Source organism: Acetobacterium sp. K1/6 (assembly GCF_034438075.1).
In the GTDB taxonomy this organism is placed as follows: domain Bacteria; phylum Bacillota; class Clostridia; order Eubacteriales; family Eubacteriaceae; genus Acetobacterium; species Acetobacterium carbinolicum.
Genome location: NZ_JAXQGA010000004.1, coordinates 57,672 through 115,342, shown reverse-complemented (window position 1 = coordinate 115,342; position 57,671 = coordinate 57,672). Strand labels below are relative to the sequence as shown.

Annotated in this window: 54 protein-coding genes (2 of these 54 cut by a window edge); 49 read left to right on the top strand and 5 right to left on the bottom strand. The window is 42.5% G+C overall.

Annotated elements, in window-relative coordinates:
- From U2P91_RS04855 to U2P91_RS04770, 18 genes are all read left to right on the top strand, one after another.
- Positions 1–639, top strand: the 3' portion of a protein-coding gene (locus tag U2P91_RS04855) for a nicotinate phosphoribosyltransferase (protein WP_111888358.1). The gene continues 795 nt to the left of window position 1, outside the view; only the last 639 of its 1,434 coding nucleotides appear in the window; its start codon lies off the left edge, out of view; the stop codon is at positions 637–639.
- Between the two features lie 42 nt (positions 640–681).
- Complete coding sequence (locus U2P91_RS04850; RefSeq protein WP_322519172.1) at positions 682–1,728, top strand: L-threonylcarbamoyladenylate synthase; 1,047 nt, start codon at positions 682–684, stop codon at positions 1,726–1,728.
- A gap of 15 nt (positions 1,729–1,743) precedes the next feature.
- On the top strand, positions 1,744–2,193 hold the full coding sequence (gene rpiB, locus U2P91_RS04845) for a ribose 5-phosphate isomerase B (protein ID WP_322519171.1): 450 nt from the start codon (positions 1,744–1,746) through the stop codon (positions 2,191–2,193).
- Positions 2,194–2,369: 176 nt separating this feature from the next.
- Positions 2,370–2,705 (top strand): AtpZ/AtpI family protein, encoded by a 336-nt coding sequence (locus U2P91_RS04840; RefSeq protein ID WP_111888355.1) that lies wholly within the window; start codon positions 2,370–2,372, stop codon positions 2,703–2,705.
- The gene (locus U2P91_RS04835) at positions 2,683–3,093 is read left to right on the top strand and encodes an ATP synthase subunit I (RefSeq protein WP_322519170.1); all 411 of its coding nucleotides are present in this window, start codon (positions 2,683–2,685) and stop codon (positions 3,091–3,093) included. Before U2P91_RS04840 ends, U2P91_RS04835 begins: the two co-directional genes overlap by 23 nt.
- A gap of 65 nt (positions 3,094–3,158) precedes the next feature.
- Positions 3,159–3,821 (top strand): F0F1 ATP synthase subunit A, encoded by a 663-nt coding sequence (gene atpB, locus U2P91_RS04830; protein ID WP_111888353.1) that lies wholly within the window; start codon positions 3,159–3,161, stop codon positions 3,819–3,821.
- Between the two features lie 21 nt (positions 3,822–3,842).
- A complete protein-coding gene (gene atpE / locus U2P91_RS04825) occupies positions 3,843–4,391 on the top strand; it encodes an ATP synthase F0 subunit C (protein ID WP_322519169.1) in 549 nt (182 codons plus the stop codon).
- A 44-nt stretch (positions 4,392–4,435) separates the two neighbouring features.
- Complete coding sequence (atpE, locus tag U2P91_RS04820) at positions 4,436–4,684, top strand: ATP synthase F0 subunit C (RefSeq protein ID WP_111888351.1); 249 nt, start codon at positions 4,436–4,438, stop codon at positions 4,682–4,684.
- Between the two features lie 52 nt (positions 4,685–4,736).
- Positions 4,737–4,985 (top strand): ATP synthase F0 subunit C, encoded by a 249-nt coding sequence (gene atpE, locus U2P91_RS04815; protein ID WP_111888351.1) that lies wholly within the window; start codon positions 4,737–4,739, stop codon positions 4,983–4,985.
- A gap of 62 nt (positions 4,986–5,047) precedes the next feature.
- A complete protein-coding gene (locus tag U2P91_RS04810; protein WP_111888350.1) occupies positions 5,048–5,554 on the top strand; it encodes a F0F1 ATP synthase subunit B in 507 nt (168 codons plus the stop codon).
- Positions 5,551–6,093, top strand: a complete 543-nt coding sequence (locus tag U2P91_RS04805) for a F0F1 ATP synthase subunit delta (RefSeq protein ID WP_111888349.1) — start codon at positions 5,551–5,553, stop codon at positions 6,091–6,093. The genes U2P91_RS04810 and U2P91_RS04805 overlap by 4 nt, the downstream gene beginning before the upstream one ends.
- Before the next feature lie 16 nt (positions 6,094–6,109).
- Entirely contained in the window at positions 6,110–7,618 is a 1,509-nt protein-coding gene (gene atpA / locus U2P91_RS04800) for a F0F1 ATP synthase subunit alpha (RefSeq protein ID WP_111888348.1), read from the top strand.
- Positions 7,619–7,641: 23 nt separating this feature from the next.
- Positions 7,642–8,532, top strand: coding sequence for an ATP synthase F1 subunit gamma (atpG, locus tag U2P91_RS04795; protein WP_111888347.1), 891 nt, complete (start codon positions 7,642–7,644; stop codon positions 8,530–8,532).
- A gap of 82 nt (positions 8,533–8,614) precedes the next feature.
- Entirely contained in the window at positions 8,615–10,015 is a 1,401-nt protein-coding gene (atpD, locus tag U2P91_RS04790; RefSeq protein ID WP_111888346.1) for a F0F1 ATP synthase subunit beta, read from the top strand.
- Positions 10,016–10,030: 15 nt separating this feature from the next.
- Positions 10,031–10,432: an ATP synthase F1 subunit epsilon gene (atpC, locus tag U2P91_RS04785; protein ID WP_111888345.1), complete on the top strand. Its 402-nt coding sequence runs from the start codon at positions 10,031–10,033 to the stop codon at positions 10,430–10,432.
- Between the two features lie 195 nt (positions 10,433–10,627).
- Positions 10,628–11,959 (top strand): UDP-glucose/GDP-mannose dehydrogenase family protein, encoded by a 1,332-nt coding sequence (locus U2P91_RS04780; RefSeq protein ID WP_322519168.1) that lies wholly within the window; start codon positions 10,628–10,630, stop codon positions 11,957–11,959.
- A gap of 1 nt (position 11,960) precedes the next feature.
- Positions 11,961–12,836, top strand: coding sequence for a UTP--glucose-1-phosphate uridylyltransferase GalU (gene galU, locus U2P91_RS04775; RefSeq protein ID WP_322519167.1), 876 nt, complete (start codon positions 11,961–11,963; stop codon positions 12,834–12,836).
- A 74-nt stretch (positions 12,837–12,910) separates the two neighbouring features.
- The gene (locus U2P91_RS04770) at positions 12,911–14,614 is read left to right on the top strand and encodes a phospho-sugar mutase (protein ID WP_322519166.1); all 1,704 of its coding nucleotides are present in this window, start codon (positions 12,911–12,913) and stop codon (positions 14,612–14,614) included.
- 107 nt (positions 14,615–14,721) lie between these two features.
- Here U2P91_RS04770 and U2P91_RS04765 read toward each other — a convergent pair whose 3' ends face one another.
- Positions 14,722–16,260 (bottom strand): LCP family protein, encoded by a 1,539-nt coding sequence (locus U2P91_RS04765; RefSeq protein WP_322519165.1) that lies wholly within the window; start codon positions 16,258–16,260, stop codon positions 14,722–14,724.
- Between the two features lie 280 nt (positions 16,261–16,540).
- On the opposite strand from U2P91_RS04765, the gene rfbD reads away from it, so the two are divergent.
- The 21 genes from rfbD (at position 16,541) to U2P91_RS04660 (ending at position 42,997) form a co-directional block, all read left to right on the top strand.
- Positions 16,541–17,398 (top strand): dTDP-4-dehydrorhamnose reductase, encoded by an 858-nt coding sequence (rfbD, locus tag U2P91_RS04760; RefSeq protein ID WP_322519164.1) that lies wholly within the window; start codon positions 16,541–16,543, stop codon positions 17,396–17,398.
- A gap of 108 nt (positions 17,399–17,506) precedes the next feature.
- The gene (gene rfbA, locus U2P91_RS04755; protein WP_111888339.1) at positions 17,507–18,376 is read left to right on the top strand and encodes a glucose-1-phosphate thymidylyltransferase RfbA; all 870 of its coding nucleotides are present in this window, start codon (positions 17,507–17,509) and stop codon (positions 18,374–18,376) included.
- An 8-nt stretch (positions 18,377–18,384) separates the two neighbouring features.
- Entirely contained in the window at positions 18,385–18,951 is a 567-nt protein-coding gene (rfbC, locus tag U2P91_RS04750) for a dTDP-4-dehydrorhamnose 3,5-epimerase (RefSeq protein ID WP_111888338.1), read from the top strand.
- A 46-nt stretch (positions 18,952–18,997) separates the two neighbouring features.
- Positions 18,998–20,101, top strand: coding sequence for a dTDP-glucose 4,6-dehydratase (gene rfbB, locus U2P91_RS04745; RefSeq protein WP_111888337.1), 1,104 nt, complete (start codon positions 18,998–19,000; stop codon positions 20,099–20,101).
- Positions 20,102–20,190: 89 nt separating this feature from the next.
- Positions 20,191–20,979, top strand: coding sequence for an ABC transporter permease (locus U2P91_RS04740; protein ID WP_322519163.1), 789 nt, complete (start codon positions 20,191–20,193; stop codon positions 20,977–20,979).
- A 33-nt stretch (positions 20,980–21,012) separates the two neighbouring features.
- Positions 21,013–22,215: an ABC transporter ATP-binding protein gene (locus U2P91_RS04735; RefSeq protein WP_322519162.1), complete on the top strand. Its 1,203-nt coding sequence runs from the start codon at positions 21,013–21,015 to the stop codon at positions 22,213–22,215.
- Between the two features lie 15 nt (positions 22,216–22,230).
- Positions 22,231–24,441: a glycosyltransferase family 2 protein gene (locus U2P91_RS04730; RefSeq protein ID WP_111888335.1), complete on the top strand. Its 2,211-nt coding sequence runs from the start codon at positions 22,231–22,233 to the stop codon at positions 24,439–24,441.
- A gap of 116 nt (positions 24,442–24,557) precedes the next feature.
- Positions 24,558–27,392: a GBS Bsp-like repeat-containing protein gene (locus U2P91_RS04725; RefSeq protein ID WP_322519161.1), complete on the top strand. Its 2,835-nt coding sequence runs from the start codon at positions 24,558–24,560 to the stop codon at positions 27,390–27,392.
- Positions 27,393–27,490: 98 nt separating this feature from the next.
- A complete protein-coding gene (locus U2P91_RS04720) occupies positions 27,491–29,461 on the top strand; it encodes a GBS Bsp-like repeat-containing protein (RefSeq protein WP_322519160.1) in 1,971 nt (656 codons plus the stop codon).
- A gap of 131 nt (positions 29,462–29,592) precedes the next feature.
- Positions 29,593–30,576 (top strand): glycosyltransferase family 2 protein, encoded by a 984-nt coding sequence (locus U2P91_RS04715; RefSeq protein ID WP_322519159.1) that lies wholly within the window; start codon positions 29,593–29,595, stop codon positions 30,574–30,576.
- Between the two features lie 80 nt (positions 30,577–30,656).
- Complete coding sequence (locus tag U2P91_RS04710) at positions 30,657–31,523, top strand: glycosyltransferase family 2 protein (protein ID WP_322519158.1); 867 nt, start codon at positions 30,657–30,659, stop codon at positions 31,521–31,523.
- A 22-nt stretch (positions 31,524–31,545) separates the two neighbouring features.
- Entirely contained in the window at positions 31,546–32,946 is a 1,401-nt protein-coding gene (locus U2P91_RS04705; RefSeq protein ID WP_322519157.1) for an undecaprenyl-phosphate glucose phosphotransferase, read from the top strand.
- A gap of 16 nt (positions 32,947–32,962) precedes the next feature.
- A complete protein-coding gene (locus U2P91_RS04700) occupies positions 32,963–34,483 on the top strand; it encodes a DUF2142 domain-containing protein (RefSeq protein ID WP_322519156.1) in 1,521 nt (506 codons plus the stop codon).
- An 85-nt stretch (positions 34,484–34,568) separates the two neighbouring features.
- Positions 34,569–36,734 (top strand): hypothetical protein, encoded by a 2,166-nt coding sequence (locus U2P91_RS04695; RefSeq protein WP_322519155.1) that lies wholly within the window; start codon positions 34,569–34,571, stop codon positions 36,732–36,734.
- 11 nt (positions 36,735–36,745) lie between these two features.
- A complete protein-coding gene (locus tag U2P91_RS04690; protein WP_111888327.1) occupies positions 36,746–37,699 on the top strand; it encodes a glycosyltransferase family 2 protein in 954 nt (317 codons plus the stop codon).
- 13 nt (positions 37,700–37,712) lie between these two features.
- On the top strand, positions 37,713–39,422 hold the full coding sequence (locus U2P91_RS04685) for a hypothetical protein (protein WP_322519154.1): 1,710 nt from the start codon (positions 37,713–37,715) through the stop codon (positions 39,420–39,422).
- A gap of 27 nt (positions 39,423–39,449) precedes the next feature.
- The gene (locus tag U2P91_RS04680) at positions 39,450–39,815 is read left to right on the top strand and encodes a transporter (protein ID WP_111888325.1); all 366 of its coding nucleotides are present in this window, start codon (positions 39,450–39,452) and stop codon (positions 39,813–39,815) included.
- Positions 39,808–40,158: an EamA family transporter gene (locus tag U2P91_RS04675; RefSeq protein ID WP_111888324.1), complete on the top strand. Its 351-nt coding sequence runs from the start codon at positions 39,808–39,810 to the stop codon at positions 40,156–40,158. Before U2P91_RS04680 ends, U2P91_RS04675 begins: the two co-directional genes overlap by 8 nt.
- A gap of 80 nt (positions 40,159–40,238) precedes the next feature.
- A complete protein-coding gene (locus tag U2P91_RS04670; RefSeq protein ID WP_322519153.1) occupies positions 40,239–41,615 on the top strand; it encodes a DUF6056 family protein in 1,377 nt (458 codons plus the stop codon).
- A gap of 18 nt (positions 41,616–41,633) precedes the next feature.
- A complete protein-coding gene (locus tag U2P91_RS04665) occupies positions 41,634–42,389 on the top strand; it encodes a DUF6056 family protein (RefSeq protein ID WP_322519152.1) in 756 nt (251 codons plus the stop codon).
- The gene (locus U2P91_RS04660) at positions 42,341–42,997 is read left to right on the top strand and encodes a hypothetical protein (protein ID WP_322519151.1); all 657 of its coding nucleotides are present in this window, start codon (positions 42,341–42,343) and stop codon (positions 42,995–42,997) included. Before U2P91_RS04665 ends, U2P91_RS04660 begins: the two co-directional genes overlap by 49 nt.
- A gap of 234 nt (positions 42,998–43,231) precedes the next feature.
- On the opposite strand, the gene U2P91_RS04655 is transcribed toward U2P91_RS04660, so the two are convergent.
- Together U2P91_RS04655 and U2P91_RS04650 are read right to left on the bottom strand one after the other, a co-directional pair.
- On the bottom strand, positions 43,232–45,145 hold the full coding sequence (locus U2P91_RS04655) for an LTA synthase family protein (RefSeq protein ID WP_322519150.1): 1,914 nt from the start codon (positions 45,143–45,145) through the stop codon (positions 43,232–43,234).
- Between the two features lie 113 nt (positions 45,146–45,258).
- Positions 45,259–46,269, bottom strand: a complete 1,011-nt coding sequence (locus tag U2P91_RS04650) for an LCP family protein (protein ID WP_242988480.1) — start codon at positions 46,267–46,269, stop codon at positions 45,259–45,261.
- A gap of 485 nt (positions 46,270–46,754) precedes the next feature.
- Between U2P91_RS04650 and U2P91_RS04645 the strand changes: the two genes are divergently transcribed.
- The 6 genes from U2P91_RS04645 (at position 46,755) to U2P91_RS04620 (ending at position 52,745) form a co-directional block, all read left to right on the top strand.
- Positions 46,755–47,324, top strand: coding sequence for a hypothetical protein (locus U2P91_RS04645; protein WP_111888319.1), 570 nt, complete (start codon positions 46,755–46,757; stop codon positions 47,322–47,324).
- A gap of 4 nt (positions 47,325–47,328) precedes the next feature.
- The gene (locus U2P91_RS04640; RefSeq protein WP_322519149.1) at positions 47,329–48,894 is read left to right on the top strand and encodes a hypothetical protein; all 1,566 of its coding nucleotides are present in this window, start codon (positions 47,329–47,331) and stop codon (positions 48,892–48,894) included.
- Positions 48,895–49,149: 255 nt separating this feature from the next.
- Complete coding sequence (locus U2P91_RS04635; protein ID WP_111888317.1) at positions 49,150–49,920, top strand: transporter substrate-binding domain-containing protein; 771 nt, start codon at positions 49,150–49,152, stop codon at positions 49,918–49,920.
- A gap of 162 nt (positions 49,921–50,082) precedes the next feature.
- Positions 50,083–50,748: an amino acid ABC transporter permease gene (locus U2P91_RS04630; RefSeq protein WP_111888316.1), complete on the top strand. Its 666-nt coding sequence runs from the start codon at positions 50,083–50,085 to the stop codon at positions 50,746–50,748.
- Complete coding sequence (locus U2P91_RS04625) at positions 50,729–51,457, top strand: amino acid ABC transporter ATP-binding protein (RefSeq protein ID WP_111888315.1); 729 nt, start codon at positions 50,729–50,731, stop codon at positions 51,455–51,457. The genes U2P91_RS04630 and U2P91_RS04625 overlap by 20 nt, the downstream gene beginning before the upstream one ends.
- Positions 51,458–51,605: 148 nt before the next feature.
- Positions 51,606–52,745 carry a hypothetical protein gene (locus U2P91_RS04620; RefSeq protein WP_322519148.1) on the top strand — a complete coding sequence of 380 codons (1,140 nt, stop codon included), beginning with the start codon at positions 51,606–51,608 and terminating at the stop codon, positions 52,743–52,745.
- Between the two features lie 42 nt (positions 52,746–52,787).
- Here the strand turns inward: U2P91_RS04620 and U2P91_RS04615 are convergent, their stop codons facing one another.
- Both U2P91_RS04615 and U2P91_RS04610 read right to left on the bottom strand, forming a co-directional pair.
- Entirely contained in the window at positions 52,788–54,026 is a 1,239-nt protein-coding gene (locus U2P91_RS04615) for a glycosyltransferase family 2 protein (RefSeq protein WP_204355392.1), read from the bottom strand.
- A gap of 289 nt (positions 54,027–54,315) precedes the next feature.
- On the bottom strand, positions 54,316–54,528 hold the full coding sequence (locus tag U2P91_RS04610; RefSeq protein WP_111888313.1) for a hypothetical protein: 213 nt from the start codon (positions 54,526–54,528) through the stop codon (positions 54,316–54,318).
- Positions 54,529–54,689: 161 nt separating this feature from the next.
- On the opposite strand from U2P91_RS04610, the gene U2P91_RS04605 reads away from it, so the two are divergent.
- The 4 genes in view from U2P91_RS04605 to U2P91_RS04590 are tightly spaced (at most 21 nt apart) and all read left to right on the top strand, a layout consistent with a single transcriptional unit that may run on beyond the window.
- On the top strand, positions 54,690–55,568 hold the full coding sequence (locus U2P91_RS04605; protein WP_322519147.1) for an efflux RND transporter periplasmic adaptor subunit: 879 nt from the start codon (positions 54,690–54,692) through the stop codon (positions 55,566–55,568).
- Positions 55,561–56,250 carry an ABC transporter ATP-binding protein gene (locus tag U2P91_RS04600; RefSeq protein ID WP_322519146.1) on the top strand — a complete coding sequence of 230 codons (690 nt, stop codon included), beginning with the start codon at positions 55,561–55,563 and terminating at the stop codon, positions 56,248–56,250. Before U2P91_RS04605 ends, U2P91_RS04600 begins: the two co-directional genes overlap by 8 nt.
- Complete coding sequence (locus U2P91_RS04595) at positions 56,243–57,415, top strand: ABC transporter permease (RefSeq protein WP_322519145.1); 1,173 nt, start codon at positions 56,243–56,245, stop codon at positions 57,413–57,415. The genes U2P91_RS04600 and U2P91_RS04595 overlap by 8 nt, the downstream gene beginning before the upstream one ends.
- 21 nt (positions 57,416–57,436) lie before the next feature.
- A protein-coding gene (locus U2P91_RS04590; RefSeq protein ID WP_322519144.1) for a response regulator transcription factor crosses the window boundary here: on the top strand, positions 57,437–57,671 show its beginning. The gene runs 434 nt beyond the window's last position; only the first 235 of its 669 coding nucleotides appear in the window; it begins with the start codon at positions 57,437–57,439; its stop codon lies off the right edge, out of view.

The following is a 57,671-nucleotide window of genomic DNA, read 5'->3' as shown; positions in this document are numbered from 1 at the left end:
GATTCCGGCGATTTGGCTTATTTTAGCATTGAAGCCAGAAAAATGCTGGATGATGCGGGCCTTAAAGATGCCGGAATTGTGGCATCGTCAGATCTGGATGAACATCTGATCAAAGATTTAAAAAGTCAGGGCGCAAAAATTAATTCCTGGGGTGTCGGCACTAAGTTGATTACCGCCTATGATTGCCCTGCTTTGGGTGGCGTTTATAAACTGGCGGTGATTTCCGGCAAAGCAAAGTTAAAAGTTTCTAATGATCCGGAAAAGATCACCAACCCCGGATACAAGAAAGTTTTCCGTATTTATGGAAAAAGTAACGGGATGGCCCTGGCGGATTTAATTACGCTGGCGGATGAAACCATTAATGAAGCGGAACCATTGACTATTTTTCATCCGGTTCATACCTGGAAAAAACGAATGATCACCGACTATTATATTCGGGAATTGTTGGTGCCGGTATTTATTGATGGAAGATGTGTGTATCAATCCCCGACAATCTCAGAAATTGGGCAGCACTTAAAAGATGAAAAGGAAAGTTTGTGGCCGGCATTTAAGCGGATGGTGAATCCCCACGGTTATCATGTCGATTTATCCCAAAATCTTTGGACCTTAAAACAACAATTGTTGAGTGACGCCGAATGAAAAACCGGTGTTAAAATGGATTAAGAATAATAGGAACAAATCATGAAAAGCAAAATAATAACGATCGAAAACATTAACGATGCGGCGTTAAGTGATTTAGAAACAGCCGCCGCTTTTATTAAGGCTGGCGGAACAGTTGTTTTTCCGACGGAAACGGTTTACGGATTGGGGGGAGATGCCTTCAATCCCCTGGCCATCAAAAAAATATTTGAAGCCAAGGGCCGGCCGGACGATAATCCGCTGATTGTTCACATCGCCAGTCTGGATGCAGTGGGGCCGTTGGTTGCCACGATTCCTGAAAAGGCGGAACGATTGATGAAGGCTTTTTGGCCCGGTCCACTAACCATCGTCATGGAAAAGGCAGTTACAATTCCCGCTGTGGTGACGGGAGGCTTAAATACGGTTGGGGTAAGATTTCCGGATCACCCCATTGCCCAGGCATTTATCAAAATGGCGGGTTGCCCGATTGCCGCCCCCAGCGCCAATCGATCCGGCCGCCCCAGTCCGACGCAGGGAAAACATGTGCTTGAGGACCTGGATGGGCGGGTTGACGGTATTATTTTATCGTCCGATACCGAACTGGGTTTGGAATCGACGGTTATCGATATGACCGTCGAACCGCCGATGGTACTAAGGCCCGGAGATGTTACCCTGGCAGAACTCCGAGAGGTTTTAGGCCAGGTCGCAGTTTCCACCAATGTGACCCAAAATGTAGTGCCGGAAAAGATTGCGTCACCCGGGATGAAATACACCCACTATTCGCCCAAGGGGGATCTGGTCGTTGTTAAGGGAACGTCAGAAGAGATTTGCGAGAAAATCACCAGAGCACTTTCTCACTACAAGGGAAATCCCATGACGATTGGGGTATTGGCCAGCGATGAAACGATGGGGTGTTATCGGGAGGGCCTGATTATTTCGCTGGGAAGCCGAAATGATCCCAGGGAGATGTCAAAAAATCTTTTTTCCCGGCTCCGGACCTTTGATGAGCTTGGGGTTGAAAAGATCTATGCGGAGGATATTCCGCTGGATAATGAAACATTGGCCTTAATTAATCGGCTGTATAAAGCGGCTGGCTATACCTTTATATAACAGGAAGGAAGTATTATGAAAATTGCAATAGGTTCGGATCATGGCGGCTTGGGTTTAAAAGAAACCATTAAACCGTTTTTAATTGAGCAGGGTCATGAGGTGGTCGATTTTGGAACGGATACCGTTGATTCATGTGACTATCCCATTTATGGGGAACGAGTTGGCGAAGCGGTCAGCTTTGGCGACTGTGAACGGGGAATCGCGATCTGTGGAACCGGCTTAGGTATTTCCATGGCGGTTAACAAGGTGCCGGGAATACGGGCAGCATTATGTACCAATGAGTTTATGGCAGAAATGTCAAGAGAACACAATAATGCTAATGTATTGGTGTTGGGCGCCCGGGTTTTAGGAGAGGGCCTGGCCATGCGGATCGTTAAGATCTGGTTGGAAACGGCGTTTGCCGGAGGCCGTCATCAACGTCGTATTGATGGGATTACCGCGATCGAAAAAAAATATTTAAAATAACAAAAAAAGCGGATTGCTGTATATACACGTCTATCAAATTGTGATACTATATGTAAAAGATTTCACGAAAAAAGATAAATATTAGTCTTTCTAATGGAATTGTAGATTTATTAACAAACTAATTCACTAAAAAAGACAGATTCACGACAAAAAAATACTTATATATTGGAGTGGTGATGAAAAGAGGAAAGGAAAAGCCTTATAAATACCTGGCCATGATTTCTCAGATTGGGATCTCAGTGCTTGTCCCGGTGGGGATGATGATTGTGATTGGCAAGGTTCTTGATTTCTATTTTCATACGGGCAATCTGCTGGTAATTATTTTAGCGGTGGTGGGTGTTATGGCCGGTCTGAGAAACTTGTATGTGATTCCCCTGCGAATGAGTGAAAAGGCGCTAAAAAGAGACGCCGAGAACAAAACAGAGGAAGAAAAAGAACAGGATAAAAAACGTGCTCAAGAATACCGGGATCAGGTAAAAAGGGAAAATGATGAAAACGATAAAGATTTTTAAGAACCTATCTTTAGAAACAAAAATAATGGTTGATGGCGGATTCGTCTGCCTGGGATTAATGCTATTTGGTTTTTTGGCGAAAGAGCCACTTTTCTTTGTGTTAGGGGTTCTCTTTGGGGGCGCTTACAGCATCCTCAATTTCAGATTAATGCAATTAACTTTTGACAAGGCAATGAAAATGCCATCGGCGAGGGCTCAAAAATATGTTCAGACCAGATATTTTTTGAGATACCTATTAACCGGTGTTGTTATATATGTGGCAATTATTAATCCCTGGGTAAACATCGTCGGTGTGATCCTTGGTTTAGTTGCCGTGAAGATTTCAGTTTTAATCAATACAACAGTATCAAAAGCATCAAAAAAAAACGTCTTGATTAATAAGGCGTAAAAAATCCAAAAACACAATAGGCGGTTTAACAAACTAAAGCGCCTGGACAATGAGGTGAAAAAACAATGGAAGGCCCAAAAATTTACGGGGAGCTCTTTGGACTCCCAATTACGCAGACGCTTGTGAACACCTGGATAATCATGGCGATGATTCTGGTGGTATGTGCTATTTTAACAAAAAATATGCAAAAACGTCCAGGTAAAGCCCAAGTCATTGCTGAAACCATTGTCACGGCTATGGACAATTTGGTCGGACAAACGATGGGAAAAGATAAAATGGGATTTGCACCATACATGCTGGCGCTAATCATGTTTCTCGCGTTTTCGAACACGTCTGGAATCTATGGTCTGAGATCTCCGACAGCCGATTTAAACTGTACCGTTGGCCTGGCTTTGATGACATTTTTTATGACCCAGTTCTTTGGTCTAAAATCAAAAGGCCTGGGTGGGTACCTCAAGGGATACCTTGAGCCAATGCCATTCTTACTACCGATTAATATCATCGGAGAATTGGCAAACCCGGTTTCATTATCGTTCCGTCTTTTCGGAAACATGTTAGGTGGTTTAATCATCATGTCGTTGCTTTACACGGCATTAACGGGATTTATGTTTTTCGCAGCAGTGATTCCGATTCCGTTCCATTTTTATTTTGATATTTTCTCTGGATTATTGCAAAGTTTTATCTTTACAATGTTAACCATGGTATTTATTTCAATGGCGATGGATTGATGAGAAAGGAGGGGGATAATTATGATTGGTGATATGAATATCGTAGAGTTCGTAATACAGTTTTTGAGTCAGTTTGAACCTATCGATGTTATTAAAAGCTTCTCCGCGCTTGGTATCGGCATTGCCATGGTTGCTGGAGTTGGTCCAGGGATCGGGCAAGGGTTTGCAGCTGGAAAAGGTGCCGAAGCGGTTGGAAAAAATCCGACCAAGTCCAACGATATCACAATGATCATGCTTTTAGGATCAGCGGTTGCAGAAACATCCGGTATTTTTTCATTAGTAATCGCATTGATTCTGTTATTTGCAAATCCATTTATTAATGCTACCGGCAGTATGTGGGTTTTGGCTGCTTCAGCCATGGCCTGTGGAATTGCGATGGTCGCAGGAATTGGACCGGGAACCGGTCAAGGTTTTGCAGCGGGAAAAGGTGCCGAAGCGGTTGGAAATCGACCGGAAATGAAGAGTTCGATTCTAAGGGTTATGCTGTTAGGACAGGCGGTTGCTCAAACAACTGGTATTTACGCATTGATTGTGGCGTTAATTTTAATGTATGCAAATCCGTTCTTATAGAAGATCGGTTTTGTGTGTTAACTTAAAAGGAGGAAAACATAATTATGGAAGGTATCGATTTAATTAAAGCGTTTTCGGCTGTTGGAGCTGGCATCGCCATGATCGCCGGGGTAGGACCTGGGATTGGTCAGGGATTTGCAGCCGGTAAAGGTGCTGAAGCCGTTGGCCGTCAGCCGGAAGCTCAAAGTGACATTGTCAGAACCATGCTTTTAGGAGCAGCGGTCGCTGAGACTACCGGTATTTATGGGTTGATTGTGGCGTTAATCTTATTATTTGCAAACCCATTTATTTAATACACACAAAAAAAATAAAATTATCAATTGATAAAAGGAGGAACGTATACAAATGGAAGGTATCGATTTAATTAAAGCATTTTCAGCTGTTGGAGCTGGTATCGCAATGATCGCCGGGGTAGGACCTGGGATTGGTCAGGGATTTGCAGCCGGTAAAGGCGCCGAAGCAGTTGGCCGTCAGCCAGAAGCACAAAGTGATATCGTTAGAACCATGCTTTTAGGGGCAGCAGTTGCTGAAACAACAGGGATCTACGGTTTGATCGTGGCACTGATCTTACTCTTTGCTAATCCCTTTATTTAAATAGGTGATTTTGTAATGAAATACTTCAAAGCAGATGAATTTAGAAAGGGGGATATAACATTATGATTGAATACGCTGGCTTAGTTGGAATAGACTTAATGGTTTTATTGGCAACGGTCGTAAACTTTATTATTTTCTTTTTAATCTTGAAACATTTCTTTTATGAAAAAGTTAAAGATATTCTTGCCAAAAGACAAGATGATATTTCTGCTGAAATCGCAGGAGCGAGTGAAAAAAATGCTGAAGCTGCAAAGCTGAAGCAGGAATATGAAGGTTTACTGGCTGATATCCGTTTGAAAGAGCGGGAAATTATCCGGGATGCAAATGTGGAAGCGCAGGCTCAAAAACACGAGATCATCGAAAAAGCGCATGAGGATGCGAAATTAGTCATCGAAAAAGCGATGCAGGAAATTGAACTCGAAAAACGCAAGGCAATGAACGAAGTAAAATCTAACATTGTCGACCTTTCGCTCTTTGCGGCGGAAAAAATAATTCACGAATCCATGGATCAAAAACAACACGAAAAAATGATTTTGGACTTTATCGATAAGGTAGGGGAAGCTAAATGAGTTTAGTTGCAAGAAAATATGCCCATGCTCTATTTCTGGTGGCTGATGAGCACAATCAGATTGAAGAAATACTTGCAGATTTTACCGGTGTTGTTGACTTGGTTCGATCAGAAAAGAATCTGCTGAATCTCATCTTAACACCATCATTGAATAGTGATGAAAAAAAAGGGATTTTACTGCGCGTGTTCGAAACTGTTTCTAGTCAGTATGTTAAGAATTACTTGAAGATTCTTGTGGACAAAGGTCGATTTGAAAATATTTTTGAAATTTATGATGACTTTAAAGCTCAGTGTAACGAGCATAGAGGTTTAGTTGAAGCCCGGGTATTGACTGTTGTACCCCTGGACGAAGCCCTTCGGATTGCGCTAGAAGAAAATCTGGCAAAGCGCTTTAGTAAAAAAGTGATTCTAGAAAATGTCATTGATGCATCAATTTTAGGCGGCGCTGTGGTTTATGTTGGGGGCCAGGTTATTGACGGGAGTATCAGAAATCAGTTAGATCAAATGAAAACACAAATGAATAGTTTAAGACTACAATAAAAAGAGGTGAGTAAAGTTGAATCTCCGACCAGAGGAAATAAGTCAAATTATTAAAAATGAAATTGAGCGTTATGAAGATAAGCTTGAAGTCGTCGATGTCGGTACGGTCATTCAAGTTGGAGACGGGGTTGCCCGTGTTCATGGTCTTGAAAATGCTATGGCAGGCGAGCTTTTAGCTTTCCCTAACGAGGTTTACGGGATGGTACTCAATCTTGAAGAAGACAATGTTGGTTGTGTTCTTCTTGGTTATGATGATGACATCGTTGAAGGTGATATCGTTCGGTGTACCGGTCGTATTGTGGAAGTACCAGTCGGCGACGCCATGATTGGCCGAGTTGTTAATGCGTTGGGTTTTCCAATTGATGGGAAAGGCCCGATTAACACAGATTTCCGTCGTCCCGTTGAAGTTAAAGCACCGGGTGTTATTGAACGTGAATCAGTTAATCAGCCGATTCAAACCGGGTACAAAGCGATTGATTCGATGATCCCCATCGGACGTGGACAACGTGAGTTGATCATTGGCGACAGACAAACCGGGAAAACAGCATTAGCGATTGATACCATCATTAACCAAAAAGGTGAAGATGTTATCTGTATTTATGTCGCCATTGGCCAAAAAGAATCAACCGTTGCCCAGATCGTTGGACAATTGGAAGAAAATAATGCCATGGACTATACCATTATTCTTTCAGCTGGGGCTGCCCAATTGGCACCACTGCAATATTTAGCACCATACGCTGGAGTTACCATGGCTGAATATTTCATGAATGAACAACAAAAAGATGTGCTGATTATTTATGATGATTTATCAAAACATGCGGTAGCTTACCGAGCCATGTCCCTGATTCTGCGTCGTCCGCCAGGTCGTGAAGCTTATCCAGGGGATGTTTTCTATTTGCATTCACGACTTCTTGAACGTGCGGCTAAGCTTAAAGCAGGTGGATCCATTACCGCGCTGCCAATCATTGAAACCCAGGCAGGTGACGTTTCGGCCTATATCCCAACCAATGTAATCTCGATTACAGATGGTCAGATCTTCCTTGAAGGTGAACTTTTCCGTTCTGGTATTCGTCCAGCAGTTAACCCTGGTATCTCGGTATCCCGAGTTGGGGGATCCGCTCAGATTAAAGCCATGAAAAAGGTTGCCGGACCGCTTCGTATTGAGTATGCTCAGTATCGGGAGTTGGCATCTTTTGCCCAGTTTGGATCAGATCTTGACGATGCGACCAAAGCCCAGTTGGCTAAAGGCGAACGGATCGTTGAAATCCTGAAACAGGATCAATATGACCCGATGAAAGTTGAAGAACAGGTATTGATTCTTTTTGCGGCAACGAACGGCTTCCTGCTGGACGTTGAAGTAAAAAATATCCGTGAATTTGAAAAAGGTCTAATGAAATATGCTCAAAAGAATTACCCTGAAATTATGATCAAGGTTAAAGGGAAGGACGGCCTTTCAGATGAGGTTGTCGCAGCTTTTGGAGAATGTATTGAGGCTTATAAAAAAGTTTTCAGTAAATCTGTATAGATTGTCAGCGGAGGTGATTTCGAGTGGCAGAAAATGTACAAGATATTAAACGTCGGATAAAAAGTGTAAACAGTACCAAGCAAATCACCCATGCCATGGAATTGGTGGCTTCAGCAAAGTTGCGAAAAAGTCGTGAGCTTGCCGAAGGCCGTCGCCCTTATTTTGAGGCCATGATTGAAAGTATGGGACGCATTGTCGAGAAAAGCGGAAATACACGAAATATCTACATGAAGCAGCGTGAAGTCAAAAAAGTTGCCTATATCGTCATAACTGGGGATAAAGGATTAGCCGGTGGCTATAATGTGAATGTTGCCAAATTGGTTGAAGATCATGTTGCCAATAAAGAAGATGCTGTTATTTATACGGTGGGTTCCCGTGGCCGCGATCATTTCAGAAACCGTTATTATGACATCCAGGGTGAATATCTTGGAATTTCCGAACGACCCACGTTTTTTAATGCAAAAGAAATCACAGGGGTTGTAATGGAAGGTTTTAAAAATGGCGATTATGATGAAGTATATATAGCCTATACTAAATTTGTTTCAACAATCGCTCAGCATGCACAGTTGATGAAACTGCTTCCGATTAGTGCTGAAGACTTAAAACCGGAAGAAAAAGACGGAGCCGGAGAAGTGGCCGTGATCGATTCAGAATTGACGATTATGGCTTATGAACCGGAACCGGAAGAACTGCTCGGTCTTTTGATTCCCAATTTTGTCAGTAGTACGGTTTATGGTTCAATGATCGAAAGTGCTGCCAGTGAACAAGGGGCCCGTCGAACCGCGATGGAATCGGCGACGACTAATGCTAATGAGATGATTGATGGTTTAACACTTAAATACAACCGTGTCCGTCAGGCGGCGATTACTCAGGAAATTTCTGAAATTGTCGGCGGAGCGGAAGCACTGAGATAAAAATGCATAAAGCAGGATCACAATTCCTGCCGGGACAGAAAATTATGAGTGCAAATTAATTTGCACAAGGAGGTTATAGGGAATGGCCCAAAATATAGGGAAGGTTGTTCAGGTTATTGGTCCAGTTGTCGATATCAAATTTCAAAAAGACAAACTGCCAAAATTGAACAATGCTGTAAATATTGAACTCAATGGACATACCCTGGTAGTTGAGGTAGCTCAACAACTTGGGGATGATATTGTCAGATGTATTGCGATGGACTCGACAGATGGTCTGGTTAGAAACCAGGAAGCTGTGGATACCGGAGCAGCGATTCAAGTGCCAGTAGGGAAAGCAACCCTTGGCAGAATGTTTAACGTTTTGGGTGAACCCATTGATGGGAAACCCTTTGATACAACCGGTGTGACCATGCACCCAATCCATCGTCATCCACCAAGTTTTGAAGAACAACAAACACAACCAGAAATGTTTGAAACCGGAATCAAGGTTGTTGACTTGATCTGTCCTTACGTTCGCGGAGGTAAAATTGGTCTCTTCGGTGGTGCCGGTGTTGGTAAGACTGTACTAATTCAGGAATTAATTAATAATATTGCAACCCAGCATGGTGGTTTATCTGTTTTTGCTGGTGTTGGTGAACGTACCCGTGAAGGAAATGACCTTTACTACGAAATGATGGAGTCTGGGGTTATCGATAAAACATCCCTTTGTTTTGGTCAGATGAATGAACCGCCAGGAGCCAGAATGCGTATTGCTCTGGCCGGTTTGACCATGGCTGAATATTTCCGGGACGATGAAGGTCAGGACGTTCTGCTGTTCATCGATAATATTTTTAGATTTACCCAGGCGGGTTCTGAAGTGTCGGCACTGCTTGGCCGGATGCCGAGTGCGGTTGGTTACCAACCGACCCTGGCGACCGAAATGGGTGCGTTGCAGGAACGGATTACATCCACCAGCAAGGGATCTATTACATCGGTTCAGGCTGTTTATGTACCTGCCGATGACTTAACGGACCCTGCGCCTGCGACGACCTTTGCCCATCTGGATGCCACCACGGTACTTAACCGGGCGATTACAGAAAAAGGTATTTATCCCGCGGTGGATCCACTGGATTCGACGTCGCGTATTCTTGATCCCAAAATAGTAGGTCAGGAACACTACGAAACAGCCCGTGAAGTTCAGGAAATTTTACAACGGTATAAAGAGTTACAGGATATTATTGCCATTTTGGGGATGGACGAATTGTCTGACGCCGATAAAGTAACAGTAACCCGGGCCCGTAAAATTGAACGTTTCCTTTCTCAGCCGTTTCATGTTGCAGAACAATTTACCGGTACATCGGGTGTATATGTAACAATTGGTGAAACCATTAAGGGCTTCAAAGAAATCCTTGAAGGAAAACATGATGATTTACCAGAGAATGCCTTCTTATTGGTGGGAACCATTGAAGATGCAATTGTAAAAGCAAAAAAAATTAAAGGTTAGTTGAGGTGAGTTTTAATGGCTGAAACGTTCAGATTAAAAATCATTGCTCCGACTGGGATTTTTTTTGACGATGATATTGAGCGTATTGTCATCCGGGGATCAGAAGGTGAATTGGCTGTGCTGGCAGAGCATACACCGCTGACTACCACCGTGGCTATTGGTACCTTTAATATTATTTTTGCGGATAAGAAGAAAAAATGCGGCACCCTTTTAGGAGGCGTTGCCACCATTAATCCCAGAGAGACGATTATTTTAACCGATGCGGCTGAATGGCCGGAAGAAATTGATCTTAAACGGGCAGAAGAAGCAAAAGAACGGGCACTTAAGCGTATTCAAGATGAGAAATACGATACCGCCCGAGCTCAAGTTGCCTTGAAAAGAGCAATTGCGCGTATTAATACAAAAAAAGAATTATAACAAAAAGAAAGCCGGGATTCGTCTAGAATCCCGGCTTTCTTTTTGTGCTTTTATCGGGTTGCTAGTTTTAAAGACCCTTGTTCTGTGCTATAATTTAAGTTGAAAAATAAGGAATTTTATTTGTCAATCGATGAAGCAAAAAATCAAATAAAGAGTATCATCAATAAAAAAACCATCGTAAACGGAGGATAAGGAATGAATATTTGTATTATCGGACTGGGCATTCTGGGAATTACCTATGGTTCTGTTTTATCAGATTCGGACGTCAATATTAGCTGCATTGACACAGATGAAGAAACAATCGATATGCTTAATGAAGGCGAATTGCCTGTTTATGAGCCAGGGTTAAAGGCGTTGGTTTCGACTTCAGTATCGACTGGCCGATTGTGTTTTAGTTCAAATATTCGAAACGCCATCAAAAAAAGCGAAATCATTTTTATTACCTGCGAAGTGCCGACGGATGATCGTGATTTTCCCGATCTCCGGTTTATGAAACCGATAGCCCAAAGCATCGGTAGTCATATGGAGTCCTATGTAACAGTGGTGATTAAGTCAACTGTTCCCCCCGGTACCTGTCAGATCATACAACAAACCATTAAAAAAGCCCTGGACGACCGAGAGGTTGAGATTCCCTTTGATGTCATCAGTAATCCGGATTTTGCCCGAAAGGGTTCCATGATCAAGGATTGTCTGGTGCCGGATATGGTTGTGATCGGATCGGATTCTCTGGAGGCGGTAGAACGCTTAAAAAGGCTATATGATACCCTTCATGTCAGAGAAGAAAATTATGTAATTACCGATCCCCAAAGTGCGGAAATGATTAAATACGGGGTGAATGCCTTTCTGGCGACGAAACTTTCCTTTATCAATGAGTTGGCTTTACTTTGTGAGAATGCCAATGCCAATATCATTGACGTTTCCAATGGTATGGGTCGGGACGAGCGGATTGGGCCAGGCTTTTTAGAAGCGGGTCCCGGTTATGGTGGCAGTGACTTACCCAAAGATTCGAAGGCTCTCGTTGAAATTGCCAGAGCCTATGGCGAGGACTTCATGGTGCTCAAGGGTGCGATTCTCGCCAATGAAAAACAAAAGAACAAAATGGTGGAGAAAATTAAACGGGTTTTGGGTAATCTGGAAGGAAAAACAATTGGCATTTTAGGTCTTTCTTACAAACCGGAAACCACCGACATGCGGGAAGCGCCGTCGATTAATATCATTAAGGGCCTGGTTACTGGTGGCGCTAAAATAAGAATTTACTGTCCCGAAGGAAGCCAGGAAGCCAAGTGGCGATTACACAACGAAAAGGATGAAATTACCTACTGTCATGATGTCTATGATGCCGCCGAGAAAGCTGATGCCCTGGTACTCATCACCAGCTGGCGGGAATTTAAAGGAATGGATCATGAGCGGGTTTTGAGCGTCATGAAGGATCGCTTTTTCTTTGATTTCAGAAATCTGTTTGGTGAAGATCCGCCAAAAGGCTTTGTTTATTCAGGTCTGGGGATTCCAGAAAAGGAGATAAAATAAGATGAAAAAAGTGCGTAAAGCGGTTATTCCGGCAGCAGGACTGGGCACCCGGTTTTTACCGATCACCAAGTCGATACCCAAAGAAATGCTACCGATTGTGGATAAACCCACGATCCAATATATTATTGAAGAAATTGTTGCATCGGGCATTGAAGAAATATTGATTATCAATGGACGGAATAAAGAAAGCATCATCAACCATTTTGATCAGGTGCCAGAACTGGAAGCGTTGTTAAAAGCCGGGGGGAAAACCGCAGCGCTAGAGCAAGTCGAAGCGATTACGAACATGGCAAAAATCTTTTCAGTGCGTCAAAAAGAAGCCAAAGGTTTGGGACATGCGGTGCTTTGCGCCAAAGAATTTGTGGGAGACGAACCCTTTGCAGTGGTACTGGGGGATGATATTGTTTATAATGATAAAAACCCGGCACTCAAACAAATGGTTGACATCTATAATACTTATGGGGCGTCAGTCATCGGAGTACAACAGGTCGCTTTGGACCAGGTCAATAAATATGGTATCGTTTCCGGAGATGCTGTTGGGAATCGGGTCTATCAGGTCAATGATCTGGTTGAAAAACCGGCCATCGGTACAGCGCCATCGACCATGGCAATTTTAGGGCGGTACATCATCACCCCGGGAATATTTGAGGTGCTGGAGCACACCGGTAAGGGCGCCGGAGGGGAAATTCAACTCACTGACGGGCTCAAAACCCTGGCAACCATCGAAAAAATGTTTGCCTATGATTTTATTGGTAAACGTTACGATGTGGGCGACAAGCTTGGCTTTCTACAGGCTACCGTTGAGTATGGTTTGCGGGATGACAAGCTGGGGAGTGACTTTAAAATGTACTTAGAAAGCCTGTTAAACACGAAATAAACAGCCAATGCTAATCGTTAGGGGCGGTTCGATTATGTGTGATCACCCCAAAAGGATTGGAGAAAGGGAAACTAATGGATTATAAAAGAGCATATAAAAACTGGCTAGACCAGCCGGAACTGGATTGTGAACTTTGGTCGGAGCTGGAAGCCATTACCGATGAAAAAGAAATTGAAGATCGCTTTTACACCGATTTGGAATTTGGAACCGGCGGAATGCGGGGGAAAATGGGCGCCGGCAATAATCGGATGAATATTTATACCGTCGCAAAGGTAACCTATGGATTAGGGAAATATCTGCTCCGTCAGGACATTCAGAATTGGGAAAAGGGTGTGGTCATTGCCTACGACTCGCGGCATAACTCCCGAAAATTTGCCGAAACAGCAGCAGGAGTACTGGGTAAAATGGGCGTTGTGGCCTATCTTTTTGAAGAGTTACGGCCGACTCCGGAACTGTCTTTTGCAGTGCGGGAATTAAAAGCCGCCGGTGGTATTGTTATTACTGCATCCCATAATCCCAAAGAATACAACGGCTATAAGGTTTATGGGCCGGACGGTGGGCAGATGGTAACGGCTTCAGCAGATGCTTTAATCGCAGAAATCGGGAAAATTCAGGATGTTTTTGATATTCCGATAATGTCTTTGGCGGAAGGCCTCAATCAGAAAATTATCATGATGGTGGGCGAAAAAATGGACAATGCCTTTACAGATGCCGTTGCTGCCATTTGTTACCCTAGTCCAGACAGTGGAATAAAGGTGGTCTATACGCCGCTTCATGGAGCCGGGAACACCCCAGTTCGTCGGGTATTAACAGAGCTGGGTTATCAGCAGGTATTTGTTGTTCCTGAACAGGAGTTGCCGGATGGTGACTTTACTACTGCTCCTTACCCAAATCCCGAAGATCCGGCGGTGTTTTCGTTGGCAATAGCACTGGCCGAAGAAAAAAATGCGGATATCATTATTGGAACCGATCCCGATGGCGATCGGGTGGGAGTGGTTGGCCGGAATCCCCAAGGCGCGTTTGAGATTCTCACCGGCAATCAAACCGGTGCTTTACTGGTCGATTATTACCTGAAAACACGAAAAAGTCTGCCTGAGAATAAGGTTGTCATTAAAACAATTGTTACCAGTGAACTGGGCGGGATTGTGGCAAAATCGCATGGCGCGGCAGTGCTTGATGTGCTGACCGGCTTTAAATATATTGGCGAATGCATGACCGATTTTGAGAAAACCGGCGACTATACCTTTGCCTTTGGATATGAAGAGAGTTATGGCTATCTGGCGGGAAACTATGCCCGGGATAAGGACGCCGTGGTAGCATCGGCTCTCATTTGTGAGATGACGGCTTATTATAAGAAACAGGGGAAGACGCTTTACGAAGCTCTGAACGCTTTATATGAGAAACATGGTTATTTCATTGAAGATGTGGTCGCCTTGACGCTTGAGGGGATTGAGGGAAAAATGAAAATCACCGAAATCATGGAAAAGTTCCGAAAGGTCAGTTTCCCCGGTTTTGCAGATGCCAAGCTGATCGCCTTTAATGATTATCAAGCGGGAGTGAGCAATGATGTGGTTTCAGGGGAAAAAGCTGAAATTGATCTGCCTCGATCGAATGTGCTGAAATTTGTTTTTGATGATTACTCCTGGTTTGCCTTGCGCCCCTCGGGGACAGAACCAAAGCTTAAAGTTTACTTCTCGGTAACCGGAAAAACCGGCGATGAGGCAGTGGCAAAAAAAGAATTGTTAAAAAAACAGGTAACCGCTTTAATCGAAGTTTAGAAAAAAATGATTCGATGTGGGCTGATAAAAAGGGCATCATTTCTGCAAGCAGAAATGATGCCCTTTTGTTTATGAGGGGAAAGGTCATTCGGTATAAATCGTAAAAATTAATCGCTGGCTTCGCTCTCGACTTCAGTATCTAAACCTGAGCTGGAGTCTGATCCTGAGCTAGAGTCTGAACCGGAATCAGACCCCGAGCTGGAATCGGAGTCGGAATCAGATCCTGAGCTGGAGTCTGACCCTGAGCTGGAGTCTGACCCTGAGCTGGAGTCTGACCCTGAGCTGGAGTTTGAATCAGACGAACTGTTATCCGTACTGGAAGAATCCGAGGTATCAGAACTTCCGGATGAGCCTGAGGATTCAGTGCTTGAATTGGACGAATTATCAGTATAAGAATAATCGCTGTCGCTTTCGCTTGAGGTGGGTTCACTGTAGGAAGACGATGAACTACTGCCGGCGTAGTAGGCGATGGCATCGCTTATTTTCTGTACCCGATCGGATGGGACATAGGCCTTATAGGTGCTTGACGCCGAGCCGGAAGTCGTTCCGGTAGTGCTATCGGTCGCACTTGAATCTGAATTGGTAACGGGGCTGGTCACATTCGTCCGGTTGCCGTTTGAGGTGCCATCGGTATCGGTGCTGTCTGTTGTAGCGGTTGAACTCCCGTTGGTCGTGTCAGTTGTTGTTTGGGCCGGCCCATAGATAAAGGCGTGGAGGGCAATGACATTATCGGCTAGACTGGTCGGCACCACATAAGAGACGCTATTGATCATGGCGGTCGTTACATGGGCATCGGTGGGAAGCCGGAACTCCAAAAATTGTTTGTCTGGAGATTCTAAAAAGGCTTTAGCATAGGTGGTAAGCTCGCTGATTGAGAGGGTGGTTTTAATGTAAGGATAAACCTTACTTAATAAACTGATGCCGGTGGCCACATCGATATTAAAGGCTTTGTCGGCGATTTGGCCAACAACCTCCCGCTGCCGTTCGGTACGATGGAAATCATCATCACTATAACGGTTTCTGGCATAGGCCAGAGCCTGAACACCGGTTATGGTCTGAACACCGGTTGTTTTCAGATAGGGATCCGCCTTGCCAACCTTATCGTTGACATCATCAATATACTTATTGGTCCATTCGAGAACATCTTCATTTAGGACATTGACTTCGACCCCGCCGATGGCATCAACCGTATCGACCATGGCATCAAAATTGACAACCACATAATCCTTGATGTTTAAATCAAAATTCTCATTAAGGGTCTTAACAGCCAGCTCAGGTCCGCCGTAGGCATAGGAGGCGTTTATCTTATCGAAACTTTCGTAGGTATCCTTGGTTTCGGGGATTTGAACGAGTAAGTCACGCATCACCGAAGTAACCTTAATGTTTCCATTTCTGAAATCCATGGAGAGGATCATAATGGTATCGGATCGATCTCCATCAATGTCGCTGCGTCCGTCGACACCAAAAACAGCGATATTTATCGTTTCAATATCAAGATCATTGTTAACTTTTAATTCGGCCTCATTCATTTTTGGTTCGGCCACCATTTCATTGATTTGACTAAGGGTATTAAAACCATATACAAGTCCGGTGCCTATTAGTGAGACAATCAAAAATAGGATGACTAAAATTACTTTCTTTTTCATTAAAGATTCCTTTCGATTCACGAGCTAAAATCATATCACTCAATAATAACATAGATATGCTTAAAAAAACATTGAATTATCGGGTGGAATCAAATATTGCTTCAAAAAGATCGTTTTAGCGGATTTGGATAATCTTAAAAAGCTGAAAGAATCTAGAAAAAAATAGACTTTTCGAGGGATATAAAGTATAATGACAATGAATTTTTATGGGTTACAGCTTAAAAAATGCTAGGTATCAGAATAAATAAATACTTAAAAGAACGATGAAATAAGGTGAAATATGAAAGTATTATTAACAGGTTCCAATGGGCAACTGGGACGGGAATTAACCCGGCAGCTCAAGCAAAAAAAGATTGACCATGTTGGGTATGATATTCCTGAATTTGACATTACCGATAAAGAAAAAATGACGGTGATCATTGCTAAAGAGCAGCCGACGGTGATTGTCAATTGCGGGGCACTGACCAATGTCGACGGTTGTGAAACTCAGAAAGAGCTGGCCATGGCCATTAATGCCGCAGGCCCAAAATCTTTGGCAGAAATCGCCCGGGATCAGGATATTGTTCTGGTACAGGTTTCCACCGATTATGTTTTTGACGGCGGCGGGATTTCATTAAACGGCGTACTGCGGCCCTATGTGGAGGCTGATCCAATCGATCCTAAAACAGTTTATGGTGAGAGCAAAGCGGCGGGAGAAAAAGCGGTTGTAGAAACAACGCCTAAATATTTTGTCATTCGGACCGCCTGGCTCTATGGTGATGGTAATAATTTTGTCAAGACCATGTTGGAGCTGGCGTCAAAGCACCCCAAACTGACCGTTGTCAATGACCAGGTTGGTTCACCCACCAGCACCGTCGATCTGGCAGCAGCGATTATTGATTTAATGCAGACTGATCATTACGGTACCTATCATGGCACCTGCGAAGGACAATGTAGTTGGTACGACTTTGCCGTCGAAATTTTCAGGTTGTCGGGAATCAAGGTTGCAGTAGAACCAGTAACCTCTGAGCAATTTGTTAGACCAGCGCCACGTCCTAAATACTCCGTGCTTGAAAACAAGGCTTTAAATGATTTGAACATGAATCATTTCAGACCCTGGCAGGTTTCCCTGGCAGAATATTTAAAAAATCTAAACTAATCGTTTTAAAATAGTAATATAAAAGGTAGTGCCAGTTTTGATGTGGTCCCATATCAAAGCTGGCAGTAGCCTGCAATGCGTAAATAATTTACAAGAGAAGAGGCAATGATGAAAGGTATTATTTTAGCCGGAGGTTCCGGCACACGACTTTATCCAATCACCCGGGCGGTGTCCAAACAGTTGCTGCCGATTTATGACAAACCGATGATTTATTATCCATTGGCAACTTTGATGTTGGCTGGGATTAAAGATATTTTAATTATTTCCACACCCCACGATCTACCCATGTTTGAACGGTTATTTGGTTCAGGGGAAGAATTGGGGTTAAATTTTTCCTACGAAGTGCAGGATGCCCCCAATGGTTTGGCTGAGGCTTTTATTATTGGTGAGAAATTTATTGGGGATGATAATGTTGCCCTTGTATTAGGTGATAATATTTTCTATGGCCACGGCTTTACGGACACCATCAGAAAAGCGGCGGAACTTCAAAGCGGGGCCGTGATCTTTGGTTACCCGGTAACTGATCCACAGCGCTATGGGGTAGTTGAGTTTGCGAACGACGGAAAAGTGCTTTCGATTGAAGAAAAACCCGAGAATCCAAAATCTAATTTTGCAGTGCCGGGCCTTTATTTTTATGATAACACGGTCGTTGAAATTGCTAAAAATATTAAACCTTCGGAAAGAGGGGAACTGGAAATTACCACGGTTAATGAAATCTATTTAAAACAGGGCAATTTAAAGGTGGAATTGTTTGGCCGAGGCATGGCCTGGCTTGATACTGGAACGCATGATAGCTTGATTGAAGCCTCCAATTTTGTGGAGACGATCCAGAAAAGACAGGGTCTTTATGTCGCCTGTATTGAAGAGATTGCTTATTTGCGCGATTTCATCGATCAAGATCAGCTTTTAAAATTGGCAGAACCGCTAAAGAAAACGGCTTACGGCCAGTATCTGATCCAATGTGCTAAGGGTAAGTAGGCGGTATTATGGCAAAGATAAAGGTAATAAAAACTAAAATTGACGGATTGGTGATCATTGAGCCGTCTGTTTTCGGTGATCATCGTGGATACTTTATGGAAACCTACAACGAGGAAGAATTTCACAAAGCGGGTTTAACGATGCGGTTTGTTCAGGACAATGAGTCCAAATCCTGCCAGGGCGTGTTGCGGGGACTTCATTTTCAGACTAAATTTTCCCAGGGAAAACTGGTTCGGGCTACAAGAGGCGAGGTTTATGATGTCGCCGTCGATCTGCGAAATGGATCACCGACCTATGGACAATGGGCGGGAGTGCTGTTAACAGAAGAAAACAAGACCATGTTTTATATTCCGGAAGGCTTTGCGCACGGATTTTTAGTCGTCTCAGAGGAAGCGGTGTTTAATTATAAATGCACCAATTTATATGCCCCGGAATACGATGGCGGGATTCGCTGGAATGACCCGGAAGTCGGAATTAAATGGCCCCTTGAAACCATCTCGGAAGTGCTGCTTTCTGAAAAAGACGGCCAGCTTCCCTTTCTAAGTGAAATCAGTGATACCTTAAGATTTGAGTAGTAGCATCTAAATATAGAGAATTTGTAATAAAAGAAATGGAGTAATCATGAAAACAATATTAATCACCGGAGGGGCTGGATTTATCGGCTCAAACTTTGTAAAATATATGCTCAATTCGCACCCGGATTATAAGATAGTTAATGTGGATGTGCTAACCTACGCCGGAAATCTGGAAAATTTAGCAGATGTTGAAGGCAATCCCAATTACGTTTTTGCCAAAGGGGATATTGTCGATCGGCCTTTTATTGCGGATCTTTTTGATCAGTATGATTTTGATACGGTGGTGAACTTTGCCGCCGAATCGCACGTTGATCGGAGTATTGAAGATCCGGAAATTTTTATTAAGTCTAATGTGATGGGAACCCTGGTTCTCTTGGATGAGGCAAAATTTCACTGGCAAACCGGCAAAGATGACAATGGCTATCCGACCTATCGGGATGGCGTTCGCTACCATCAGGTATCCACCGATGAGGTGTATGGCGCTCTGGGAAAAACGGGCATGTTCACTGAAGTGACCCCGATCGCCCCGAACAGTCCTTACTCAGCCTCCAAGGCCAGTGCGGATTTACTGGTGCGTTCCTATGGACAAACCTTTAAACTGCCCGTTACCATCAGCCGCTGCTCTAATAATTACGGACCTTACCATTTTCCCGAAAAACTGATTCCGCTGATGATTTCCAATGTGGTAGCTTTAAAAAGTTTGCCGGTTTATGGTGATGGGATGCAGATCAGAGACTGGCTGCACGTCAAAGATCATTGCAGTGGCATTGATACCATCCTTGAAAAAGGGATGGCTGGTGAGGTTTATAACATTGGCGGAAACAACGAAAAAGCCAATATCGACATTGTCAATTTAATTATTGAGGATGTCGGTGAAATGCTGCGCTCCGGCAAATATGCCATTGATAATGACGGTTCAAAAATCAGTAAAGATCTGATTACCTATGTTGAGGATCGATTGGGCCATGATCGTCGCTATGCCATTGATAATTCAAAAATCACCACGGAGCTGGGTTGGGAACCGTCCTACACCTTTGAAGAGGGGATTGCGGAAACCATAAAATGGTATTTAAATAATCAGGAATGGTTAGAACAGGTAAAATCTGGTGACTATCAGCAGTATTATGAAAAGATGTACTCAAAAAAGTAGAATAGCTGCAAAAGAAAAAGCACAGTTTTTGTGCTTTTTCATTTAAGAATAAGAATGAGGTGTCTGTTTTGTACTTGTTTAAAGATTTAATGGATTATATTAGAGATTTGTATGCAAATCGGAAACTGATCCGGAAATTTTCGATCAACGATTTTAAGTCCCGGTATGCGGGGTCTTTTTTAGGTATTATGTGGGCGTTTATTCAGCCAACGGTTAACATTGCGGTGTATTGGTTTGTGTTTGGTGTGGGATTAAAATCACCTCCTACAGGGGGGGTTCCTTTTATTTTATATCTCATCACCGGTATCATTGTCTGGTTTTTCTTTTCAGAGTGTTTTGTGAATGGAACGAATTGTTTTCGTGAATACAGCTATCTGGTTAAAAAGGTAACCTTCAATATCAAAATTCTGCCAACCGTTAAAATAATATCATCATTATATACGCATATTTTCTTTATTTGTTTTGCTATCGTGATGTTACTTATTTACGGTCATTCATTGACACCTCACTTTTTACAAATTGGGTATTATTTATTATGTTTAATTGTTTTTTTAACTGGATTAACATGGATAACGGCTTCACTACAACCATTTTTCACTGATATTCTGCAATTTATTAATGTGGGGATGCAGGTTTTGTTCTGGGGAACGCCAATTGTAGTGCCTGTTGAAACATATCCTGAAAAGCTATTATGGATTATGAAATTAAACCCTTTATATTATATTGTCCAGGGATACCGGGAGAGCTTTTTTGGAACGGGCTGGTTCTGGGAGCATCCGGTCATGACCGCATATTTCTGGGGGTTTTCATTTGTACTGCTGCTAGTCGGAATTGCTGTGTATCGAAGGTTAAGACCGCATTTTGCTGATGTTTTATAGAGAAATGTTGATCACGGATCAGTGGAGGAAATTATGTCAGATGTGGCAATAAAAATAGAAGAAGTGACAAAGATTTACCAACTATATAAACGGCCGATGGATCGCTTAAAAGAGTCGATGAGCCTGATTAAGAAAAAAGAATACCATCAAAAGTTTTATGCCCTTAATAATATCAATCTCGAAATTAAAAAAGGTGAATCGATTGGAATTGTGGGTAAAAATGGATCAGGAAAGTCAACCCTGCTCAAAATTATTTCTGGCGTTTTGACCCAAAGTAAGGGCGAGGTTTATGTTGACGGGAAGGTATCGGCATTGTTGGAGCTGGGAACCGGGTTCAACCCGGAATACACCGGCATCGAGAATATCTATGCCAATGGTCTGATCATGGGCTATAGTCAGGAAGAAATGGATGAACGATTGGATGATATCGTCAATTTTGCCCAAATTGGCGAGTACATTTATCAGCCGGTTAAAACCTATTCCAGTGGAATGTTTGCCCGGCTGGCCTTTGCTACCGCCATCAATGTGGACCCGGAAATTTTAATTGTGGATGAGGTGCTGGCCGTCGGAGACGCGAAATTCCAGATTAAATGCATTAATAAAATGGAAGAGTTTAAAGCATCGGGAAAAACGGTGCTCTTTGTGTCTCATACCCTGGAACAAATCAAACGCTTTTGCACCAAAGGGGTCTGGATTGATCAGGGCGAAATGCGGATGTTTGATGACGTTACCCACGTCATTGATATGTATGAAAGCGAAATGCTAAAAGAAGCCATGGAACAGAAAGCCCTTGAAGAAGGGAACCCAATGGCTGAAAAAATGGAAATCGATGCCCATCTGGGGAAAATTACCGCCGTCAGTTGTAACACTGAAACCCTCACGACCTTTGATGATTTTAGTGTCGAGATTGAATACGAGCTGTATGATGATGTAAAAAGCGAACCGCTGGTGGGAGTGGCCTTTTATACCATTGACCGTCAGTATATCTTTGGTCCGAACACCCATTTGGATGAGGTTAAGATTCCCAAAACAAAGGGAATCCATCGGGTCCGTTATGTGGTGCCGCGGTTACCGCTTCTGGGCGGGAAATATGAGGTTGATATCGGGCTTTTTGCAAATAAAAGCATTGTTAATCTGGACTATGAAACAGCGGCCTTTGTGATTTCGGTTGTGGCCGATTATTTCACCGAAGGCCTGGTTCATATGGAACATCAATGGGAAATAATAAAGGATTAGAGAAAGGTTATTGGGATGGAGAAGAAATCAGTTATTGAACAGGAAGAAATAAAATATTTTATCGACAAAATAGTCAAAGATGAAGCGAGTCAATGTGCAACCGTTCAGGGATGGGCCTTTAATACAAAAACCAAAGAACCGGTCGAATTGTATTTACTGGGACGAGAAGCGACGGGCGTTCAATTCAAACGGGATTTCAGAATTGACGTCAACAATAAATATGCCCTGCCTGATGATGCCAAGATTGGCTTTATTATAGAGTTTGATGAAAAAACCTATGGCCAAAAACTAAAACTCAAATTAACGGATGAAAACAACATCCGCATTGTTCCGATTAATTTAAAAAAGAATTATGATTATCTAAAACAGCCCAATCTGTTTAATGCCAAACGACTAGTTGGTATTACAACCCGAACAGTGGGATACTTTAGTCGCAATGGACTAAAAAACACGATCCGCAAAATAAAGTTTGAACTAAAATATAAAAATCAGGAAAACTATGATTTCTGGATTGATGTCCATGAAGATTATGACCCCAAAAAGGCCATCGAAGAAATTAAAAAATTTTCCTATAAACCTAAGGTATCGATTGTTATGCCGGTATATAATGTAGAAGAAAAATGGCTCAGAGCCTGTGTTGATTCGGTTCGCAACCAATATTATCAAAACTGGGAATTATGTATCGCTGATGATTGCTCCAGTGATGCTCACATTAAACCCTTGCTGGAAGAATTTAAAATGCTCGATTCCCGCATCAAGGTGATTTACCGGGAAGAAAATGGCCATATTTCAGAAGCATCAAATTCAGCTCTGGCCATTGCCACGGGCGAATTTGTGGGGCTTTTGGATAATGATGATACCTTAGCCGAATTTGCCTTGTATGAGGTGGTTAAATTACTTAATGATCATCCGGAAGCGGATCTGATTTATAGTGATGAAGATAAGCTAAGTGAAGATAATAAACGAAGCCAGCCATTTTTTAAAACCGACTGGGCACCGGATATCTTACTGGCGACCAATTACATCTGCCACTTTGGGGTTTACCGCAAAACCATTATCGATGAAATCGGCGGCTTCAGAAAAGGCTATGAAGGGGCCCAGGATTATGATCTGGTACTGCGATTCACCGAGAAAACCGATAAGATCTTCCATATCCAGAAGATCTTATATCACTGGCGGATGATTAGTAATTCTACAGCAGTCAATCCGGAATCAAAAGGATATGCCTTCGAAGCGGGACTTAAGTCGCTAGAAGATGCTCTGGAAAGACGGGGGATCAAAGGGACGGTTACTCACGGGGCGTTTCCCGGGGTTTATACAATCGCGTATGAAATTGTAAATAACGGTTTAGTGTCGGTGATTATTCCAACCCGGGATAATGCCGCGGATTTAAAAGCCTGTATTGAGTCGATTTATGAAAAAACAATCTATCAAAATTTTGAAATCGTCGTTGCCGATAATGGCAGCGAAAAAGAAGAAACGTTTAAATTATTTGAATACTTTACCAAGAAATACAAAGATCAGTTTAAGGTGGTACGGATTGATATCCCCTTCAACTTTTCGCAAATCAATAACTTGGCCGTTAAGGAATCAAAGGGTGAGTACCTACTGTTTCTGAATAATGATATCACCGTGATCACTAAAGGCTGGATGAAACGGATGGTCAGCCTGGCGCAGCAGGAACATGTTGGTGCAGTCGGTGCAAAACTTTATTATCCCGATAATACCATCCAGCATGCCGGTGTTTTACTGGGGATGGGCGGCGTCGCCGGACATGGCCATGTGGGCTATCCCCGGGGCGATTATGGCTATTTTGGTAAACTGGTCACCACCAATAACTACACCTCGGTGACGGCGGCCTGTATGATGGTAAAACGGGAAGATTTTGACCGGGTTAATGGTTTTGAAGAAAAATTGACGGTAGCCTTTAATGATGTTGATCTGTGCCTTAAACTTTATGAACTGGGCAAATTTAATGTCTGGCTTCATAATGTCGAGCTTTACCACTACGAGTCAAAATCGCGGGGGGCCGAGGATACTTATACGAAATACAAACGCTTCAACAGTGAGATTAAATATATGAAAGATCACTGGTTAAAGTATATCAAGAATGACCCCTATTATAATCGAAATTTAACACGCGTTGATGGCAACTACGCAATCAGTGTTGATATCGTTGGTTATGTAAGGGGAAAAACCAAAGAAGATGAAGAGAATGAGATTTAACTTAAGCGTTCATAAGATGTAACGAATAAATTGACGATGTAAAATAGTTGTGATATTATCGTGACATCTATAAGGTTAATGACAGCAGGCAATAATTTTAAGAAAGGAGGAGAATAATGGAGTCAATTAAAAAAAGAAGAAAGCAAGTAGCGCTAGTGGGGGTAGGTATCCTCATCTTGTTTACTTTCTTTTCATATTTTAGCCTGACTGTTAATGCGGCAAGCACCACCATCATCATTAACCCCGGGCATTTAGATGGGGTTGATTCTGGGGCGGTGAACGGCAATACCGGGATTCGCGAGGTTGATCTGAATAATGCGTTGGCAATCAAGATTGTTTCAACCCTTAGAGCGAGCGGCTATAACGCCATGTTGAGCCATCCGGTTCCCGGGAATCCCGGGTTACCGACCTTGTTTTCAAGTGCTCCGGCTTATTCATCGTTTTCGACAACCATCTGCAATAAAGCAAATGAAATTAATGCGGATTTGCTAATTAGTATTCATCATAACTCTGGGGGAGCAACGGCCAGCGGTTATGAATTTTATTGGAGCAGTTATCACCCAACAGTTGATAACAATGGGATTTATCAAAAGGCGGGATTATGGGGCGATGGTTCGCTGGCAGATCTGGATGCAACGCCACCTGCGATTGCGATAATGTCAAAAGAGCTGGCCAATAATCTCAATACAAATTTCAAGGCGAGTCTGACTCATGTTCCCAGTCGAAATCAGATTATTGAACGGGATGACGCGATTACCCGCAAAACAAGCATGCCTTCAGTATTGATTGAAGCGGGCTTTATATCCAACAATGCCGAATCATTGAAGTTAGCTGATGGAGCCAACCAACAAAAGATGGCTGACCAGGTTCTAATCAGTGTTAGCGAACTTTTTGCAGCCTCAACAACACCGATGACAGCCACCGGTTTTACGGCCACTGTTAGCGGCGATAAAATCACAGCAACGGTTAAAGGTGTCTCAGCACCCAATGGTTTGCAGGTTATTTATATTCCAACCTGGAGTGATGAGGGTGGACAGGACGATTTAAAATGGTACACCGCGACCAAACAAAGCGATGGCAGCTACAGCGCAACTATCGATGTTAAAGATCATGGTTACGAAAGCGGCAATTACCAATTGCATTGTTATGGCGTGGATTCATATGGTAAGTACACCTTACTCGGAAACACAAATGCCAATGTTACAGCATCAGTTCAGGAAAAAATGACGGCAACCAGTGTAACCGGCACCGTCTCTGGTAATACCATAACAGCAACAGTAAAAGGGATAATAGCACCCAATGGCATCACCTCAATGTCGATCCCCGTCTGGAGCGAGACCGGCGGACAGGACGATCTCAAGTGGTACAATGCGACCAAGCAAAGTGATGACAGTTACAAGGTTGTCATCGACATTAAAGATCATAATTACGATGGTGGCAACTATAATATTCACGCCTATGGAACGGACAGCTATAAGAAGATGACTTTCCTGGGCAGCACAACGGCAACTGTTAAAGTTGATACAATGAAAGCGACCAGTTTAGTCGGAACGGTATCGGGCAGTAAAATCACCACAACGGTTAAAGGGATCACGGCGCCAAATGGAATTTCAGATATGACAATCCCAATCTGGAGTGAAAATGGCGGTCAGGATGACATCAAATGGTATACCACTACTAAACAAAGCGATGGCAGTTATAAGGTGACCGTTGACATCAAGGATCATAACTTCGATGGTGGGATCTATAACATCCACGCTTATGGTAAAGATACCAATGGCAAGATGACATTTATCGGTGCAACGACGGTAAATGTGACCGTTGAGCCGATGACAGCAACGAGTGTGACCGCAAGTGCGTCCGGCAACAAAATCACAACGACCATTAAAGGAATCAAGGCACCTAGTGGGATTAAGTCAATTACGGTCCCGATCTGGAGTGATGTCGGTGGACAGGATGATATCAAACGGTACACCGCCACCAAACAAAGTGATGGTAGCTACAGTGTGACCATTGATATTAAAGATCATAACTATTCAGGCGGAGCCTATAGTATTCATGTTTATGGAATCGACAATAATGAGAAGATGACCTTTTTAGGTAATACCGCAGCAAGTGTGGCGACAACTCCGATGTCGGCATCAACAGTTGCGGCGACAGTAACGGAAAATATTATTACGGCAACGGTTAGCGGCATTACTGCTCCTAATGGAATCACGAGTATACAGATTCCAACCTGGAGTGATGTTGGTGGCCAGGATGATATCAAATGGTACACCGCCACGAAACAAAGTGATGGTAGTTATCAGGCGATGATTGATGCCAAAAACCATAAGGGCGATAGTGGAACCTACTCACTTCATGCCTATGGGGTTGAAGCGGATGGTCGTTCGGTATTTCTGGGCAACACCTCAGTGAGTGTCCGCTATGTGGAAACCCCGATTATGGGGGCAACCACCGTGAGCGCGGCGCAACTGGTGGCCTATTATAAGAGTACCGGAAGTGTGTACCCGCAGCATTACAATGATCTGGGCGTTAATCTGGAAAAATTTGTGGCGCTTTACATTCAGGAATGCAATGCTGAAGGCGTTCGCGCCGAGGTCGCCTTCGCCCAGGCGATGCTAGAAACTGGTAATCTGCAATTTGGTGGTGACGTTAAAGTGACCCAATTCAATTTTGCCGGGCTGGGCGCGACTGGTGGAGGCGTACCGGGATTTGATTTTGCAGCGGCTTATGGCAGCAACAGTACTGGGCTTCAAACCGGAATCCGCGGTCATGTCCAGCACTTAAAATGCTATGCCAGCAGTGCGGCGTTAAATCAAACCAATGTTGATCCACGATGGAATAATTCCCTTCGTTTAAAAGCCCTTTCAGTTGAAGAACTGGCAGGAACCTGGGCAGCTGATCTGACCTATGCCGGTAAGGTTAAAACGATTATGAAAAAGTTTTAATGATGAAGAAGTTTAATTTGAATGCGTTTTAATTCTGAAACAGAGCCAAAACAGTTTGGCTCTGTTTTTTGAAATTATAAGAAATGAGGATGCCGGAAGTGAAGAGAAAAATAAGGTCATTGGCTGTTATTGGACTGATTAGTTTACTTTTTTGGCCAGGACAAATTTTGGCTGAGGAATCGCCAGAACCTGTTAATCAAGTGACGATGGCACCAGAACTATCTGACACCGAACAGGAGTTGTTAAAAGAAGACACGGAAGCAGAAGAAGTACCTGAAAACCGGTCGGATTCAGAGCCTCTGGATGCGGATTCATCCGCAATCGATGAAAAAACAACAGTTGCGGAGCCCAAAGATATTTTGACAACGGCCCTTGATTTTAGCAATATAAGCGTCACTGTTTCGCAAGTCTCAGAAAGCAAGACCGGCTTTACCATCAGCACGCTTGGATATGCGGGAAAAACGGGGATCGGTAAGGTTATGTTTCCGATTTGGTCAGAGCGAAATGGTCAGGATGATATCCGTTGGTATCAGGGAATAAAAAATAATCAGGGTGAATATAGCGTGACGGTGGATAGTAAAGACCACGGATTTGAAACCGGCGAGTATCATATCCACACCTATATCTATGGACTGACCGGGGATGTGATTAAAACCTATGTGAATACCCAAAGTCTGGAAACGCCAAAACCCTCAATCACAGTCGGGGAAGTCTCAAACAATGCCTATAAGGTCCAAATAACGGATGTGCGTAATCCTCAGGGCGTTACCGGGGTGAGCTTTCCGACCTGGAGTGAGGTGAATGGACACGATGACATCCGTTGGGAAACGGCGACCTATGTGGGCAATGACACCTGGGAAGCGACCATTTCGATCCCGAATTACAAGCAGAGTTATGATACCTTTATTACCCATGCCTATGTGAAAAATAAAGATGGGCAACAAAAATACAGCGGATCTGTGGAGCAGGTGATAACCAATCCGTTTTTAGCCGAACCTTTAGAAATTAAAGTTGCACAGGATAAGAATATTTCAAAATTTGCGATTATGACTAAAAATTGCAAAGGCAAAAGTGGTGTAAAAAGTGTCTCCTTTGCCGTGTGGTCAAATCGAAATGGGCAGGATGAACTAAAATGGTATGAGGGTGAATTGGGTTCTGATGGTGAGTTTTATACTTATGTTGATATTGAAAGCCATGGGTTTGAAACGGGCGTCTTTGTTGTTCACGCCTACCTAAAGGGAACAAGGGGAGAGAGCATAGCGTTTAGTAATTCCGAATTTAGCATGCCGGTTTTAAACCCGACTATTGAATATGATAATGCGGTGCTCAACAATACATTTAAGGTGCGGATTAAAAATGTCGGAAATGAAAACGGTGTCGCGAGCATCATATTTCCGACCTGGAGTTGTTCAAATGGACAAGATGATGTACGCTGGGAACAGGCAACCTATATTGGCAATCATACCTGGGAAGCGAGCATTAATTTGCGAAACTATAATATTATTGTTGACGCGTTTATATCGCACGCCTACCTGGCGGATAAAAATGGCAAACTCGTCTTTCTGAAAGAATCGAGCAAGAAGATTCTACAGAATACGGCCACGATTTATGGTTTTTATCATTATCCCGTCGATAAAAATTATAAACCAAACGCTGCTGACCCAACCGACTGGTTTGGGCCAAGATGGGGGGATATCCACGAAGGCATTGATGTTCCGGCACCTTATTACGCACCCTGTTATGCGGTCGGAGATGGCGTGGTTGAAAAAGCCGGCTATTTTATGGGATACGGACGCTATGTCAGAATCCGCACGACCGATCGTTATGGTGAAAGTGTTTCCTTCTTTTATGGACATTTACAGGAGATCCATGTGGGCGTAGGCCAATCGGTAAGCAAGGGTCAGAAAATTGGATCGGTTGGCGGGTCGGGATATATTGCTAAGGATAAATACGCCGACAATGTCTATGGACCGCACCTTCATTTTGGGGCCATTGCCAATGCGGATGACGCTTGCGTCGATCCGGAAATATGGATTGATTTCCATAATCCCTACAGCAACGCAAATTAATAAATTACTAAAATTAATGAATGACTAAGAAAAGCGACTGGGAGAAGGTTCCTGGTCGCTTTTTGTTTAGTAAAAGAACATCCTGTGTTATAATAAGGCGGACGATTGATGGAAACAAAAAGGATGGTTTTATGAAGTGTGACGTTTCAGTTATTATACCGAATTACAATGGCGAAAAATTTATTGCAAATTGTCTGGATAGTATGATGGTTCAAAGTTTTTATGAGTTCGGCCAGTTGGAAATCATCGTGGTTGATGATTGTTCCACCGATGCCAGTGTCGAGATGATAAAAACCTATAAAAACGTAACCCTCCTGGAAAATCCGGTCAATTCAGGTTTTGATCGATCTGTTAATCAGGGGATTTTGGCCAGCCATGGCAAATACTGCCTGCTTTTGAATAATGATGTGGTGGTTGACCCGGATTTTGTACGGTATTTATATTTGCATATTGATGATGATCCGGCGATATTTTCGGTGAGTTCAAAAATGGTTCGTTATTATGAACGCGACAAACTCGATGATACGGGTGATTTTTATAATATTCTGGGCTGGGGTTATAAACGGGGGGATGGGCAGACGGTCGATTCTTATCATAAAGTAACCCCCATTTTCAGTGCCTGTGCCGGTGCTGGGATTTACCGCCGCTCAGTTTTTTCTGAGATCGGTCTTTTTGATGAGATTTTTTTTGCCTATATGGAAGATGTGGATATCGGCTACAGAGGTCTGATCAATGGCTATAAAAATCGTTACGAACCCAAAGCCATCTGTTATCATATTGGCAGTGCCACCACCGCTGAAGGGCAAAAATATAGTCCCTTCAAGGTGCAAATCTCGGCCCGTAATAATGTTTATGTGGCCTATAAGAATATGCCACTTGTGCAATTGCTGCTAAATAGTCCGTTTTTAGTGCTGGGTTTCTTTTTTAAGTACATCCTTTTTTTAAAAAGGGGTTTTGGCAAAGACTATGCGGCTGGGATTAAGGCGGGCCTGAAAAACTATAAAAAAGTAAAGAAAGTACCCTTTCAAGTCAGGAATCTTAAGAATTACTTTTTTATTGAAGCTCAGTTGATCTTAAATGCTTTTCGAATGATTGAAAATAAGCGGATGAAGTGAGCAAGTCTTCCCTATTTGTAAAAAATATGGTAAAATATAATGTCCTTTGAAAGACACAAAAGGCTTAAGAAAGGCGCGGAATGGATTTATCAATTATCATTGTTAATTATAAAACAGAAGAGTTGACATCAAATTGTATTGATTCAATTATAAAAAGTAACACCAAAGGATTGAGCTATGAAATCATCCTGGTCGATAACGCCTCAGAAGATGGTAGCGTTGAAGCGATAAAAATGCGGTTTCCGGAAGTGAAAGTTATAGAAAACCACGAAAATTTGGGCTTTTCTAAGGCAAATAACATCGGTATGGAAGTCTCAAAGGGCGAGTTTCTTCTTTTGCTTAATTCCGATACCATTGTTGAGCTGAACACCTTAAAAGGGGCGATAGCATTTATCAGCAATCATAAACATATTGGGGCACTGGGGTGTAAGATACTACTGCCCTCGGGTAAATTGGACCCGGCCTGCAAACGGAGTTTTCCCACGCCCCTGAATGGGCTTTATCATAGCCTTAATCTCGACATGGCGTTTCCCGAGAGCACGCGTTTTGGGGCCTATAACCTGACCTATGTGGATGAAAATAAAACCTGCTCGATCGATTGCATCATGGGGGCTTTTATGCTGGTTCCAAGGGCTGTCATCGATGTAGTTGGGATGCTGGATGAAGATTTTTTTATGTATGGGGAAGACATCGACTGGTGTTATCGGATTAAGCAGGCCGGGTATCAAATTATCTATTATCCGGAAGTCCGGATTTTTCATCATAAAAAGGCCAGCGGGATTGGCAAACGAAACCCCAAGGTAATTGCGGCCTTTTACGACTCGATGATAATTTTTTACAATAAACATTATCAGCATAAATATAATGGTCTTACCCGCTGGGCAGTGACAAGTGGCACGACAATTCTAAAAAAAATGGCATTGGCTAAAAATAAGCGAAGAAAATAAAGGTAAGCAAGGGGGCGATAAGATGATTAAAAGCAATCAGCGTTTTTTTAACTTTATTTTGGTATTGTTGGATATGTGTGTTATAACGGCTTCCCTTTTATTTGCCTGGTATATTCGGTTTGTCTCGCCATTTTTTGATGATGGGGTGCGAACCATGAACCTAAGGTCTTACATTGAGTTGTTGGGCATTATTATTCCCCTTTATTTAATCCTCTTTGTTTTTTTTGGTCTCTATCAACCCTATCGTAAACAGCGCTTTTTTAAAGAGTGCCGAGAAATAATATTTGCTAATAGTATTGGCATTGTAATTTTAATGTCCGCTTTATTTACGATGAAGAGCATTCATTTTTCACGAATCATGCTGGGTGTTTTCTTTCTGACCGCCACAATACTAATGATTCTGGAGCGGGGATCGATAAGGAAAATTTTAAGAATGGCCAGAGAACGGGGCTTTAACATTAAGTACATTATCATTGTTGGTGCTGGCAGCATTGGCCAGACCTTTGCCGCAAAAGTTGTGGGCGACCGGCAGTTGGGTTATAAGGTCACCGGATATGTGGATGATTACTATCATAAAAGTGATAAAGATGGAATCCCCATTCTAGGGACTAGCAAAGAGATGAATAAAATCCTCGAAGAGTATCAGGTCGATGAGGTCATTATTGCGTTGCCAAACACCAGTTATAAACGGATTGATGAGGTGATCGATATCTGTGAATACCAGGGCATAAAAACCCAGATTATCCCGGATTACTTTCATTTGATTCAGGGAACCAAGGCATATTTTGACGAACTGGATGGCATCCCGCTAATCAACACCCGTTACATTCCCTTGGATCAGCCCTTAAATAAATGGGTCAAACGTCTGATTGATATCATTCTTTCGATTCTGATTCTGGTACTGATTTCACCGCTTTTGCTGATTACAGCGATCCTGGTGAAAATCACATCACCGGGGCCGATTATCTATAAACAGATCCGGGTGGGGATGGGACGAAAAGAATTCTGGATCTATAAATTTCGCTCGATGCGCGGTGACGCCTCCATTAAATCCGGCGACGTGGGATGGACCACTGCCGATGATCCCCGCAAAACAAAATTTGGGGCGTTTATTAGAAAAACCAGTATCGATGAGTTACCGCAGTTTATCAATGTTTTAAAAGGCGATATGAGTATTGTCGGACCGCGGCCAGAGCGGCCCCATTATGTTACTCAATTCCAGCACGAGATCCCCAAATACATGATTAAGCATCATGTTAGGCCAGGAATCACCGGCTGGGCTCAGGTCCAGGGATGGCGGGGCGATACCTCGATCCATAAACGAATTGAGTGTGATATTGAATATATTGAAAAATGGACCCTGTGGTTCGATGTTAAAGTCTTTTTTATGACCTTTAAAGCGGTGTTTGAGAGTGGGTATTAATGAAGGTGATAAAAAAATGAATCGACGAATCGGCCAGATCAGAGAAAAGATTGATTTATTTGCTTTATTAAAGGCTGGACGCATGCAAATCAGAGCGCGTTGGGCCTATGCAGTGTTGGGCGGAATAGTTTTTTTTGGATCACTCTTTATATTTGATGGGTGGAATGAACAGGCGCTGATAATTTCGTCCGTGGCTGCGGTGATAACGATGCTTCTGATTGTATTTATGGGCAAGGCCTTATACCGCAATGCGTTTTTGATCATTGTGTGTTTTGGGATGCTTTTTTGTCTGGTTACACCAATTCTGGATACCCCTGATGAAACGGCTCATCTGGCCCGAGCCATGTATTTGGCTCGGGGAAAGTTTTTTGTCAGTCAGGAAGACTCACAATTACTAATCAGCGAAGACTACAAGCGGATCTATAGCCAATCCCAAAAGACCCTGTTTAAGAATGATCTAAATGTTTCTGACAGTGGTATTTTGATGATTGAAAGTAACGGATTAAAAGCAACCAATGCATACGCCTTTGTCTCCTATCTGCCCCAGGCGTTGGGAATTGGCTTCGGACGATTAATCAATTTAAGTGTGCTATGGTCTTATTATCTGGGCAGAATCACGAATCTACTGTTCTATGCAATTATGATTGCGCTGGCAATTAAGATAACGCCCCTGTTTAAGCAGCTCTTTTTTATTGCGGGAACCATTCCGATGGGAATTTACATTGCCGCCTCATATAATCAGGATGCCTTTGGCATCGGGATCATATTTGTAACCCTGGCCTTTTATTTCAAATTATTAAGTAAACAAGACCATCAGATAAAAGTACTTGAAATAGTTGGCTACACCGGTTTATGCATGCTGATTACAGTGACGAAATTTCCTTTTGTTTTGCTGGTATTATTGCCGGCATTTATTCCCTTGCGAAAGTTTGACAAAGCCGCCTATCAATGTGTTTTTCTGGGAATCATCCTGGCGGCAGGTTTTTCGCTGGCCTGGATGAAGTTTTATACAGCGATTCCCCATCCCTTTGTTCCCGAAGGAGTGAACATGATCAAACAGATCCAGTTTCTGATCGGGGATCCCATCGTAAATATGCAAATGATGGGACAAAATCTTTTAGAGGGACTCATCAATTATCTGATGCTGTTTAATTTTGGCTGGCTGTCGTATGGGTCTAATGGACTGGGGTTGCTGTACCTGTTTTTTTATGGCTCGGTCGCAGTTTTTTATCCACGTGAATTAAGGCAAAGCCCCGCAACGCGAATCGGTGCCTTGCTGGTTGCGGCAGGAATTTATGTGGCGATAACATTGTCGATGTATTTAACCTGGACGCCAGTTGGTTCAAGTGTGGTCAATGGTGTGCAGGGGCGTTACTTCATCGGTTTTCTGCCGCTGATTCCGCTGATGCTAAATATTGGCCCATCGTTTAAACAGTTGGAACCATTGCAGATCAAGCAATACGGTAATATTGTGACCCTGGTACCGGTCTATTTCTTAATTATGTCGTTCACATTGACATTAAAACAGTATTATTAAGAGTGCAAAACAAGTGAAAAATTCGAAGGATGCGAGAACGATGCAGGTCGTTATGCGGTGATCGATGTGTTAGGGTGGTTAATTAATGATAGAGTTTTATAATCGATACAAAAAAATAGCCTGGAGTGTTTTAATCATTATCGGTGCACCACTGCTGGTGGAGAGTTACTTCTTAATCATTGAAGCCGTCATTTCGCCAAATGATTTGTTTAAGTCAGACTTTTATCATAGTTATTTCGTGTTGATACGATTAAAACGTCTAATCATTCTTTTTTTATTGGCGGTATTGGGAACCGGTCTGTTTAATCGTTTTGGCAAAGAAACAATTTTTCGGTATCTCTATCAGTATCGGTATCGATTGGGAGCGCTGTTTTTGTTTGGTTGTGTGCTATTTGAAATACATGGCTCCTCGGTTTATTATTGGGAGAATTACTTTCAGGGATCAAAGCACTTTGAAACATTAATTGGCATCAGTAGAAGCATCCGCAGCGATGAATGGGCGGTTAATACGCCAATGATGATTTCCCAGTATTTTAATGGGGCAGCGCCTTTTCCGTATTTTAGTGAGACGATCCGGGGCGCATGGACCGATGCCTTTATTATTTATGGACAACCGGTTTTGAATATCGTTGAAATATTCAGACCTTTTCACTGGGGATATCTACTCCTTTCACCAGCCAAGGGCCTTTCTTTTTTTTGGATCGGGCGGATTCTGGGACTGTTTTTCGTATCATTTGAATTGGCAATGATGCTTGGCAAAGAAAACAAACGTCTAGCAGTAATCTATGGACTACTTGTGACCTGGGCGCCAATTGTGCAGTGGTGGTTTGCGGTTAATGGCCTGGTAGAGATGCTTATTTTGGGGCAATTGGCAATGATAATGGTGGATCGCTATTTTAAAACCCGCCGCTACGGCCTGCGGTTTCTATATGCTCTGATATTTTTAATCTGTGCCGGTGGATATGTGCTGACCTTTTATCCAGCCTGGCAGATTCCATTGGCCTACGTATTTCTGGCTTTATTAATTGGGATCGTCTATGAGAATCGAGAAAACATTGCGCTTAATTGGAAAGATCTGGCAATTATAGCGGGTTTGACTCTAGCTTTTGTTTGTGCAATGGGTTATATTTTAGTCATGTCCTATGATACAATTCTCTTAGTTATGGATACCGTATACCCCGGAGCGCGCTTTGAAACCGGTGGCGGACAATTATACCGTTATTTTCTTTACCCGGGAAATTTGTTTTTTGTAACGTCCCGGGAGTTGTCTTATGCCAATACCTGCGAATTGGCCACCTTTTTTGATTTTTTCCCCGCCGGCATTATCCTGGCGCTGTGGGTGCTGGTGATTGAAAAGAAGCGGGATCCTTATCTGATTCTTTTTTCGATTAGCTTTTTTATTCTGAGTGCATTTTGTCTGGTTTCCTGGCCGCATTGGTTGGCTTCTATCAGTCTGTTAAGCCATGCTCAGCCGTCACGGGTTTTTCTGGCGATTGGGTTTTTAAATTTATTACTGTTGATACGCGCGTTAACCCTGATAGAAACAGAGTTTCCAAAATGGGTTAAAGGAGGCGTGGCAATTGTTACAGCACTCGTTATATCTGTGGGATCAATGATTGCATACCAAGGCTATCTGGATGTCAAAATGTTTGTTCTGGTTTTGCTTATCCTCACATTTGTATTTTATCTGATTCTCAGCTGGCGAAAAATAAAAATGCAGGAAATCATGTTGGGGATAACCATCCTGATTGTTTTTGTCTCCGGGATGTTTATAAATCCTATTGTTAATGGATTAGATGTCATTCTCGATCAACCACTGATCGAAATGATTAAAGAAACAGCCGAGACCTCAGACGCCTTATGGATTGTTGATTCAGAAGCGGGAGCGGGATATCCTTTAAACAATCTCCCGATTATGGCCGGGGCAGCGACGATTAATTCAACAAATGTATACCCTAATTTAGACCGCTGGCGGCTTTTAGATCCAGATCGGTCAGAAGAAGAAGTTTATAACCGCTACGCCCACATTACGATTAATTTATCAAATCGTGATGAAGAAACGCGTTTTATCCTGGATTCAGCTGATTTGATAACCATTCGACTAAATACCAGGGATTTAGAAAAACTGGAAGTGGGTTATGTTCTTTCACAAAGGGATCTGAGTGGTTTTTCAAATGAAGACGTAAGCTTTATTCCGCTGAAAAACGCCAATGGGTTTACAATCTATCAACTAAAATATGCAATAAATTAAGAGGTGAAAAAATGGAAGAGACTAAAAAAACAGCAATACTCATTCCCTGTTATAACGAATCGAAAACGATCGAAAATGTGATCAGGGATTATCAGGCAGTGATGCCTCATGCAAAGATTTACGTTTATGATAACAATTCTTCAGATGGCACCGATGAGATCGCCAGAAAAGCCGGAGCAACAGTGCGGTATGAGTATCGTCAGGGCAAAGGAAATGTGGTTCGATCGATGTTTCGGGAGATCGATGCAGACTGTTATATTATGACCGACGGTGACGACACCTATCCGGCTGAATTTGCATTGGAGCTGGAAAAGCAAATATACAGTAAGCAAGCGGATATGGCCATTGGTGATCGGCTTTCATCGACGTATTTTACTGAAAATAAGCGGCCTTTTCATAATATTGGTAATGTCCTGGTGCGAAAACTGATTAATATTTTGTTTAAAGCCAGTGTAAAAGACATTATGACGGGGTCCCGGGGGTTTACAAAAGAATTTGTTAAGTCCTTCCCGGTGACTTCTAAAGGATTTGAAATTGAAACCGAGATGACCATCTTTGCATTGGATAATAATTTTAAGATTGTCGAAGTGCCAATTGAGTATCGGGATCGCCCAGAAGGCAGTGAATCCAAGCTTAACACCTATTCCGATGGCTACAAGGTGCTAAAAACAATTGGAACCCTTTTTAGAGACACGAAACCCTATGCGTTTTTCTCAATCATTTCGTTATTTTTACTGGTGGTTGGCGGAGCATTCTTTGTACCGATACTACTTAATTATTTAGAAACTGGCACAGTGGCCAGATACCCGACTCTGATTGTCATTACCTCACTGGGAATTATTGCCATTATCAGTTATTTTTGTGGGGTAATTCTGGAAGTGCTCAAAAAGCAACACCGTCATAATTTTGAAAGAAACTTGAATCTGCTCAACGAACTATGGCAGAAGAATGACGATAAATCATAGAAATGAGGAGAAAATGGCTGAATTATTATCGAAATCGAAGTTAGAGCGGGGGATTCGCTTTATCCAGAAACATCGTTTGATTTTTTTTATAGCAGCAATCATCATCTTAAAACATGTGTTACTGACTGGTTTGCCAATCTTTGCCCATCCCGGTGCCGATCACGATGATGGCATGATGGTAAAAATGGCGGAAACCCTTTTAAATGGGCAATGGCTAGGCGAGTATCATGAATTGACCCTGGTAAAAGGGGTGTTCTTTCCGCTGTTTCTGGCGGTCAATGCATTGTTTGGAATTCCTTACAGTATTGCGATTCCTGGTTTTTACACGCTTGCCTGTGTGATTTTTATTGTTGGTACTAAAAAACTGTTTAAAAACGAATGGCCGCTTTATTTTATCTTTGCGGTCTTAATGCTAAACCCGATTTCTTTTGCCAATGAGACCTTTACCCGGGTGTATCGGAACAGTCTCATTGCTGGTCAGGTTTTGATTATTAGCGGCAGTCTGATCGCGGTTTACCTCAATCGTTTTGAGAAAAATGGTAAGCTGACCTTCTGGGCGGTATTGAGTGGTTTTGGGGTAGCATCGCTGTGGCATTCCCGGGAAGATGGTATCTGGATTATCCCCCTGGTGCTGACAGTCATTTTGATTTGCTGGGCGACGTTTTATTTTAGTAAGGAACTCCGCTTAAAGGAGAAGCTGATTAAAGGTGCGATTGTCGGTCTGCCAGTTATGATGCTGATTTTATCAACCGTTTTAATCGCGTCAATTAATTATGCCTATTATGGGATCTATACCACCAATGAATTAAACGACAGCGATTATACCAAGACCATTAAGCTGATCTATTCGGTGGAAGCGACAGAAGCGGTTCACAATGTTTCAGTACCGCGCAGCTCGATGGAAAAAATTTATGATGCGGTGCCATCTCTTAATGGGATCAGTGATGAAATTGATGCAAGTATGGACCGCTGGTCCTGGTATGATCAGGATGTCGCCGTTAGAGAAGTTGAAGACGGTTGGTTTTTCTGGAGTATTCGTGAAGCAGTGGCTAATAGTGGCTATTATCGTGATGCGCAAACAGCGAATAACTTTTACAAGCAGGTCAATAAAGAGTTGGAAGAGGCGTTTGAAACCGGTCAATTAGAGCGAAGAAAAACGATGCCCTCAGCCCTTATGTCGCCCTGGCGAGATGAGTATTGGGAGGAATTACCGAAGGCTTTTCTGGTTACCCTTCATTATGTAGCGGGTTATGAGAAACTTGAAACAAGTGTGCTGGAGAGCATTGATGACGGCCGAAATGGCCTGCGCCTGTTTGAACGGGTGACCAATAATTTAGCCCAGTATCCGGGCGAAGCGACAAAATGGAACGATCAGCTACGGATTGATAGCCTGAATGTTATCCAGAGTTTTTATCAGCTTGTGGGAGTGCTTGTCTTTCTGCTGGCGGGACTTGCCTATGCGATGATAACATTTTTGTTATTTAACAAGAAATGGCAGGATCAATATAATCTGCTCGATTTCTGGTTGGTTCTGACGGGGCTGTTATTGAGTGCCTTTGTGCTCATGGTTGGGGTTGCCTATACAGAAATTTCGGCCTATGTGGCGATTTCCTACTGGTATCTGGCAGGTGCCTACCCACTGATTGCGGCTTTTAATGTTATTTCGCTATACAAAATTTCAGAGCTGCGATTAGAAACAAAAAAAGAAAAGAGCCAACATTGAGTGTGGTTTTTATAGTGGAGTTAATCAATGAATGATAAAAAAAATCGTGGCGAAACGATTAAATTAAGAAATTATTTTTTCCTGCATGCAAGTCTGTTGCTTTATTCAATCGGATCGGTTTTCTCAAAGCTGGCCAGCCAGGAAGATTTTCTTTCACTTGGGTTTATTTTCTTTTATGGCTTGTTTTTGATGGTCCTTTTTGTCTATGCACTGCTCTGGCAACAGATCTTAAAGCGATTTCCTTTAACAGTTGCTTTTGCCAACAAGGCGATTACGATTTTGTGGGGGATTGTATGGGGTTATCTCATTTTTGGAGAACCGCTGCGCTTAGGAATGCTGTTAGGATCAATAATCATTGTTTCAGGAATCTATTTGGTGGTGAGTGATGAGTAATAACCCGTGGATGTATTATGTGCTGTATCTGTTTTCGGTGTTGGTGGCCTCTTTATCTCAGGTAATCCTGAAAAAAAGTGCCATGATTCATTATGAAACCCGGATTAGAGAATATTTAAATCCCTATGTTATTGGGGCATATTTTTTCTTTTTTGGATCGGCCTTATTAACCACCTTTGCGTATCGCGGGGTACCGTTAACATTAGGACCGGTTCTAGAGTCTACCGGTTATATCTATGTCGGGATCTTGGGGATGCTCATTTTAAAAGAGAAGTTAAGCCGACGGAAAATTATTGGTAATATCCTGATTGTTGGTGGAATCCTAATTTATGCATTTGTTTAAGATAAGAACTTTTTGCGATAAGTACAACGTTTAGAGGGTATGGTAACAGTCTGTTTTAGAGAAAGTAGGGTGAGAAAAAGATGGAGAAGGATCGTTTTGTTAAAAAGTATAAAGTGATTCAGAATTTACTGGAGTCCCAAAAAACGAATCGGATTCTTTTTTTGGCAATTCTGGTCGTAACTTTTTTATACATGTTTTTTTTAAATGTCAAAACGCCGCTGATAGCGGATGATTTTGTGTACACCTTTATCTTTGGGACATCAACGCCAGTCATGAATTTTGGTGATATCATTAATTCACAGATTTCTTACTACACAAGTTGGGGTGGCCGGGTTGTAGCAGAAACGTTGACCCAGCTGTTTATGTTTTTGGGAAAAGATGCTTTTAATCTTGCCAATAGCCTTTGCTATGTTGTTTTTTGCCTGGCGGTTTATTTTCTGGCCGTTGGCCGAAGCGTCCGCTTTGAATTATTGTTGTTAACAACAGTTCTGATCTGGTTTTTCATACCGATGTATGGCCAGACCGTGATGTGGTTAACCGGCTCCTGTAATTATTTATGGTGCGGAACCCTTATTTTATTGGCCATTGTGCCCTTTCGTTTATATGAAGAAAAACAGGGCAAACTGCTTAATAGCATCTGGTTTGGGCTGCTGATGGTTCCGCTATTTTTTATCAGTGGTATTACCAATGAAAATACGGCCGGGGCGATGATTTTGATTATGATGCTATTTTGTGGGGTTTATTATAAACGCAAAATTAAGATTCCGACATTCGCCTACACCGGTTTATTTTTCTCCATCTGTGGTTTTTTATGCATGATCTTTGCCCCGGGAAACAACCTGCGGGTAGAGAATGAGTCGGCCGTTGCGGAGGTAACCATGATGGTGGGAGCAAATCCGATTATTACCCGGCTCGCTTATTTTGCTTACAATCTGTATGCTCTGATGCCATTGGTGATTCTGGCAGCTATCGCTTTTGTGTTATTAAAAAATGAAAAAAATAAAAAAGCAGGGGTGATTTTTGGGATCTTTACAGTGGCAGCCGCAGCAGCCATGGTTGTTATGCTGGCACCACCTAAATTTCCGCCTCGGGCGATGTTTGGGTTGGCGGCGTTTTTAATAATTGCCGTGGTTTACGCGCTGGCTCAGTTTAAGCTAACCGAAAAAAGGGTCAGAAAATTTGTAATCATTCCCGGTTGTGCGATCCTGCTGTTTTATATTATGTCCTGGGGTTATGTAGGTGTTGATGCAATTACGGTCAACAAACAGTATATTGCCCGGGTTGGGATTATAGAGGAGCATAAAAATGAATCCAGCATTCAGGTGCCGAGGATTTTACCCTTGTCCAGTCACAATGGTATGTACGGATTGAAGGATGTGCAGCTTGATCCCAATCATTGGGTCAATCGGGCACTAGCGGATTATTTTGGGGTTCCCAATATTGTATTATTACCTTAAGGACGAAGGTGTGTGATTTTGGAAATATTTAGATTAAAGATTAAGAAAATCGTGAATTGGGATTTTTTCCCGATATTATTTTTTGGCTTGCTTGTGATGAGCTTTCATTTTTTTGTCAGACCCTCTGGAGATGATATTACCTATGGAACCGTTTTTTATCATCAGCCTGTTTTGGCTTTTATCCATGACGCTTACTATACGTGGAGTTCACGGATTGTGATCATGCCGGTTGCGGCGTTTTTTGCCGGAAATTCATTCTGGCTTTTTTCGGTTGTAAATATCCTCGTTTATGGTCTGCTCGCGGTTATGATTTCGAGAATATTTGTCGATAAAAACAGACTTAAAACCAATTGGGCGCTTATTTTTCTTTTGATCTGCGTTCCCTTTGTTTCAATGATGACAACGGCTGGCTGGGTCGTGACTAACATTCATTATTTATGGCCGTTGACGTTTGCGCTGGTGGCTATTTACCCGATTAAGAAAATTTGTGTGGGAGAAATCATCAATTGGTATGAGTACCCGCTGTATTTTCTGGCCGCCATATTTGGAATGAATATGGAACTGGTTGCGGCCATACTCGTGTCAGTTTATCTTATTTTTTGTTTGTATTTGGTTATCGCAAAAAAAATTTCATTTTTGTCATTCTCATGGCAGCGATTCTGGTCGGCAATCTTTTCTTTATTCTTCTATGTCCGGGAAATGGTGCCCGGGAAGTATCAGAAATTGTGGCCAATTTTCCAGAATATGCAACCTTCGGATTCGTTCAGAAGTTAACAGTCTCGGCAACCTCTCATATGTTCACCATCGATCAGAATTTTATTATGCTGACGGTAATGGCCATGGCTGGACTTTTTTCCTGGCAAAAATACAAAGCCTGGCTGCCCAGAATCATTGGGATCATCCCATTTGTTATCTGCTTGATGATCAATTGGGCTCGAATTCTTGTTTTAAGTCCAAAATTCGGCTTCCTGTTTTCGGTAATAACGGGAAAATCGATCCATGATTGGGTTACCTTATCCGGAATTATCGGAGGGCAGCTGAACTTTTATCACTATCTGGGCCTCGTGTTTATGTTTATATTTGTGTTATCATTGATTGCAATGACAGTTATTTTGTTTAAGGATGAGAAGACCTTTGGCGTTGCCATTCTGGCAATCGGGGCATCCATTATGTCCCGGGTAGTAATGGGGTTTTCGCCAACGGTGTATGCGTCTGGTGCCCGAACTTTTTTGTTTCAGTATATTGCCATGGTCATCTTTGGAGTCTTGATGTACCGAGAATTCAATCCCTTAATGACGAGTAACAAACAAAACATGCTCTTTAAGCTACTTGGTTTTATGGGGGTATTGGGCTATCTGGAATCACTTTTAAAATTAATTTAAATAAAAAAGCCACTCCAGGCCATCAGGTAGCGGGTGGCTTTTTCAATACGCTTTAAAGTATTTAAAGCGGCAGACTGTCAAAGAACCCGGTTTTCAAATTGAGAACCGGGTTCTTTTCGTGATCAGCAAAATGGGAGGCTTTTGAATTCCCGGTTACCGTATCGATTCGTTGCGGCGTAATAAAGGTTTCCCGGACAAATGACCCCGATCTGGGAATCGCGGTCAGTCACTTTTTTATTGATCGATAGCGGTCTGTAGAATGTCATGGTCAAAAGCGTTACTGTAGTCATTTCCGAAAAGCAGGTCGTATTCAAGCAGCCAATGTTTGGCATTGAAGGCATTCGTTTCGGCAATGACTCTGTCGGTATCGATTATATCGGCGGTGAACAGAGCAAACTTGTTCTGATTGGCCCGATTTTCTCGCTGCTCCAGTAAAATCTTCCAGTAAAGCGGCAGATTCATCTGTGCGTCTTCCAGAACCGCAGCCCCCAGCAAGTTGGCATCGAGGGTGCCCCAGTTATTTGGACTAAGGTCATAATTGTTCCAGATCACAAAAGGGGTGGTGTAAAGATTATTATAATCGGCATCAGTCAGCGGACCTTCAGAAGCAAAACCCAGCTGGCGATAGATTTCGTAATCTTCGCCCAGGGTTGGCAGGTGATCACCAAACATCACAATAATGGTGGGTTCCTGGTTGCTTTTAAAGTAGTCAATCAACTGGCCTAATGCGGCGTCGGCATCATAAACCCCCTGGACATAATTTTGCAGGATCAGCTGATTTTGCGATGAAAGATCCGGTGCATCGACAGTAACATCAAAAGCGGGGAAGTTTTTATTATCATAGCCACCGTGGTTTTGCATCGTCACGAGAAAACAAAAGGCCGGGTCTGAGGACTGGGCGCGATGATTTTCAAAATTGGCAACAACTTTTTCAACGGCGACCTGATCCGAAATGTAATTTCCGCGGTACTCTGAATCAGGAAAATCAATGTCAGCATCGAAGCTGTCAAAACCGATTAGCGGATAGACATCGTTGCGGTTCCAGAACCATTTTTCATAGGAATGGACAGCCATGGTGGTATAACCATCATTTTTCAAATAAGCCGGCAGTGCGGCGGTTTCTTCCTTGATATACTGCTGGTACGCCATCGAACCAGAGGGAAGAAAGCTGGTTTTATGCCCGGTGAGCACTTCAAACTCGGTATTGGCCGTACCGCCGCCAAATTCTGAAACCAGCAAATTGCCACTGACACCTTCCTGACGGATCTGATTGACGGTGGGTAGGGGATCTGCTGAAAAACTGACATTGGGGAGCTGGGTTGGGTCAAAAAAAGATTCGCTCATAATGAAAATAATATTCGGCGTTTGAAGGGCATTTGAGTCAACCAGGGTATTTGCTTGAAAGTCAAACTCGGAAAGAAGCGCTTCGATGGTCTCGGCATTGTAGTCTTCGGGTTTATCGATCATTATATATTTCATGTTGTTCATAAAAGCGATTAAAAAGCCATTGTGATCGTAATTAATGGTCTGGTTCCAGCGCAGATCTTCAATGCCAAGGGAAGTCAGGGTGTCCTGATTAAAAATAACCTGAGAAAAACAGAACCCCAGAAGAATCCCACAGGAAGCAAAGAGAATTATTCGGGATTTAATAGAGAAGCGTGGTTCTTTTACAAGAAATGGCATCAGACTAAGGAGCAGTAATAAAATCAGCAGACCCACAAAAGTTGTCGGCAAGTTGACTTCAATATCTGAAAGCACATTAAGGGCCTCGTTTTTTAAGAAAACATCCCAGGGTAAAAAGGGTTCACCCCGGAGATTGAATTTAAAGAAATTGATCAATCCCAGACCCATATAAAAAATGACAATCAGCAGGGACGTTGTACCCAGGCGAGATGTTAGTGCATATATAAGTGCAAAGGTTAATAACACAATCAGATAGCTTAAGTAAAAGCTGGTTAGTCCATAGTCGTTTTGCCACGCAAAGAAACCTAAGAAATTGTCGCGCTGAATCAGTTCAACAAAAAAAGCAATGAACAGCGGAAAAAGAAAAAACCATGAAAAAAAATGCGTGCGGCTTAATTGCGTCGGAAGGGTAGGGTCAGGGAAAAATTGTTTTATCGGCAGGAGCGTTTTTTTTAATCTATTCATCAGTTATCGTTCCTTAATTGGTCTTTAAATAAGTCATGACCACTGATTTCAAGAAAAAATTAGTGGTCATGATCGATATCAAGTAAAGTATTTGCTCAGGTGTTGGATTCGTTTTATTCCAAAGTATCTTTAATCTCATCACTGATAGTAGTGGCCGTTTTCGAGGGGGTATAGGCTGTTTCATAAATAAATTGATATAAGGCTTCAATGTTTTCGACCAGCGTATCGGGAACAACATAGGAAACCCCGTCCAGCATATCAAGTGAAATCAGTTCGTCGGCAGGGAAGCGACTTTGCTCAATATCTTTTGACGGCATAAGCGCCAGATTTGCCCCATACTTGATTATTTCCAGGGTGCCCAAAGAGGTTTTAACATAAGGCAAGGTGGTCATGACCAGGTTATATTGTTCTTTAAGATCAAGGTTCAAAGCCTTTGACAAGACCTGTTCAAAAACAACTCGCTGCCGTAAGGTTCGGTCAAAGTCACCGTCGCCAACATAGCGTACCCGGCAGTAGGACAGGGCCTGGGAACCGTCAACAAGCTGAGGACCGGTCTCTTCCAAAAACGGGGAACCGGTCTCGACTTTTTCATTGACATCCATCAGGTATTCGTTAACCCAGTCTAATTCTTCTTCGGTTTCTATATCGATGGTGACACCGCCCACAGCATTGACCATCGAAACCATGGCGTTAAAGTCGATGGTGATGTAATCGGTGATGGTGGTATCAAAATTCTGATTGATGGTTTGCAGCGCCAGGCTTGGGCCACCATATGCGTAGGCCGCATTTAACTTGTCATAGTCGTATTTGGGATTGATATAAACATAGGTGTCACGCATCAATGAGGCGACTTTAACCTTACTGTGCTCATAATCGGCAGTGGCAATCATGATGGTGTCGGTCCGTTCACCCTCAACATCATCTCGGCCGTCGACGCCAAAAACAGCAACATTAACAATTTTATGTTGCTTTGCAAAGCTGGCAGCTTCATCACTAATGCCATAGCGGCTTAAATTTCCGCTTAAATTACTGGTGACATTCCCTAAGAAAAAAGCATTGACAGCAAAGCCGGAGGCCATTAGAAAAATAATAATCAACAAGATCGCCCGGATGAATTTTTTCATAAAGCCTCTGGATTTTTTTCGTTTCTTGGGTAAAGACGAGGGCAGGATTACGGGTTTTGTTTTTTCTTTTTGAGAAGTCGATTTATATTCCGCTTTAACGGTTCTCCGTGGGCGGGTATCTTGTTTTGAATTTCGTGTTGATGTTTTTTTTGAGGATGGATTTCGTTTATTTTTGATGACACTTCTTTTTTCATTATTCAAATTTATACCTCATTTGGAAATCATTGGATCTGCACATATTCACATGCAAATCTAAAGCAGAAACGCGACTTAGGATAGACTTATTCACGTCTTCAATTTGGAAATGAGTCCGAAATATTCTATGTTTTAGACTTCTAGGGGAGTATTATATCATATTTGTAAATATTTGTAAAAAAAATATGAATAGAAAAAGTGCGGTGGATATAAATCTTGTTATACATTTTAGGAAAACTTTGTTATAATAGTAGGCAAAGAATGATAGCGAATATAGGAGTGGGGTTATTATGGCAAATGAACAGGAACTCAATGAAAAAAATGAGTACTTTGAATATGTTGAATCACGCATTGAGAATTTAGAAAAGTTGATTTTGAAAAAAGATGAAGAGTTAAAATCGTTGATCCTCAGAACCGTGCAAAATGGACCAACACAGCCCGAGAAAAGTCTGCCCGGGGATAAGTCGCCAATCCATGATCAGGGGAATATTGATCGTGTCTTTAAAGACCTTAAGGAAGAAGAAACCCGTTTTCTAGGCAGTGAGGGCGAGATGCCTCATTACAAGGCTGAGGAATTAAATAACCAGCTCATCAATATCGAAAAACGCGAAAAGATGGTGCAGGACATGTTGGATTCATTGGGCACGGCTCTGGCCATTTTAAAAAAACGTCACGAAGAAGTGAATCGAAAAGAAGCGACATTGAATCGTGAGTATCAAAAACTTCAGGAAATTGAAGCCCTATACCGGGATTCAGAAGGCTTGGACGCATTGACATCAACCTTTGGGCAGATTTCAATTGATGGAGGAAGTTCGCAAGAAAACCGCAGAACCTCCCTAAAAAATGACAACAAGGAGTGATTTGATGAAACTAAGTATTGGTAAATGTTGGGGTTTGTTATTCTTTGATATTGTTGGCTTAGCCATCTCGGGATATGCTTTTTTATTAGGGTATCAGGTAATTCAGACTCTTCCTAATGCAAATGCCTATATTATTCTGATGGGTTTTTTTGTCGGCATAAAAGTAATTGTTATAGCCTTATACGATTTAAACAGAAATATGCTCGGCAAAAATATTCCTTTTATCGGTGGAGCGATCTCAATCGTGGGGAATGGCATTATCTTTGCGATGTGTTTCTTTCTGATCCCCGAGGTACCGCTTAAATTTTTTATCGGCTTAATTATTGCAGACTTTCTGATAATCACGTTATGCCATTTTCTATGGTGGGTCCTGATTGGTAAAGATGGCAGTGACACAAATGATGAGAATACCCTGGTCGAAGATCGGACCGCCAGGAAAAAAAACAAAAAAGTTCCTAAAAATGGACTAAGAAGTGAGTCCGAACCGTTGAAAACCGAAAAGAAGCCCGAAAAAAAGGGGCGAAGCGAGAAAAAAACATGGTTATCCCGGGATGAAGAAGCGGAGTCGGAGTATGACAGCATCTTTACCAGTTTGCTGGAAAATGAAAAAAAGGGTCAGCAACGCTATATGGAAGCCCCCAAAGTTAGTGAACCGCGAATCATAGAAGAAGAAAAACGCTATCAAACCAGTGATTTTCTTAATGAAGTCAAAGAAAATCTAAAAAAAGAGAATAGAATGCCGTTAAATCAAACTGAAGTCCGAAATGAATCCGGGCCGGAAGATTTGGGTTTAAAAGCAAGGCCGGAAAAAAGGCCAGTGGAATTGCCGGCAATGGAATCCAGACCGAAAAATGGCACTGGGATTGGATCAGAAGCACCGCTCAATAAGCAGTCAACACAATTGCCAGGAAAAATGCCCGCACAGATACCAGAAATGGAGATACCTAACCCGGTCCCCCAACCCGGGAGTCAAGATCATTTTGCGGACTTGCCAACATTTAAGGAGACAAAACCCAGTCTTCAAAAAATGGAGGCTTTAAAAACATCCAGAATGGAAGCGAGCGATAGAGGTGACAATGAAGACGGTTTTCTTTCCATTGAGCGACGTCTGGGTTATCTGTTTCATGAAATTGAAAAGTCCATGCAGGAGACCCAATACTTACAAAGTGCCATCGGGGAGTTTCAGAAGGAAGTTGAAAACTATGAACCGATTGCCGGAGATGAGAAAATTGTCGCCGCCGGGAATCTGATTCGTGAAAAATTAAAAATGATTATCGACAAACAGTATGTTGTGGATGAGGTTTTGGATGATCTGATCCGTCTTTCAAAACTGATTAATAAACGAATTAATGATTTAGATGTGATTGAAGCGGGACTCAATCAGCGCAAGATCGCCTTGGATCAAAAGGATTTATTATTAGTCGAAGCAAAAAATCGAAACATGGTCGATAAAGAAATAGAAATCTTGCCGGAAGAAGTGGTACTCGAAAATCTCGACTCCGAGTTCATCGTGGCAGAAGGTGATTATGAATCAATCCGGAAATATCTGACCGAGAATCAGGAAGACTAGATAAAGATTAGCCAGTATCAGTTAAAATGCACGACCGGATAGATGCGTCGAGCCTGTACGGGTTTGGCGCACATCGGGTAATTTAATAGGTACGGAGCGTGCCAATTATTGGCGAAAAACGAACCATCCTTTTATCATAAACGATGGTTTTTTTTATTGCGAATTTTAAGCAGAAATGATATACTGCTCATTGTATAAAAGTGGGTGTATTGGCTAAAGATGCATCAAAACTTATTATTATTAGGAGGAAAAGAAATGAAAAAAATTACAAAGCTCGGTGTTTTGGTTATGGTCGTAGCGATGGTTTTATCATTGGCTGCTTGTTCCGGCGGAACAACAACCAGTGGTGACGCAAAGAAATATGTCGTTGCTACAGATACAACTTTCAAACCATTTGAGTATGAAAATGAAAAAGGTGAACGGGTTGGGATTGATATTGATCTCTTAGCCGCCATTGCTGAAGATCAGGGTTTCGCTTATGAATTGAAGGCTGTCGGCTTTGATGCAGCGTTAGGAGAAGTATCAACCGGTCAATCAGATGCGATGATCGCTGGAATGAGTATTACTGATGAACGAAAAAAAACCTTCGATTTTTCTGATCCATACTTTGATTCTGGTGTCGTGATGGCCGTATCATCTTCAAACGATACAATTAAGGCGTACGCAGATTTAAAAGGACTAAACGTAGCGGTCAAAACAGGAACTGAAGGGTCAACCTTTGCTGAATCGATTAAAGATCAGTATGGTTTTACAACATCTTCTTTCCCAGATTCGGCTAATATGTACGAAGATGTGAAAGCGGGAAATTCAGCGGCCTTATTTGAAGACTATCCCGTCGTTGGTGATGCTATCGCCAGCGGTGTGCCACTTAAAATGGTAACTGAAATGGAAAAAGGTAGTTCTTACGGATTTGCTGTTAAAGCCGGAGAAAATGCTGAGTTGCTTGAGATGTTTAATACTGGTTTGGCAAATGTAAAAGCCAATGGCAAGTACCAGGAAATCCTGGATACCTATATCAAAAAATAATCTGTTAGAAAAAATAACACGTTATTAATTTTGGAATCATCTGTCAGTGGATTATACCACTGACAGATGATTTCTCTAAGTTATCTAAAAGTGTTTACTTGCGTGATCCCTTGCGCGAGAGTAAAGACTATTGGACAACTGGAACCATAGAAGGAGGTTGACGTGAATATACTCGAATTAGTCGTACAGTATTGGCCCCGCCTGATTGCAGGTTTGGGTTTAACGGTTCAAATTACAATCATTTCACTTATTTGTGCCGGTATTTTAGGGATGGTTTTTGGTCTCTTGTCGGTATCAAAAAGAAAAACATTAAGAGCAATTGCTCTGGTTTATGTGGATGTTGTCCGGGGGACACCCTTATTGGTTCAGGCATTTTTTATCTACTTTGGTATTCCGCAGGTTCTGGGGATTCAATCAGATCCGGTTATTTCCGGGGTTATTACCTTAAGTCTGAATGCTGGTGGTTATCTGGCCGAGATTGTCCGTGGTGGGATTGAGTCGATTGGCAAAGGTCAGATGGAGGCCGCCCGGAGTTTGGGCTTACCTTACGGAATGGCAATGCGGAGCGTTATCTTACCCCAGGCGATTCGCACCATGACCCCGGCACTGATTAATCAGTGCATTATTACCTTAAAGGATACCTCACTTCTATCAGTAATCAGTGTGACCGAATTAACTCAAACCGGGCGGCTGATCATTGCCAATAATTTTCGCTCCTTTGAGGTGTGGTTTATTGTTGCGGTGATGTATTTTGTCATTATTATGATTTTATCAAAGATTTCAAAACGAATTGAAAGGAAAATGTCTTATGGGAAAAGTAATAATTAAGAACCTGAAAAAGAGTTTTGGTGACTTAGAAGTCCTGAAGGACATTAACCTGGAAGTGAAAGAACAGGAAGTAATCTGTATTATTGGAGCCTCCGGTTCGGGGAAAAGCACACTTTTGCGCTGTATCAATGCCCTAGAAGAAGCCACCAGTGGTACCGTTGAGGTGGATGGCAATGATATTACCAAGGCGGATGGCAATATCAACAAATACAGACAAGATATTGGTATGGTTTTTCAGCAATTTAATCTCTTCCCGCATATGACCGTCTTAAAAAATATTTCGTTTGCTCCGGTATCACTTAAGTTAAAAACAAAAGAAGAAGCCGAAGAAACCGCAATGAAGCTGCTAAGACGGGTTGATCTGGCCGAAAAAGCGAATGTTTATCCGGAACAGTTGTCCGGTGGTCAGCAGCAGCGGGTGGCTATTGCCCGGGCCCTGGCCATGAATCCGGATGTCATGCTTTTTGACGAACCGACCTCGGCCTTAGATCCTGAAATGGTGGGTGAGGTCTTAAATGTAATGAAGCAGCTGGCCAAAGATGGCATGACCATGATTGTGGTGACCCATGAAATGGGATTTGCGCGAGAGGTTGCCGATCGGGTAATCTTTATTGATGAAGGTTTTATCGTCGAAGAAGGTCCGCCAAGTGAAATTTTCGGCAATCCCAAAAATCAGAGAACCATCAATTTTCTAAATAAGGTCTTATAATTGCAATTGATTTATCAAGCCTGGATATCATAACGTTAAAAATCGATAACAAAAAATCATCTCATGTGAGATGGTTTTTTGACTTATGGTATTGATTTTACTTTTAGGGTATAATTGCCTATAGAATGCTTGAAAGGGGACTAAGAAAGTGATAATGATTAAAGAACTGTTTATAAAGTGGTCTGATTGGATAAAAATAAGGGTGCAAAAAAATAAGTTGAGAACTGCCGCCCTGCTGTCTGCCCTGCTTGCTCTGGCTGGTTTTTTTATGCCATTTATGAGCGCAAAAGCGAATCTATCGGTGTCAGGATTTATGAACAATACAGTGACGGTGATCAGTCCGGAGTATGACTTGATCAATTTTTCGCTGAGTGAGTTTGTAAAGCAGGAACCCATTGATCGCTTTGAGATATATGGGGTGCCGCTTGGTAATCTTAAAATACTGGATGTGCCGGTACTGGAGATGCTAAGAAATCCACTGCCGGATCAGGGTTACCTCAGCAGTGTGAATGAAGCCTTATCGAGTCCGGCACTGGATTACCTGGTCGATCCCAAGGTGCAGGAAATCATGGCAACCCGCTTTAATCATGGTGAAAGCATTAACGGGATGCTCACTGATGTATGGAACATTGTTCAAAGCCTGAGAGGTCTGGCGGGTCGAGTCAATGAAGTGAGCATTCAGGCCCGACAGTCCATGGATCGGGTTAACGCAGTGATGGCAACCATCGATGGCTATAAAGCGACTGCCAATGGTTTCGTTCTGTTCTTATTTCTTGTTATCCTGGCTTTAACCGCACTTATTCTATATAAACGGGCCGGTATCAAGCTGTCTGTTTTTATTTCCGGATTGTTAGCAACTCTATTTATGGCAGTTGGGATTGGTACTGCGGTTGCCAATAATAAAATTAGTGAGCAGCTTGCCAGTTTGGCAAGTCAGGTAAACAGTGGTATTGTTGAGGTACTGCGGGCCATCTTAACTGGAACACTGGGAGATGTGGGTGCCTTTATCGCCAATTATCTCAGTGGCCAGGCAAATTTTATGATCATGTTTTTTACCCTCCGGTTGGAAGTCGGCTATTGGGTTATTCTGCTGGGTTTGGTGGGAACTTTTATACTGCTGCTTATGACAGCGAATCAAGAGCAACGGTTTAAAAAAGAAAGACAAACCGAGTTGGACGAATCGGTTTTAGCGAAAGAAATCGATCAAGCGATGAAAGTGCCGAGTGACGAACAGGCAAAGGCCGTATTAACAGAAGTTGGGGAAACAAAAGAAGAAATAAAAATATAATCCAGTCTAAAAAAAGGATGATCCGCGGATCATCCTTTTTGCTTATTCAACTAATTGTGAGATCTTAATGCTTTTAGTATGCTCAATCGGTTCCCATATTTCAATCGGTTTAATAAAACACAATACATTAATGGGAATCCAGGAGGCCAGGTAAAACCAGAAAGAAAAAACCGAAATGTTGTTGATCTGACGAATTTTTTTGCCTTCCAGCCATAATACCATGGCAGTAAAAATCACGCTGAAGATGACGCCGCCAATCGAAAAGAGAATGGCAAAGGTCAAAGCGTTGGACCAGACACTGGTCGTAATAAACAGCATTCCTAAAATGATAAAGGAACAAATGGTATAAATACAGGTTAATACTTGCATAAAGGGAGCAACCAAAAACATCAGCATATCCATAGCACAACGATTTTTATCCTTGACCACCGCGTCAATGAGTTGTTGCGAATACTGGTTAAAGCACTGAATGGTGCCGGTGGACCAGCGTTTACGCTGAGACCAGGATTGATCAAAGGTAATCGGATGCTCATCGTAGGTAACCGCCTCGGGAACCCAGGCGACCCGGTAACCCTTGATAATGCACTGGGTGGTAAATTCGATATCTTCGGTTAGACTGAACGTTTTAAAACCTTCTTTTTTGATGACATCGGCATGCATCATAAATCCGGTTCCATTTAAGGTGGCGGACCAGCCTAATTTATGGCGGGCCAGGTTCATAAAACGATTCAGGGTCCAGTAAAACACTGATTGACAACCAGAAATCCAGGAATCACTCGGATTTTTGCTATCCCGGTAACCCTGAGCAATTTTTTCACCTGATTCCAGAACATTGTTCATTGAGGTGATAAAATGCTTATCGACCAGATTATCGGCATCAAAAATGCAAAAGGCATCGTAGACATCATTTTCTTTAAAAATATAATCAAAGAATTGAGAAAGGGCAGCGCCTTTTGACTTAACCTCAGCAGTACAGGTCATGATCTTGGCACCGTGAGAAAGCGCCACTTCTTTGGTATTGTCGGTGCAATTATTAGGAATGACATAGATATCCAGCAGTTCTTTTGGATAATCCTGCTGATGAAGGCTTTCAATGAGATTGCCAATTACCGCCGCCTCGTTTCGTGCGGCAACCACCACAGCAATGCGATTTTTGGGTGGGGAAAGGGTGTACTTATTGTGTTTGGTATAACCAAATAGGCCAATACCTAAATAGTAGATACCATAAATAAAAAACGGGATACCTAAAATAAATAACAGAGTAAAAATTTGTGAAACCATCTCTATTTAATTTCTCCTTTGTGTTAAGTTATATCGATCGTTGTGAAAACCAGCAAGAGGTTGTGTTGTTCGGATTAAATAACCACCTGATATAGTATAAATGCATTTTATTCATGACACAACCACCAGGAATTGTATTCCAGGTGGTTGTGTGAGTTTATCTTCATCGCACTTAAGTTGTTTTATTTTAACACGAACCAGAGTATTTATCAAGGATAGGTGGTGTTTCCACATGCCGAAAGCATCGATATTTTAAGGTTATTCAAAGGTTTGTATTAATTTGATAGCGCTACAGATCCTCTAAATTATCTTTAATCAGGCGGGTACGCGGCATTTCAGTTTTATGCATATTGGCAAAATAGCCCCAGAGCATGATGAGTCCGATTGGCCAAATAAAAAGACTCCAGACAACTAGCCACCATTTAGAATAATAAAATGGTTTCTTTTCGGGAATATCGGATACTTGATTTTCTTTCATTAAATCTAATTCATCTGTTAACATTGTCGCATCCTCCTTTATCTTACTTATTGCATTATTGATACCCCAAAACGGAGATAAGCAACAAAAATGAAAAAACTTAAAAAATTAAAGGGTTCATTTTTGATTCACATTGAATGCTTATGATTAGGACATCAAAAATATTATTTGGAGGTCGGTAAAAAATGGTAAAGCAAAAACGGAAAATGATGATAATTGGTGGTGTCGTATGTGCGGTGATTGTGTTGGGACTGGTCTGGGGGTATCAAACTTTTTTTAATCAGAAGTCAGATCAGAGTACGGAGTATCGGGTGAAAAGTGAAGATATTGTCGATGATGATCGATTTACCGGGGTTATTGAAAGCCAGAACCGGCAAGAAGTGATTGCGACGAGTTCACAGCAAATCGCCGATATTTACGTGAGTGAAGGCGAGCAAGTTCCGGTAAACAAGGATCTCTACATCACAACAACAGGAGAAGTGATCCGATCAACAATTGCTGGTGAGGTTTCAAAGGTTTACTATGAGAAGGACAATACCGTATCGGTTGGTGGAAAAATAATGGAAATTGTTGATTATTCGAACTTGCAAATCAATTTAAAAGTTGAAGAAAATCAGTTATCCGACATCGAAGTGAATACATCCGCCGAGATTAACATTGACAGTATCGATCGTAGCATTAACGGAATCGTTTCAGAAATTAGTCGTGAAGCAACAAATGAAAAGGGCGTTGCATATTTTACAGCAAAGGTGAATTTTACCGGAGATGCGGATATTCGCATTGGTATGAATGCTGAAGTTATCATTGTCGAAGAAAGTGAAGAAGATGTTTTAACGGTTCCGGTTGACGCAATTCAATTCACCGGAGATAACAAAACCTATGTTAACATAAAAAATGATACTGGCAAAGTTGCGAGTCGCATGGTGACAACAGGAATCACTGATGGCGTAAAAATAGAGATAACAGAAGGCTTGAATGAGGGAGATATTGTGTTGATTCCAGAAATTATTTATGAAACAACGACCTTTTCCGCTCCCCAACCGACGGTGACCTCGAATGTCTGATGAAATTTTAAAAATGAATGATGTGGTTAAAACCTATATCATGGGTGAAGAGGAGCAGGTGGTTTTAAAAGGCATTGATCTTTCGATCACTCGCGGCGATTTTCTTTCGGTACTGGGACCGTCCGGTTCGGGGAAATCAACTTTAATGAACATTATCGGCTGTCTGGATGTGCCCACCAGCGGAACCTATTATCTGTCCGGGGAATTGATCCGAGATCTGCCGGAGGCGGATCTTTCCCATATTCGCAATCGGGAAATCGGCTTTATTTTTCAGCAGTTTCAGTTGCTGCAACGCTTATCCGCTCAGAAAAATGTGGAGCTGCCACTTATTTATGCCGGAGTGCCCGAAAAAGAACGACAGCAGCGAAGTGCTCATATCTTAGAACGGGTGGGACTGGCAGATAAGATGAAAAACCGTCCCAATCAATTATCCGGTGGTCAGCAGCAGCGGGTTGCCATTGCCCGGGCATTGGTTACTGAGCCAACCATTTTGCTGGCTGATGAACCAACCGGAGCGCTGGATCAACAAACTGGCCATCAGATAATAAACCTTTTTAAAGAACTTAATGAAGAAGGAAAGACGATCGTGATGATCACCCACGATGTCGATGTGGCTAAAAATGGCAGCCGGATTGTGCGGATTGTCGATGGAAATCTCAGTGAGGGGGTATACAATGCTTAAAGAAAGTATTAAAATGGCATTAGAGAATATTATCAGCAATAAAATGCGGTCTTTTCTGACCATGCTGGGCATCATTATTGGGGTGGGATCAGTTATTGCGCTGATCACCATTGTTTCCGGAGCAACCAGCACCGTCACCGATCAGGTAGCTTCTATGGGCGCCAATACGGTGACCGTCCAGGTTCAGGGAACACCCCTTAAACAGGGGCTGACTCAGAGCGATATCGACGATATTTCAGAACTTTCGAACATTGAAGGAGTTGCGCCGACCATTTCCGGCCAGACAACAGTGACATTTGATGGAAACACCATGGATGAAATTAGCCTTCAGGGTAAGAATGACGTTTATTTTGAGAACACCGAAGATGTTATTTCATCCGGACGAATCATCAATACCATTGATACCGAAAATGAAAGCCGAGTGGCATTAATTGGAAATGACATCGCCACTGAACTTTATGTGGGGAAAGATCCCATCGGCGAAGAAATTAAAATCGGCGGCATTACCTATCATGTTATCGGGATTTTGCAGGAATCGGACAGCTTTGCCTCCGCCGATACCAACAATTCGGTGATCATTCCCTATACTACCGCCATGGGCGTTGTGGGAGCAAAATATATTAACAGTTTGACTGTCTACATTGCGGATGAGACCTTGGCGGATAACACCACCCGGCAGGTTGAAGGCGTTTTAACAAAAGCCTTCAATGGTGAGGAAGATAGTTATTCCATTGTCAACATGCAAAGTATCCTGGAGACCATTGAAGAAATGACCAATATTCTGTCGCTGATGTTAGCGGGAATCGCTTCGATCTCACTGGTAGTGGGCGGTATCGGGATTATGAACATGATGTTGGTTTCGGTCACCGAACGGACCAGCGAAATCGGTTTGCGAAAAGCGTTGGGAGCAGAACCCAAACAGATTCAGCTCCAATTCTTAATTGAATCGGTGGTGCTCTGTTTGATTGGCGGCGTTATTGGCTTTATACTCGGGGTCGTTTTGGCCTGGGTGGCAGCTTATTTGATTGGAACCAATTTTTTCCTGAGTGCATCGACCGTTATTTTAGCGATTGGCTTTTCTGCCATCATCGGTGTAGTTTTTGGTTTTATGCCAGCCCGCAAAGCTTCCCGTCTTAACCCCATTGACGCCCTACGAAGTATTTAGGAGATAAAACAGGAGAAAAAAATGTTCAGTATTTTGATCTGCGAAGATGACAACCACATCCGCCGCCTGTTTCGGGATACCCTGGAAAAAGAAGGCTATTCGGTTTATGAAGCGGTTGACGGTGTTATGGCTCTGGAAGCGCTGGAAAAGAATCACATCGATCTGTTAATCACTGACGTCATGATGCCCCATATGGACGGGCATATCTTAACCAAAACTCTGAGGGATGGGGGCTTTGAGCTCCCAACCCTGATGA

Bases quoted from the DNA above. Each gene is read 5' to 3' on its own strand.
- U2P91_RS04850 (WP_322519172.1), top strand. From the start codon at position 682: ATGAAAAGCAAAATAATAACGATCGAAAACATTAACGATGCGGCGTTA.
- rpiB (WP_322519171.1), top strand. From the start codon at position 1,744: ATGAAAATTGCAATAGGTTCGGATCATGGCGGCTTGGGTTTAAAAGAA.
- U2P91_RS04840 (WP_111888355.1), top strand. From the start codon at position 2,370: ATGAAAAGAGGAAAGGAAAAGCCTTATAAATACCTGGCCATGATTTCT.
- U2P91_RS04835 (WP_322519170.1), top strand. From the start codon at position 2,683: ATGAAAACGATAAAGATTTTTAAGAACCTATCTTTAGAAACAAAAATA.
- atpB (WP_111888353.1), top strand. From the start codon at position 3,159: ATGGAAGGCCCAAAAATTTACGGGGAGCTCTTTGGACTCCCAATTACG.
- atpE (WP_322519169.1), top strand. From the start codon at position 3,843: ATGATTGGTGATATGAATATCGTAGAGTTCGTAATACAGTTTTTGAGT.
- atpE (WP_111888351.1), top strand. From the start codon at position 4,436: ATGGAAGGTATCGATTTAATTAAAGCGTTTTCGGCTGTTGGAGCTGGC.
- atpE (WP_111888351.1), top strand. From the start codon at position 4,737: ATGGAAGGTATCGATTTAATTAAAGCATTTTCAGCTGTTGGAGCTGGT.
- U2P91_RS04810 (WP_111888350.1), top strand. From the start codon at position 5,048: ATGATTGAATACGCTGGCTTAGTTGGAATAGACTTAATGGTTTTATTG.
- U2P91_RS04805 (WP_111888349.1), top strand. From the start codon at position 5,551: ATGAGTTTAGTTGCAAGAAAATATGCCCATGCTCTATTTCTGGTGGCT.
- atpD (WP_111888346.1), top strand. From the start codon at position 8,615: ATGGCCCAAAATATAGGGAAGGTTGTTCAGGTTATTGGTCCAGTTGTC.
- atpC (WP_111888345.1), top strand. From the start codon at position 10,031: ATGGCTGAAACGTTCAGATTAAAAATCATTGCTCCGACTGGGATTTTT.
- U2P91_RS04780 (WP_322519168.1), top strand. From the start codon at position 10,628: ATGAATATTTGTATTATCGGACTGGGCATTCTGGGAATTACCTATGGT.
- galU (WP_322519167.1), top strand. From the start codon at position 11,961: ATGAAAAAAGTGCGTAAAGCGGTTATTCCGGCAGCAGGACTGGGCACC.
- U2P91_RS04770 (WP_322519166.1), top strand. From the start codon at position 12,911: ATGGATTATAAAAGAGCATATAAAAACTGGCTAGACCAGCCGGAACTG.
- U2P91_RS04765 (WP_322519165.1), bottom strand. From the start codon at position 16,260: ATGAAAAAGAAAGTAATTTTAGTCATCCTATTTTTGATTGTCTCACTA.
- rfbD (WP_322519164.1), top strand. From the start codon at position 16,541: ATGAAAGTATTATTAACAGGTTCCAATGGGCAACTGGGACGGGAATTA.
- rfbA (WP_111888339.1), top strand. From the start codon at position 17,507: ATGAAAGGTATTATTTTAGCCGGAGGTTCCGGCACACGACTTTATCCA.
- rfbC (WP_111888338.1), top strand. From the start codon at position 18,385: ATGGCAAAGATAAAGGTAATAAAAACTAAAATTGACGGATTGGTGATC.
- rfbB (WP_111888337.1), top strand. From the start codon at position 18,998: ATGAAAACAATATTAATCACCGGAGGGGCTGGATTTATCGGCTCAAAC.
- U2P91_RS04740 (WP_322519163.1), top strand. From the start codon at position 20,191: ATGGATTATATTAGAGATTTGTATGCAAATCGGAAACTGATCCGGAAA.
- U2P91_RS04735 (WP_322519162.1), top strand. From the start codon at position 21,013: ATGTCAGATGTGGCAATAAAAATAGAAGAAGTGACAAAGATTTACCAA.
- U2P91_RS04730 (WP_111888335.1), top strand. From the start codon at position 22,231: ATGGAGAAGAAATCAGTTATTGAACAGGAAGAAATAAAATATTTTATC.
- U2P91_RS04725 (WP_322519161.1), top strand. From the start codon at position 24,558: ATGGAGTCAATTAAAAAAAGAAGAAAGCAAGTAGCGCTAGTGGGGGTA.
- U2P91_RS04715 (WP_322519159.1), top strand. From the start codon at position 29,593: ATGAAGTGTGACGTTTCAGTTATTATACCGAATTACAATGGCGAAAAA.
- U2P91_RS04710 (WP_322519158.1), top strand. From the start codon at position 30,657: ATGGATTTATCAATTATCATTGTTAATTATAAAACAGAAGAGTTGACA.
- U2P91_RS04705 (WP_322519157.1), top strand. From the start codon at position 31,546: ATGATTAAAAGCAATCAGCGTTTTTTTAACTTTATTTTGGTATTGTTG.
- U2P91_RS04700 (WP_322519156.1), top strand. From the start codon at position 32,963: ATGAATCGACGAATCGGCCAGATCAGAGAAAAGATTGATTTATTTGCT.
- U2P91_RS04695 (WP_322519155.1), top strand. From the start codon at position 34,569: ATGATAGAGTTTTATAATCGATACAAAAAAATAGCCTGGAGTGTTTTA.
- U2P91_RS04690 (WP_111888327.1), top strand. From the start codon at position 36,746: ATGGAAGAGACTAAAAAAACAGCAATACTCATTCCCTGTTATAACGAA.
- U2P91_RS04685 (WP_322519154.1), top strand. From the start codon at position 37,713: ATGGCTGAATTATTATCGAAATCGAAGTTAGAGCGGGGGATTCGCTTT.
- U2P91_RS04680 (WP_111888325.1), top strand. From the start codon at position 39,450: ATGAATGATAAAAAAAATCGTGGCGAAACGATTAAATTAAGAAATTAT.
- U2P91_RS04675 (WP_111888324.1), top strand. From the start codon at position 39,808: ATGAGTAATAACCCGTGGATGTATTATGTGCTGTATCTGTTTTCGGTG.
- U2P91_RS04670 (WP_322519153.1), top strand. From the start codon at position 40,239: ATGGAGAAGGATCGTTTTGTTAAAAAGTATAAAGTGATTCAGAATTTA.
- U2P91_RS04655 (WP_322519150.1), bottom strand. From the start codon at position 45,145: ATGAATAGATTAAAAAAAACGCTCCTGCCGATAAAACAATTTTTCCCT.
- U2P91_RS04650 (WP_242988480.1), bottom strand. From the start codon at position 46,269: ATGAAAAAATTCATCCGGGCGATCTTGTTGATTATTATTTTTCTAATG.
- U2P91_RS04645 (WP_111888319.1), top strand. From the start codon at position 46,755: ATGGCAAATGAACAGGAACTCAATGAAAAAAATGAGTACTTTGAATAT.
- U2P91_RS04640 (WP_322519149.1), top strand. From the start codon at position 47,329: ATGAAACTAAGTATTGGTAAATGTTGGGGTTTGTTATTCTTTGATATT.
- U2P91_RS04635 (WP_111888317.1), top strand. From the start codon at position 49,150: ATGAAAAAAATTACAAAGCTCGGTGTTTTGGTTATGGTCGTAGCGATG.
- U2P91_RS04625 (WP_111888315.1), top strand. From the start codon at position 50,729: ATGGGAAAAGTAATAATTAAGAACCTGAAAAAGAGTTTTGGTGACTTA.
- U2P91_RS04615 (WP_204355392.1), bottom strand. From the start codon at position 54,026: ATGGTTTCACAAATTTTTACTCTGTTATTTATTTTAGGTATCCCGTTT.
- U2P91_RS04610 (WP_111888313.1), bottom strand. From the start codon at position 54,528: ATGTTAACAGATGAATTAGATTTAATGAAAGAAAATCAAGTATCCGAT.
- U2P91_RS04605 (WP_322519147.1), top strand. From the start codon at position 54,690: ATGGTAAAGCAAAAACGGAAAATGATGATAATTGGTGGTGTCGTATGT.
- U2P91_RS04600 (WP_322519146.1), top strand. From the start codon at position 55,561: ATGTCTGATGAAATTTTAAAAATGAATGATGTGGTTAAAACCTATATC.
- U2P91_RS04595 (WP_322519145.1), top strand. From the start codon at position 56,243: ATGCTTAAAGAAAGTATTAAAATGGCATTAGAGAATATTATCAGCAAT.